This window comes from Rothia nasisuis (assembly GCF_928381405.1).
Taxonomy (GTDB): domain Bacteria; phylum Actinomycetota; class Actinomycetes; order Actinomycetales; family Micrococcaceae; genus Rothia; species Rothia nasisuis.
The window spans coordinates 56423-114093 of record NZ_CAKMSB010000008.1; the positions used below are offsets into that span (position 1 = coordinate 56423).

Annotated in this window: 43 protein-coding genes and 2 riboswitches (2 of these 45 running past the window's edge); of the genes, 12 read left to right on the forward strand and 31 right to left on the reverse strand. The window is 58.3% G+C overall.

Annotated features, from left to right (window positions below; all coding sequences use genetic code 11):
- The 9 genes from rplP to rpsJ all read right to left on the reverse strand — a co-directional run.
- Positions 1-118, reverse strand: the 5' end (the start) of a protein-coding gene (gene rplP / locus L6966_RS07935) for a 50S ribosomal protein L16 (RefSeq protein ID WP_083090722.1). It extends 299 nt beyond the left edge of the window; 118 of the gene's 417 nt are visible here — the first part of the coding sequence; it begins with the start codon at positions 116-118; its stop codon lies off the left edge, out of view.
- The gene (gene rpsC, locus L6966_RS07940; protein WP_083090721.1) at positions 119-916 is read right to left on the reverse strand and encodes a 30S ribosomal protein S3; all 798 of its coding nucleotides are present in this window, start codon (positions 914-916) and stop codon (positions 119-121) included.
- Positions 917-1282 carry a 50S ribosomal protein L22 gene (gene rplV / locus L6966_RS07945; protein WP_083090720.1) on the reverse strand — a complete coding sequence of 122 codons (366 nt, stop codon included), beginning with the start codon at positions 1280-1282 and terminating at the stop codon, positions 917-919.
- 64 nt (positions 1283-1346) lie between these two features.
- Complete coding sequence (gene rpsS, locus L6966_RS07950; RefSeq protein WP_083090719.1) at positions 1347-1628, reverse strand: 30S ribosomal protein S19; 282 nt, start codon at positions 1626-1628, stop codon at positions 1347-1349.
- A gap of 12 nt (positions 1629-1640) precedes the next feature.
- Positions 1641-2477 (reverse strand): 50S ribosomal protein L2, encoded by an 837-nt coding sequence (gene rplB / locus L6966_RS07955; protein ID WP_083090718.1) that lies wholly within the window; start codon positions 2475-2477, stop codon positions 1641-1643.
- 38 nt (positions 2478-2515) lie between these two features.
- Positions 2516-2827, reverse strand: coding sequence for a 50S ribosomal protein L23 (rplW, locus tag L6966_RS07960; RefSeq protein ID WP_083090717.1), 312 nt, complete (start codon positions 2825-2827; stop codon positions 2516-2518).
- Positions 2827-3450, reverse strand: coding sequence for a 50S ribosomal protein L4 (gene rplD, locus L6966_RS07965; RefSeq protein WP_237224799.1), 624 nt, complete (start codon positions 3448-3450; stop codon positions 2827-2829). Before rplD ends, rplW begins: the two co-directional genes overlap by 1 nt.
- Before the next feature lie 6 nt (positions 3451-3456).
- On the reverse strand, positions 3457-4113 hold the full coding sequence (gene rplC / locus L6966_RS07970; RefSeq protein WP_083090715.1) for a 50S ribosomal protein L3: 657 nt from the start codon (positions 4111-4113) through the stop codon (positions 3457-3459).
- Positions 4114-4127: 14 nt separating this feature from the next.
- Positions 4128-4436, reverse strand: coding sequence for a 30S ribosomal protein S10 (gene rpsJ / locus L6966_RS07975; protein WP_068169589.1), 309 nt, complete (start codon positions 4434-4436; stop codon positions 4128-4130).
- A 513-nt stretch (positions 4437-4949) separates the two neighbouring features.
- On the opposite strand from rpsJ, the gene L6966_RS07980 reads away from it, so the two are divergent.
- From L6966_RS07980 to L6966_RS07995, 4 genes are all read left to right on the forward strand, one after another.
- On the forward strand, positions 4950-8147 hold the full coding sequence (locus tag L6966_RS07980; protein WP_237233172.1) for a hypothetical protein: 3198 nt from the start codon (positions 4950-4952) through the stop codon (positions 8145-8147).
- Between the two features lie 109 nt (positions 8148-8256).
- Positions 8257-9300 (forward strand): Bug family tripartite tricarboxylate transporter substrate binding protein, encoded by a 1044-nt coding sequence (locus tag L6966_RS07985; protein WP_237224801.1) that lies wholly within the window; start codon positions 8257-8259, stop codon positions 9298-9300.
- Positions 9297-9863 carry a tripartite tricarboxylate transporter TctB family protein gene (locus tag L6966_RS07990; protein ID WP_237224802.1) on the forward strand — a complete coding sequence of 189 codons (567 nt, stop codon included), beginning with the start codon at positions 9297-9299 and terminating at the stop codon, positions 9861-9863. The genes L6966_RS07985 and L6966_RS07990 overlap by 4 nt, the downstream gene beginning before the upstream one ends.
- Complete coding sequence (locus L6966_RS07995) at positions 9863-11374, forward strand: tripartite tricarboxylate transporter permease (protein WP_237224803.1); 1512 nt, start codon at positions 9863-9865, stop codon at positions 11372-11374. The genes L6966_RS07990 and L6966_RS07995 overlap by 1 nt, the downstream gene beginning before the upstream one ends.
- A 182-nt stretch (positions 11375-11556) precedes the next feature.
- Here the strand turns inward: L6966_RS07995 and tuf are convergent, their stop codons facing one another.
- From tuf to rpsL, 4 genes are all read right to left on the reverse strand, one after another.
- Positions 11557-12747 carry an elongation factor Tu gene (tuf, locus tag L6966_RS08000; protein WP_083090710.1) on the reverse strand — a complete coding sequence of 397 codons (1191 nt, stop codon included), beginning with the start codon at positions 12745-12747 and terminating at the stop codon, positions 11557-11559.
- A gap of 195 nt (positions 12748-12942) precedes the next feature.
- Entirely contained in the window at positions 12943-15057 is a 2115-nt protein-coding gene (fusA, locus tag L6966_RS08005) for an elongation factor G (RefSeq protein ID WP_083090709.1), read from the reverse strand.
- A 77-nt stretch (positions 15058-15134) separates the two neighbouring features.
- Positions 15135-15605, reverse strand: a complete 471-nt coding sequence (gene rpsG / locus L6966_RS08010; protein WP_135012878.1) for a 30S ribosomal protein S7 — start codon at positions 15603-15605, stop codon at positions 15135-15137.
- Positions 15605-15979 (reverse strand): 30S ribosomal protein S12, encoded by a 375-nt coding sequence (gene rpsL, locus L6966_RS08015; protein WP_237224804.1) that lies wholly within the window; start codon positions 15977-15979, stop codon positions 15605-15607. The genes rpsG and rpsL overlap by 1 nt, the downstream gene beginning before the upstream one ends.
- A 506-nt stretch (positions 15980-16485) precedes the next feature.
- Between rpsL and L6966_RS08020 the strand changes: the two genes are divergently transcribed.
- Positions 16486-17391, forward strand: coding sequence for a shikimate dehydrogenase (locus L6966_RS08020; protein WP_237224805.1), 906 nt, complete (start codon positions 16486-16488; stop codon positions 17389-17391).
- 138 nt (positions 17392-17529) lie between these two features.
- Here L6966_RS08020 and L6966_RS08025 read toward each other — a convergent pair whose 3' ends face one another.
- Positions 17530-21420, reverse strand: a complete 3891-nt coding sequence (locus L6966_RS08025) for a DNA-directed RNA polymerase subunit beta' (protein ID WP_083090705.1) — start codon at positions 21418-21420, stop codon at positions 17530-17532.
- 69 nt (positions 21421-21489) lie between these two features.
- A complete protein-coding gene (gene rpoB, locus L6966_RS08030; RefSeq protein WP_083090704.1) occupies positions 21490-24990 on the reverse strand; it encodes a DNA-directed RNA polymerase subunit beta in 3501 nt (1166 codons plus the stop codon).
- A 504-nt stretch (positions 24991-25494) separates the two neighbouring features.
- Between rpoB and L6966_RS08035 the strand changes: the two genes are divergently transcribed.
- The 6 genes from L6966_RS08035 to L6966_RS08060 all read left to right on the forward strand — a co-directional run bounded on the left by L6966_RS08035 (position 25495) and on the right by L6966_RS08060 (position 35290).
- Positions 25495-31020: a DUF6531 domain-containing protein gene (locus L6966_RS08035; protein WP_237224807.1), complete on the forward strand. Its 5526-nt coding sequence runs from the start codon at positions 25495-25497 to the stop codon at positions 31018-31020.
- Between the two features lie 315 nt (positions 31021-31335).
- The gene (locus L6966_RS08040; protein WP_083091839.1) at positions 31336-31716 is read left to right on the forward strand and encodes a hypothetical protein; all 381 of its coding nucleotides are present in this window, start codon (positions 31336-31338) and stop codon (positions 31714-31716) included.
- Between the two features lie 319 nt (positions 31717-32035).
- On the forward strand, positions 32036-33427 hold the full coding sequence (locus L6966_RS08045; RefSeq protein WP_237233187.1) for an RHS repeat-associated core domain-containing protein: 1392 nt from the start codon (positions 32036-32038) through the stop codon (positions 33425-33427).
- Between the two features lie 250 nt (positions 33428-33677).
- Complete coding sequence (locus L6966_RS08050; protein WP_143539049.1) at positions 33678-33908, forward strand: hypothetical protein; 231 nt, start codon at positions 33678-33680, stop codon at positions 33906-33908.
- Between the two features lie 118 nt (positions 33909-34026).
- On the forward strand, positions 34027-34482 hold the full coding sequence (locus tag L6966_RS08055) for a hypothetical protein (RefSeq protein ID WP_237233173.1): 456 nt from the start codon (positions 34027-34029) through the stop codon (positions 34480-34482).
- A gap of 31 nt (positions 34483-34513) precedes the next feature.
- Positions 34514-35290 carry a hypothetical protein gene (locus L6966_RS08060; protein WP_237233174.1) on the forward strand — a complete coding sequence of 259 codons (777 nt, stop codon included), beginning with the start codon at positions 34514-34516 and terminating at the stop codon, positions 35288-35290.
- Positions 35291-36256: 966 nt separating this feature from the next.
- Here L6966_RS08060 and L6966_RS08065 read toward each other — a convergent pair.
- From L6966_RS08065 to modA, 16 genes are all read right to left on the reverse strand, one after another.
- Positions 36257-36700, reverse strand: coding sequence for a hypothetical protein (locus L6966_RS08065; protein WP_237233175.1), 444 nt, complete (start codon positions 36698-36700; stop codon positions 36257-36259).
- An 83-nt stretch (positions 36701-36783) separates the two neighbouring features.
- A complete protein-coding gene (locus L6966_RS08070) occupies positions 36784-38301 on the reverse strand; it encodes an L-serine ammonia-lyase (protein ID WP_237233176.1) in 1518 nt (505 codons plus the stop codon).
- Positions 38302-38433: 132 nt separating this feature from the next.
- Positions 38434-39552 carry a glycine cleavage system aminomethyltransferase GcvT gene (gcvT, locus tag L6966_RS08075; RefSeq protein ID WP_237233177.1) on the reverse strand — a complete coding sequence of 373 codons (1119 nt, stop codon included), beginning with the start codon at positions 39550-39552 and terminating at the stop codon, positions 38434-38436.
- Positions 39553-39572: 20 nt separating this feature from the next.
- Positions 39573-42416, reverse strand: a complete 2844-nt coding sequence (gene gcvP, locus L6966_RS08080; protein WP_237233178.1) for an aminomethyl-transferring glycine dehydrogenase — start codon at positions 42414-42416, stop codon at positions 39573-39575.
- A gap of 57 nt (positions 42417-42473) precedes the next feature.
- A riboswitch (glycine riboswitch) is annotated at positions 42474-42586 on the reverse strand.
- A riboswitch (glycine riboswitch) is annotated at positions 42587-42700 on the reverse strand.
- A gap of 189 nt (positions 42701-42889) precedes the next feature.
- The gene (locus L6966_RS08085; RefSeq protein WP_237233179.1) at positions 42890-44110 is read right to left on the reverse strand and encodes an MFS transporter; all 1221 of its coding nucleotides are present in this window, start codon (positions 44108-44110) and stop codon (positions 42890-42892) included.
- 10 nt (positions 44111-44120) lie between these two features.
- Complete coding sequence (gene narI / locus L6966_RS08090; RefSeq protein WP_237233180.1) at positions 44121-44909, reverse strand: respiratory nitrate reductase subunit gamma; 789 nt, start codon at positions 44907-44909, stop codon at positions 44121-44123.
- A complete protein-coding gene (gene narJ / locus L6966_RS08095) occupies positions 44906-45694 on the reverse strand; it encodes a nitrate reductase molybdenum cofactor assembly chaperone (RefSeq protein WP_083090874.1) in 789 nt (262 codons plus the stop codon). The genes narI and narJ overlap by 4 nt, the downstream gene beginning before the upstream one ends.
- 2 nt (positions 45695-45696) lie before the next feature.
- Entirely contained in the window at positions 45697-47331 is a 1635-nt protein-coding gene (gene narH / locus L6966_RS08100; protein ID WP_083090875.1) for a nitrate reductase subunit beta, read from the reverse strand.
- Positions 47331-51053, reverse strand: a complete 3723-nt coding sequence (locus tag L6966_RS08105; RefSeq protein ID WP_237233181.1) for a nitrate reductase subunit alpha — start codon at positions 51051-51053, stop codon at positions 47331-47333. Before L6966_RS08105 ends, narH begins: the two co-directional genes overlap by 1 nt.
- A 119-nt stretch (positions 51054-51172) precedes the next feature.
- Positions 51173-52393, reverse strand: a complete 1221-nt coding sequence (locus L6966_RS08110; RefSeq protein WP_237225232.1) for a ThiF family adenylyltransferase — start codon at positions 52391-52393, stop codon at positions 51173-51175.
- A gap of 174 nt (positions 52394-52567) precedes the next feature.
- The gene (locus L6966_RS08115) at positions 52568-53074 is read right to left on the reverse strand and encodes a molybdenum cofactor biosynthesis protein MoaE (RefSeq protein WP_083090878.1); all 507 of its coding nucleotides are present in this window, start codon (positions 53072-53074) and stop codon (positions 52568-52570) included.
- Entirely contained in the window at positions 53064-53567 is a 504-nt protein-coding gene (locus L6966_RS08120) for a MogA/MoaB family molybdenum cofactor biosynthesis protein (protein WP_237225231.1), read from the reverse strand. Before L6966_RS08120 ends, L6966_RS08115 begins: the two co-directional genes overlap by 11 nt.
- Positions 53564-54055 (reverse strand): cyclic pyranopterin monophosphate synthase MoaC, encoded by a 492-nt coding sequence (gene moaC / locus L6966_RS08125; protein WP_083090880.1) that lies wholly within the window; start codon positions 54053-54055, stop codon positions 53564-53566. The genes L6966_RS08120 and moaC overlap by 4 nt, the downstream gene beginning before the upstream one ends.
- Positions 54056-54135: 80 nt before the next feature.
- A complete protein-coding gene (locus L6966_RS08130) occupies positions 54136-55497 on the reverse strand; it encodes a molybdopterin molybdotransferase MoeA (protein ID WP_083090881.1) in 1362 nt (453 codons plus the stop codon).
- The gene (locus L6966_RS08135) at positions 55494-56363 is read right to left on the reverse strand and encodes an ABC transporter permease (RefSeq protein WP_237225230.1); all 870 of its coding nucleotides are present in this window, start codon (positions 56361-56363) and stop codon (positions 55494-55496) included. Before L6966_RS08135 ends, L6966_RS08130 begins: the two co-directional genes overlap by 4 nt.
- A 9-nt stretch (positions 56364-56372) precedes the next feature.
- Complete coding sequence (modA, locus tag L6966_RS08140) at positions 56373-57140, reverse strand: molybdate ABC transporter substrate-binding protein (protein ID WP_083090883.1); 768 nt, start codon at positions 57138-57140, stop codon at positions 56373-56375.
- Positions 57141-57284: 144 nt separating this feature from the next.
- Between modA and moaA the strand changes: the two genes are divergently transcribed.
- On the forward strand, positions 57285-57671 hold the start of the coding sequence (gene moaA, locus L6966_RS08145; RefSeq protein WP_237225229.1) for a GTP 3',8-cyclase MoaA. Its footprint extends 747 nt past the window's final position; only the first 387 of its 1134 coding nucleotides appear in the window; its start codon is at positions 57285-57287; its stop codon lies off the right edge, out of view.

The window sequence follows — 57671 nt, forward strand, 5'->3', positions numbered from 1 at the left end:
CGGGAGTCAGGGCCTGGATGCCCCACTCGCCAAACGTTACCTCGGTGCCACCCTTAGCCATACCTGAACGCTTAGGGTGATGCTGCTTGCGGTACTTTACTCGACGGGGAATTAGCATTTATGCCTCACCGTTTTCTGCAGTCTTAGCCTCAGCGGGTGCTGAAGCGTTGTCGGAACGGCGTTCACGGCGGGGACCGCGGCCACCTGCACGACGGCGGTCGCCACCGCGGCTGTTGCCGCGACGGTTACCGGCGGCCTGCTGGGCAGCAAGCTCGGTGTCGGTCAGGTCACCCTTGTAGATCCAAACCTTAACGCCGATGCGGCCGAAGGTGGTCTTTGCTTCAAAGAAACCGTAGTCGATGTTCGCACGCAGGGTGTGCAGGGGCACACGGCCTTCGCGGTAGAACTCGGAACGTGACATTTCAGCGCCACCCAGACGGCCCGAGCACTGGATACGGATACCCTTTGCCCCTGCACGCTGTGCGGACTGGATTGCCTTCTTCATGGCGCGGCGGAAAGCTACGCGTGAAGCGAGCTGCTCTGCGATGCCCTGGGCAACGAGCTGAGCTGACAGGTCGGGGTTGGAAACCTCGAGGATGTTCAGCTGAATCTGCTTGCCGGTGAGCTTCTCAAGCTCGCCACGGATGCGGTCCGCTTCGGCGCCGCGGCGGCCGATGACGATGCCGGGGCGTGCGGTGTGGATATCCACACGGACGCGGTCACGGGTACGCTCGATTTCGACCTTGGCGATACCTGCGCGCTCCATGCCCTTGGACAGGAGTTCGCGGATCTTTACATCTTCACGAACGAAGTCTGCGTAGCGTTCGCCCTCCTTGTTGGAGTCAGCGAACCACTTTGAGACGTGGTTGGTGGTGATGCCAAGTCGGAAACCGTTGGGGTTAATTTTCTGACCCATTTATCGGCCCTCCTCCTTCTCCGGGGTAGCGACTACCACGGTGATGTGGCTGGTGCGCTTGTTGATACGGAACGCACGGCCCTGGGCACGAGGCTGGAATCGCTTCATGGTGGGGCCTTCGTTCGCGTATGCTTCGCTGATGAACAGCTCTTCTTCCTTGAAGGGTACGCCCTGCTGGGCGGCCTTCTGGCGAGCGTTTGCAACAGCTGATGCAACGATCTTGTATACCGGTTCTGAAGCGCCCTGGGGGGCAAACTTCAAAATCGCCAGAGCCTCTTCCGCCTGCTTACCACGGATAAGGTTGATGACGCGGCGTGCCTTCATAGGCGTAACGCGTACGTAAGACGCAGTTGCCTTGGCTTCCATTGCCTATCTCTCTTTCATCTCTTGCCGAAAGGGAAACGTTTCTAAGGTACGGGGTTACCGTAGCTTAGCGACGCTTACCCTTGCGGTCGTCCTTAACGTGGCCACGGAAAGTACGGGTGGGTGCAAACTCGCCGAGCTTGTGCCCCACCATGGACTCAGTGATGAACACGGGTACGTGCTTGCGTCCGTCGTGCACTGCGATGGTGTGACCGAGCATGTCGGGGATAATCATCGAGCGGCGGGACCAAGTCTTGATAACGTTCTTGGTGCCCTTCTCGTTCTGAGCTGCAACCTTGACAAAAAGGTGCTGATCAACGAAAGGGCCCTTCTTCAAACTACGAGGCATGTTTCAGGCTCCTTAGCGCTTCTTGCCAGTACGACGGCGACGAACAATGAGCTTGTCGCTTTCTTTGTTGGGGCGACGGGTGCGACCCTCGGGCTTACCGTTGGGGTTGACCGGGTGGCGGCCACCGGAGGTCTTGCCTTCACCACCACCGTGCGGGTGGTCAACGGGGTTCATGACTACACCGCGGACGGTCGGGCGGATACCGCGCCAACGGTTACGGCCAGCCTTACCCCAGTTGATGTTGGACTGCTCAGCGTTACCGACGGAACCGACGGTTGCGCGGCAGCGGACGTCCACGTTGCGGATTTCGCCGGAGGGCAGACGCAACTGGGCGTACTTGCCTTCCTTAGCGACCAGCTGGATGGAGGCGCCAGCGGAGCGGCCCATCTTGGCGCCGCCACCGGGGCGGAGCTCAACAGCGTGGATTACGGTACCCACGGGGATGTTGCGCAGGGGCAGGTTGTTGCCGGGCTTGATGTCCGCGCTGGGGCCTGACTCTACGACGTCGCCCTGAGCGAGCTTGTTGGGGGCGATGATGTAACGCTTGGTGCCATCGACGTAGTGCAGCAGGGCGATACGGGCGGTACGGTTGGGGTCGTACTCGATGTGTGCAACGCGTGCGTTGACGCCGTCCTTGTCGTGACGACGGAAGTCAATCAGACGGTACTGGCGCTTGTGACCGCCACCCTTGTGGCGGGTAGTGATGCGGCCGGTGTTGTTACGGCCGCCCTTTTTGGGGAGCGGACGAACCAGGGATTTTTCCGGGGTTGAGCGGGTGATTTCTGCGAAATCTGAGACGCTCGAGCCGCGGCGACCCGGGGTCGTCGGCTTGTGCTTACGAATACCCATTTAGATATTTATTCCTTCGCTAAAGTGGTCTCCGGTGCCTATGCAGCCGGACCGCCGAAGAGGTCGATTGAACCTTCCTTGAGGGTTACAATCGCGCGCTTGGTGTTCTTACGAGCACCCCAACCGAAACGGGTGCGCTTACGCTTGCCCGGGCGGTTAGCGGTGTTGATGGAAGCAACCTTGACATCGAAGATAGTCTCGATGGCCTGCTTGATTTCCAGCTTGTTGGAGCGGGGATCAACGAGGAAGGTGTACTTACCTTCGTCAAGCTGACCGTAGCTCTTTTCAGACACGACGGGAGCGATAATCACGTCGCGGGGATCCTTGAAAGTTGAGGTGGTAACAGACATTACTTAGCAGCCTCTTTCTTTGCCTTGGACGCAAGAGCGACGAATACGTCGTAGGCATCCTTGGTGAAGATGACGTCGTCTGAGATCAGAACATCGTAGGTGTTCAGCTGATCTGCGTAGATGACGTGCACGTTCTCCAGGTTGCGTGCTGACAGTGCTGCCAGGTCGTCCTTGCGGTCGATGACAACAAGTGCATTCTTGCGGCTGGTGATCTCTGCGATTGCTGCCTTTGCTGCCTTGGTGGAGGGCTTGGTGCCTTCAACCAGGGTTTCGACAACGTGAACGCGGTCGTGACGGGCACGATCTGAGAGAGCGCCGCGAAGTGCAGCTGCGATCATCTTCTTGGGGGTCCGCTGGGCGTAGTTGCGCGGGGTCGGGCCGTGGACGATGCCACCGCCGGTCATGTGGGGGGCACGGATTGAGCCCTGACGTGCGCGGCCAGTACCCTTCTGCTTGAAGGGCTTGCGGCCGGCGCCGGAAACTTCGCCGCGGGTCTTGGTCTTGTGGGTTCCCTGGCGAGCTGCTGCGAGCTGGGCTACTACTACCTGGTGGAGCAGGGGAATAGATGCCTGAGCGTCGAAGATATCAGCGGGCAGGTCTACCTTTACGGTCTTGACAGCCATGGTTGATTAGGCTCCCTTCACAGCGGTGCGAACCAGAACAACGCCGCCCTTAGGACCGGGGATTGCGCCCTTGATCAGAAGAACATTGTTTTCGGTATCTACACCCTGAATAGTGAGGTTCATGGTGGTGTGGCGTGCGGCACCCATACGGCCTGCCATGCGCATACCCTTGAAAACACGTGCAGGGTATGATGCACCACCGATTGAACCGGGCTTGCGGTGGTTCTTGTGGGCACCGTGTGATGCGCTGACACCTGCGAAGCCGTGACGCTTCATAACACCGGCGAAACCCTTACCCTTGGTCTTACCTACAACGTCAACCTTCTGGCCAGCTTCGAAGAGTTCAACGGTCAGTTCCTGACCGAGTGAGTACTCAGCAGCATCAGAGGTGCGGACCTCAACGAGGTGACGGCGAGGGGTTACACCTGCCTTTTCGAAGTGGCCGGCAAGGGGCTTGGTTACCTTGCGAGCTTCGATGGCACCGAAACCAATCTGGATAGCTTCGTAGCCATCGGTTTCAGTGGTGCGCAACTGGGTAACAACGTTGGAATCGGCCTTGACGACAGTAACGGGTACGAACTTGCCGTTTTCGTCCCAGACCTGGGTCATGCCAAGCTTGGTGCCCAGCAGGCCCTTAACCTGGCGCTCGAACTTGTTAGTCATTTAGATGCGATCCTCTACAGCTTGATTTCGATGTTTACGTCTGCCGGAAGGTCAAGACGCATGAGGGCATCAACAGCCTTGGGGGTCGGATCAACGACGTCGATCAGACGCTTGTGCGTGCGCATTTCGAAATGCTCGCGGCTGTCCTTGTACTTGTGAGGCGAACGGATAACACAGTAAACGTTCTTTTCGGTGGGCAGCGGCACGGGGCCAACTACCGTCGCGCCTGCACGCGTAACTGTCTCAACGATTTTCCGAGCTGAAGAATCAATGACCTCGTGGTCGTATGACTTCAGACGGATGCGGATTTTCTGTCCCGCCATCTGTCGGACTCTCTTTCTTGTCTACTTCCCTGTAACGGAGCAAGTGCTCCTTTATCTGGCGCTTGAGGTAAAGGTTTGAATCCTCAAATCTTTTGCGCCACCTCCGTAGGCTGAATCCGGCTATTGCCGGGTTCCTCACCCTACCGAGGCACCGACCCCCGAACTCGGGCGTGTCGCATATTTGCCAGGGCAAAAAGGCGCGCACTTATCCCTCGAACTGATCGATTGGGTCATATTTGGGCTTACCCTCGCCTCCATCTAGAACGATGACACGGCTATATACAGTGGGTAAGCGCTTGAACAACGTATCCCATCTTGCCAGAGAAAATAGAGGTTATCAAGAATTTTTCTGCTTTGTGCCCATTCCCACACTGATTGAGGCCTCTTCAAAAGTGGTTTTGTGGGCACCATCCACCACACCCACCCATAGTTTCGCTCTGTCCAGGCTCTTCAACTAGCATGAAGGGTATGAGCTCACAGCTATCTTCGCCCAAGCGAAACCCCAGAAGGTTCATGGAAAACCTTTTTCTCAACATTGGCTTGTACATAGGTAGCCTCTTTGTTATCAGCGCTGCGGCCCTGCTCGTCAATTCTGTAGCTACTGCACCACAGCAAATTCTTTTGCTCATGATGCTCACCCTTTTAATGTATGCCACAGGTCTTGCCACCTACCGCTACGTACGCAAGTTGAGGCTGGCGTCCTATTCCTTTACCGCCACGGGCCTTGCCCTCATCCCCTTCTGCGGTGTTGCAGTGTACAACCTCATATGGCCCTATTCTGGCGCTCTCCTGTGGCTCATAGTTTCCATCATCGGAACGGTAGCGGTATTCGGGGGGCTAGCCTTGATGCAGGCGCGTGTGATGAGCTACCTGGCCCTGGCCTACATAGTCTCTGACGTTTTGGCTGTCTCCAAGACCATGCAGGTCGGCCTTATTTGGTACTTCGTTGCCCTCCTGCTGGTCGCGACCCTCATAGCTTTCTATCTCAAGTTTCGAGCTGACCGGCTCCCCACTCCAATCGCCGCGGGATTCCTTGATGGCTCACGGGTTTTCGTTCCGGGTACGGTTGCTGCAACCCTGCTGGCCGTCTCACTAGAGTATTGGGAAGTCAGCATCATCGCGGCCCTCGCCACCGCCTACGCTGTTTCTTTCATGGATCAGCGCCCCGCCTGGCTCTACTACCTACAGGCTCGCCTCTACTCGCTGGTTGCTGTTGGTGCGCTGTCCCTCTGGGGTGGCACCCAGGCCGACTCGTCCGTGTTCATGTATGCGCCACCTGCACTGCTTCTCATCGCAACCTCTCTTGTGCTGCTGTATGTCAGGCTGCCCCGCCTGCCCTGGAGGGTGGGCATCGATGCTGCCGTAACCTGGCTACTGGCCCAACCGTTTATGGGCCTATCACTCCTAGCCCTCGCTCATGAGAGCCGCTCCCACGCCACTTTCTTCGAGACCTCCCCCCTCTTTTCACCTTTAATCTCAGTATCCAAGCTAAGCGACCACCTCATCATAGGTCTGCTGTGTCTCGTTGATGTCATCACCCTTGGACTGCTGGCAATGCGCACCCGCTGGAGCCGCTACCTGCCGTTTATAGCACTGGCACTCACCTGGTGTGTCTTCTTTGTGCTCCCTCCTATCCCCCTTGTTGCCACTGCTACGGCACTGGGTCTGCTCTGCATCCTCGCCCCCCGTACCGATGCCTACGCAAGCACCCCCGATGGGAGAACTTCAACCGGGTACTCACCCGTCCGCTGGGCACAGGCAGGCACCTTGCTTTTCACCGCTACTGGAATACTTGCCCTTGAACTCCTCCCCGGTTCTCCCCGCTACCTAGCTCTGATTCTTTTGAGTGCTGGTATGGCTACAAGCCACCTCATCGCTGAGCTTGACATCAGACGGAGCGTCAACTGGTCCCGCCAAAACCTCCCCGGAATTTTCACCCCTCAGACCGTCACTTTCTTTGCCTTGCTCGCACATGCTTTCGCAACCGTCGTAGTGCTCACCAGCACCGTGTCCCTGCCCAGCACCGCCTTGAACCGCAGCCCCGAAAGCGTCCTGGTAGTCCACGCAGCCGGGCTCGGGGCCATGATAGGGCTGGCCCATGCTGCCGCTCTGCTGACCCTTGAGCGAGCTCTCATTCAGAAAACAGCTGTTTATGACGGTAGACGCCCGGGCTCGGCAGAGCCTCTGGGCCTGCTCCTAGTCTTTTATATCTTTGTAGCTATTTGCATGCTAGCGTTCTCGACGCCTTTTGAGCTCAAGAACGAGCTCCTGGCTCTTGCCCTGGCAGCTGTCGGCCCCGTGGTACTTCTGGCTATCACCGGGCGCGCGCTCCGCCCCCACCTCATGGTAGTGATTAGGATCTATGCGGTCTACGCTGTTTTACGCATGCTTTTCGCGCTGGACCTGGAGCCTTCGGCCTTCACTCTCACCTTCCTCAGTCTCGTGGCCTTCATGTCGCTCACATCGTTGCTGCTTATTCGCAACAGGCCACACAATGAACACAGGGCTGAATACGTCACCGGTCTCGTCTGTGGTTGGGGCTCAGCTACTGTTGGTCTGATGCTCCTTGATACGGCCTGGAACCCCTACACTGCAATCGGTTCACTGGTTCTCATAGCACTAGCCCTTGCATGGATTGTCGCACAAAGATTGCAGACTGTTTTGGCCATGCAGGCAACGCTCATAGCCACCGGCCTGACCATCGGCCTGTTTACCCTACTGCGGGGGCTCACCTCGGCAAGCGACACCTTAGTCTCGCTTGCTCTCACCCTGCTCATTATGGCTACCACCAAGGGCTGGTCAGGAGCTATTCCCGCAGTTGAGCCCCTCTCACCTACTGTCCCTGCAATAGACCCAGCTGGCACCCCGCACCAGAGCCGCACTCCGGAACCAGACCCGCTGGGCCGCTGGGGCTACCTCCACAACCTGGCGATGGCGCTCACGGGACTTATCATCAGCTCTTTCACCGGAGGGTTTGTCTATTTTACTGCCGAGGACACCTGGCTGGCTGTGGTCGCTTCCGTGCTGCTGACAGCGGGCTGGTTCCTACAGGCTCCTCCCAGGCTGCGCTCCTACGTGTTAGTCTTTGGCCTCAACGCCGCCATCCTGCGCCTGCTAATCAGCAGCGTAGCTAATAACCACTTCTTCTACGTCATCCAGTGCCTTGTTCTCAGTTCCTCCCTACTCGCTCTCATCTCTCTCCGAGAAGTACTGCCCACCTTCATGCGCCCGGCTAGGAGCGCCTCAGCCAGTGGCTCTGACCGGGGTATCGCGCCCGGTGCCCTGCTTTTCTGGATTGCTTTCACCCTGCAAGCCATCTTCACCCTGCTGTGGCTACCGGTCGCTCTCAGCTCTTTGAGCACTCCCGATAAGGTTTTGATGCTTCTGGTGACTGGTACGGTAATCGGCGCTTCTGCCGTAGCTGGCAAGCGACTAGCACCCATTTTGGCGACAGCACTCATCACCATTCAGCTACTACAGCTACTGGGAGGACTGAGCATATGGTCGCTATTCCTGGTGGGCTTCGCTCTTATCGGCCTAGTGGTCTGGCGACTTCTGGCTCGCTCGGACGACGACAGCCCCGGCGAAACCCGCACCGAAGCACCCGCCCTCACCCCGGTGCAACAGCAATCGGCACCTTTGCCCCAGCAACAGGTTACACCCCCTACCGACCCCAACCAGGGCCCAATAATTCCATGGGCACGAGGCTAAGCTCGCTCGTAGCAAACCCCTACCACCGACCAATACAAAGCCTGCTTATTGTAGCGCAAGCCACCCAAACTCCTATAATCTAAGTCACACACATTTATTTGGAGTTTGAATGAAACCAACACACACACCGCACGATACGGTTTCACCTGCCACTCAGGGAATCCGTATCAGCAAACCACAATCTACAGCGCTTCGCGTACTCGGTGCGCTCCTTGCTGCAGCATCCATCGGAACTGCAAGCCTAGCGTCCTACCTCTCAGCAGACGAGGGAACGGACCTCTCATCTAACCTCACCATCATCGCCCCGGCCGCAGCCGGCGGCGGCTGGGACACTGTAGCCCGCGAAATGCAGCAGGCTCAACGCGCCAACGGTATCGTCAATAACACCCAGGTCGTCAACATGCCAGGTGCTGGCGGCACCATCGCCCTCTCCAACCTGGGCGCCATGGCAGGAGACCCCACCACCCTCATGGTCGGCGGCACCGGCCAGCTCGCCGCAACCATTCAGTTTGATACTGACACCACCTACGAAGACGTCACTCCCCTTGCAGTAACCGTTGAAGAACTAGACGTTATCGTGGTTCCAGCCGACTCCCCCTACCAAAGCCTCGATGAACTCATGGCAGCCTGGAAGGCTGATCCCGGTTCAGTCCCCTGGACGGGCGGCGGCTCCTTTGACCGCCTAGTAGCAACAGAAATGGCGATGGCCGCAGAAATTCCCGTTTCAGAGATGATTTACGTAAACTCAGACGGCGGCGGTGAGGCAACAGCGGCCCTCCTCAACGGCACGGTCGCAGCGTCAGCCTCAGGCTACCCAGATTCCATTGACCAAATCGAATCAGGCCGCCTCCGAGCCCTGGCAGTTGTTGCCCCTGAGCGTATCGAAGGTGTTGATATTCCTACCACCGTTGAACAGGGCTATGACGTAACCATGAGCAACTGGCGTCTAATCGTCGCCCCCGGCGATATCAGCCCAGAAGAAAAAGCCGCCCTTGAAGACATTGTTCGCCAGACCGTCGAAACCCCCGAGTGGGACGCCGCGATTGAACGCTACAACTGGAACGAAAACCTGGTCATGGGCGACGAGCTTACAGCCTTTCTCACCGAAGAACGTGACCGCATCGAAAAAGTGTATGAGGAGCTAGGACTATGAGCGCACCAGCACTGCCCAGCGCACCGCATCCGGTCAATCTAGGGCGTGAGCTACTCATGCCAGCTATCCTGTTGGCCCTCGCAGCCTACCTGGGGTACGGGATGCTCACCATGGACGTACCCGATTCAGTCACCTTCCCCGGCCCCCGCTTCTTCCCTCTCATCATCACCCTCGGCCTGGTCGTTCTCACCCTCGTAGATATCGCAGATATCTTCCGCCGAGCATCCCTCTATAAGAGACAGGTGGCAGCTAGCGCCGCCGAGACCGAACTAGCCTACACGGCGCCTATCATGGTGACAGCCCCAGAGCCCACCAAAGCACTGGACCACCGGTCCCTGGCCTGGGTTACACTCGGTTTTCTCTTCTTCGCCCTGACCCTGCCCTACACAGGCTGGGTCATCGGAGCGGGCCTGCTCTTCTGGTGCGTTGCCCGCGGCTTCGGCGCGACCCGCCCCCTCTTTTCGCTGGTCGTCGGACTGACCGTCAGTTCCTTCGCCTACATCATGTTTGACATGGTTCTGGGGCTCTCGCTGCCCTCAGGCCTGCTAGGAGGTAGCTTCTAATGGAAGCCCTATCACTACTTGCTGAGGGTTTCGCTGGAGCCCTCACCCTAGAAAACCTTTTCTGGGTCGTCCTCGGCTGCCTCTTGGGCACCGCCGTGGGCGTGATGCCCGGCCTCGGTTCCTCCATGGCCGTCGCCCTGCTCCTTCCCGTCACCTTTGCCCTTGAACCAACCGCTGCCTTCATTATGTTCTCCGGTGTCTACTTCGGCGGACTTTTCGGTGACTCCACCATGGGCATCCTGATGAACACTCCCGGGCAGGCATCTGCTATCGCCTCGACCTTCGAAGGCCACCGCATGGCTAAGAACGGTCGGGCAGCCCAGGCCCTAGCGGTCGCCGCTATCGGTGCCTTCATCGGCGGTTTTGTCTCGTCCATCGTGGTCGTCTTCGCCGCTCCCCTACTGGCGGACTTCTCCACCAACTTCGGCCCCGCAGAATACTTCGCCCTGGCCCTCTTTGCCTTCATCGCTACGTCCTCAGTGGTCACTGACTCCGCGATTCGCGGCCTGCTCTCCCTGCTCATGGGTCTTGGCATCGCCGTCATCGGTATTGACGGGGTCACCGGTGTCCCACGATTTACGATGGGATCAACCCATCTCTTTGACGGGGTCTCGCTCGTGACGGTCACCGTTGCGGTTCTTGCTCTGGGTGAGGTCATTCACCAGGCAGTTGTTGCTCGTCACCACGCCGCTGGTCGGATGATTCGCCCCAAGGGACGCCCCTGGCTGAGCAAGGCAGAACTCAAAGAGGCCGCCCCCGCCTGGGCACGCGGAACCGCCATCGGGCTGCCCTTCGGTGTAATCCCGGCAGGCGGAGCTGATATACCTACCTTCTTGGCCTACGGTACCGAGCGCCGCCTGGATGCCCGCCGCAAGAACCCCCAGTTCGGTAAGGGCGCCATTCGTGGCCTGGCAGCGCCAGAAGCAGCTGGCAACTCCACCACCGGCATGGCCATGGGTGCCCTCCTGGCGCTGGGCCTTCCCATCTCAGCAACCGCTGCCATTATGCTCGGTGCATTCCGCCAGTACGGCCTGCAGCCTGGCCCCCTGCTCTTTGAGCGGGCTCCCGAACTGGTCTGGGCTCTCTTGGCGAGCTTCTTTATCGCCATGATTGTGCTTCTGGCAATCAATCTGCCTTTTGCTATGCTCTGGGCCAAGCTACTCCTGATTCCCCATCAATACCTCTACGCAGGCATCACAGTTTTCTGTGGCCTGGGTATCTACGCGGTCTCAAACTCAACCTTTGATCTGCTTCTGGTACTGGGCATCGGCATCGTCGGCTTTGTGATGCGCATGAACGACTACCCGCTCGCCCCGCTCATTATCGGTATGGTGCTTGGGCCCCTGGCAGAAACCAGCCTGCGTGATGCTCTTACCGCCTCGAACGGTGACTACTCGGTGCTGGTCTCAGGGCCGATTGTTCTTACCCTCTACGCTCTCTTACTCCTTGTGCTTGTTTTGACAGGTATCAAAAAGGTACGCGAGAACCGATCCTCCTCAACCGCTCGCTAGTAAACCCCTCCATCACAGAACAGGGCTCGGGGCCGGTAGCCTTACTGCTACCGGCCCCGAGCCCTTCTCGCTTGAGAGTTTAAAATCAAAAAAGAGGCTGGCCCCGCAGGTAACTCTGCGGGGCCAGCCTTCTATCGCCCTCCGCTAGCTACTAGCAGGAGGCCAGATCAGAAGTAAGAGCCTTACTTGAGAATCTTGGTAACGCGACCTGAACCAACGGTGCGGCCACCTTCGCGGATTGCGAAGCCGAGGCCCTCTTCCATTGCGATTTCCTGGATGAGCTCAACGGTCATCTCAGTGTTGTCGCCGGGCATAACCATTTCGGTGCCCTCAGGAAGGGTGATAACACCGGTAACGTCGGTGGTACGGAAGTAGAACTGGGGGCGGTAGTTCGAGTAGAAGGGGTTGTGGCGGCCGCCTTCATCCTTGGAAAGGATGTAGACGTTAGCCTCAAACTGGGTGTGGGGGGTGATTGAGCCGGGCTCAACAACAACCTGACCACGCTCTACGTCGTCACGCTTCAGACCGCGAAGCAGCAGACCACAGTTCTCGCCTGCCCAGGCTTCGTCGAGCTGCTTGTGGAACATCTCGATACCGGTAACGGTGGTCTTCTGGATGGGGCGGATACCAACGATCTCAACTTCGGAGTTGATCTTCAGGGTACCTCGCTCGGCGCGACCGGTAACAACGGTACCGCGACCGGTGATGGTGAAGACGTCTTCGATGGGCATGAGGAAGGGCTTGTCCTTCTCACGAACCGGATCGGGAATGAAGTTGTCAACCTCGTCCATGAGCTCTTCGATCTTAGCAACCCACTCAGCGTCGCCTTCGAGAGCCTTCAGAGCGGAAACGCGAACAACGGGAGCGTTGTCACCGTCGAACTCCTGTGAGGAGAGCAGTTCGCGAACTTCCATTTCAACCAGGTCGAGCAGTTCCTCGTCCTCAACCATGTCTGACTTGTTCAGTGCGACAAGCAGAGTGGGAACGCCAACCTGGCGAGCCAGCAGAACGTGCTCGCGGGTCTGAGCCATGGGGCCGTCGGTGGCAGCAACAACGAGGATTGCGCCGTCCATCTGAGCAGCACCGGTAATCATGTTCTTGACGTAGTCAGCGTGGCCGGGGGCGTCAACGTGTGCGTAGTGACGCTTCTCGGTCTGGTACTCGATGTGAGCGATGTTGATGGTAATACCGCGCTGGCGCTCTTCAGGAGCGGAGTCGATCATACCGAAGTCGCGCTGCTCGTTCAGGTCGGGGTACTTGTCAGCCAGAACCTTGGAGATTGCAGCGGTCAGGGTGGTCTTACCGTGGTCAACGTGACCGATGGTACCGACGTTTACGTGAGGCTTGGAGCGCTCGAACTTAGCCTTAGCCAAGAGTATTCCTCCTATAGAGAAGATTTGAGAACCTGCACTCGGTTTGACACACCGGCGCACTCCGCCGTAAAAGGCGGTCTAGCTACCACAATAGCGGATAAAGCCGGTGGGGCGAAACCCAGAGGCGGGTTCGTGTACTAGGTTTTTTGAAAAGCGGTGCGGCTCACACTTGGGTGAGCCGAACCCGGGTGAGTATTACTCGCCGCGGCTCTTCTGGATGATTTCGTCAGCGACGTTCTTGGGAACCTCAGCGTAGCTGTCGAACTCCATGGAGAAGACCGCGCGGCCCTGGGTCTTTGAACGAAGGTCACCGATGTAACCGAACATTTCTGACAGCGGCACAAGAGCGTTAACAATCTTGACGCCCGCTGCGTCCTCCATGGACTGAATCTGGCCACGGCGTGAGTTCAAATCGCCGATGACGTCACCCATGTAATCCTCAGGGGTACGAACTTCAACAGCCATCAGGGGCTCCAGCAGGACGGGAGCAGCGCGGCGTGCACCTTCCTTGAAGACCATTGAACCAGCAATCTTGAAGGCCATTTCTGACGAGTCAACATCGTGGTAGGCGCCATCAATCAGGGTTGCCTTGACACCAACAACGGGGTAGCCAGCGAGGATACCGAGCTGCATTGCGTCCTGGATACCGGCGTCAACGGAGGGGATGTATTCACGGGGAACACGACCACCGGTGACGACGTTGTCGAACTCGTAGAGCTCTTCAGCATCGAGAGCGATGGGTTCGAAGGAGACCTGAACCTTCGCGAACTGACCGGAACCACCGGTCTGCTTCTTGTGGGTGTAGTCGACCTTCTCAACCTTCTTGGTGATGGTTTCACGGTAGGCAACCTGGGGCTTACCCACGTTAGCCTCAACCTTGAATTCGCGCTTCATGCGGTCAACGATGATGTCGAGGTGGAGCTCGCCCATGCCGCCGATTTCGGTCTGGCCGGTTTCTTCGTTGAGTGAAACGGTGAAGGTGGGGTCTTCAGCGGAGAGCTTCTGGATTGCGGTTGACATCTTCTCCTGGTCACCCTTGGTCTTGGGCTCGATAGCCACGAAGATTACGGGGGCGGGGAAGGTCATGGATTCCAGAACTACGGGGTTAGCAATGTCGCAGAGAGTGTCACCGGTGGTGGTGTCTTTCAGACCGATTGCTGCGTAGATGTGCCCTGCCTGAATTTCTTCAACGGGATTCTCCTTGTTGGAGTGCATCTGGAAGAGCTTACCGATGCGCTCCTTCTTACCCTTGGTGGCGTTGAGAACCTGCTGGCCCTGCGCTGCCTTACCGGAGTAAACGCGGATGTAGGTCAGCTGACCGTAGAAGGGGTGGGCTGCAACCTTGAAGGCCAGAGCTGCGAAGGGCTCGTCAGCTGAAGGCTTGCGGGTTACTTCAACCTCTTCGTCAGTGGGAAGGTGGCCAATCATCGCGGGAACGTCCAGCGGTGAGGGCAGGTAGTCGAGAACTGCGTCAAGCATGGGCTGCACGCCGCGGTTCTTGAATGCTGAGCCACAGAATACGGGGTAGGCTTCGTTAGCAACGGTGAGCGCGCGTACGCCTTCCTTGATTTCCTCGATGGTCAGATCGCCCTCTTCGAGGTACTTTTCCATGAGTTCTTCTGAGGCTTCAGCAGCGTTTTCGATGAGTTCAGCGCGGTACTGTTCAGCCTTTTCCTGGAGGTCAGCAGGAATTTCCTGAATTTCGTATGAAGCACCCATGGTCACGTCGCCCTTGGAGTCGCCGGGCCAGACGTAGGCCTGCATGGTCAGCAGGTCAACGACACCGATGAAGTCGTTCTCGGCACCGATGGGCAGTTGCATGACGAGGGGCTTAGCACCCAGACGCTTGATGATGGTGTCTACGGTGAAGTAGAAGTCTGCACCCAGCTTGTCCATCTTGTTGACGAAGCAGATGCGGGGTACCTCGTACTTGTCAGCCTGACGCCACACGGTTTCAGACTGGGGCTCAACGCCCTCCTTGCCGTCGAACACCGCAACAGCGCCGTCGAGGACGCGCAGTGAGCGCTCAACCTCAACGGTGAAGTCAACGTGGCCGGGGGTGTCAATGATGTTGATCTGGTTGTTCTTCCAGAAGCAGGTGGTTGCTGCGGAGGTAATGGTGATACCGCGTTCCTGTTCCTGAGCCATCCAGTCCATGGTGGACGCACCGTCGTGGGTTTCACCAATTTTGTGGTTGATACCGGTGTAGAAGAGGATGCGTTCGGTGGTGGTGGTCTTACCGGCGTCAATGTGCGCCATAATACCGATGTTGCGGACCTTGTTCAGGTCGGTTAGCACGTCTAGTGCCACTTTGTTCTCCCTTGTGAGAAACTCCGAAAGCCTGCCGTTATGCACCTATGTAATAACGGCAGGCTGTCGAATGAAAATTACCAGCGGTAGTGTGCGAAAGCCTTGTTGGACTCGGCCATCTTGTGAGTGTCTTCGCGACGCTTCACAGCGGCACCGAGACCGTTGGATGCATCCAGGATCTCGTTCATGAGACGCTCGGTCATGGTCTTCTCGCGGCGGAGCTTGGAGAAGCCAACGAGCCAGCGCAAAGCCAGCGCGGTTGCACGGCCTGCACGAACTTCGACGGGAACCTGGTAGGTCGCGCCGCCCACGCGGCGTGAGCGAACCTCGAGTGAAGGCTTGACGTTGTCCATTGCCTTCTTGAGGGTTACTACGGGGTCTGCGCCGGTCTTCTGGGCAACGCCTTCGAGAGCACCGTAAACGATGCGCTCAGCGGTTGACTTCTTGCCGTCCAGCAGAACCTTGTTGATGAGCTGGGTAACCAGCGGTGAGCCGTAAACGGGGTCGTTTACGAGGGGACGCTTAGGAGCGGGACCCTTACGAGGCATTACTTCTTCTCCTTCTTTGCGCCGTAGCGTGAACGAGCCTGACCGCGGCCCTTAACGCCCTGGGTATCCAGTGCGCCACGTACAATCTTGTAACGAACACCGGGGAGGTCCTTCACACGACCACCGCGAACGAGCACGATGGAGTGTTCCTGAAGGTTGTGGCCCTCACCGGGGATGTATGCGGTAACCTCGACGCCGCCGTTGAGCTTAACACGTGCGACCTTACGCAGTGCTGAGTTCGGCTTCCTCGGGGTGGTGGTGTATACACGGGTGCATACGCCACGCTTCATGGGGTTGCCCTTAAGTGCGGGCGCCTTGGTCTTAACGACCTTGGATGCACGGCCCTTACGGACCAACTGCTGAATTGTAGGCACTTGTTCTCCGTTTGGTATCGGTGGCCCCGTTAGGGGCTACCGGTTTACTTGCCTTCTGTCACTTGGGATAAGCGCAAAAGAAAATCTCTCTGACTTAGCAGGAGCCCAGACACAACAAAAAATGGCATTTAGGCCTCAAGATCGCTGATCGGGCTGAGTGCCCGGACGAACAAGGCCAAAGGACGGTGTCCATTCTGCCATTGGTTCTTATGTACTGCTCAGAAATACATTACTTGAGATGTGCTCTGTGCGGGCAGTAGATACTACTGCTAAGTACTCCAGATACTACTGTAGCCCATGAGGGTGGCTTAATCTACCCTTGTTTAGATCCACTGCGGCTTAAAAGCCCTTAAATTAGGTGATGTCGGGCACTCAAGCGCGAGCTGACCGCTCTCGTCCTGCTCTTTGACAGCTGCCCGCCTGATTTTTGGGGCAGGCAAGCTAGTCTCGCCGCTTTGTTTCTGGTAGAACGGAAGAGCCGGATGCCTCTAGAGGAAGAAGTAAGTGTGAGCACCCCTGAAGAGTCTTACCTGGTTGGGCTGCTGGGTAGCGGCATCACCACCTCCCTCACTCCCCCGCTGCACGAGTTCGCAGCTGATCGGGCTGGTATCCGTTATCTCTACCGGCCCATTGATATAGAGACTTTGGGTCCGGCACGACGGGCTGCGAACGCAGTACCTGTGGGAGAGCTGCTGCGCTGGGGCCTGGATTTGGGTTACAACGCCTTCAACATTACCTTCCCCTACAAGCAGGCTGTGCTAGAGCACCTCGATGAAGTCTCGGACGCCGCAGCCCGGCTTGGAGCGGTCAATACAGTTATCGTCCGCGAGGCTAAAATACTGGGTTACAACACGGACGTGACCGGCTTCGCCTCTGCCCTGACCCAGGGCCTGGCACCCAGCCCCGGCGACCTTACAACCGTCACCCAGCTGGGGGTCGGTGGAGCTGGATCCGCTACCGCCGACGCACTGCTCAAGCAGGGGGTAGAAGAACTCCTCCTCTTTGACAGTGACCATCAGCGTACCCAAGCCAAAGCGACCCAGCTTGCCGGGCTCTACCCCGGCGCCAGCGTCCGGGCCCTAGCCGCAGAGCAACTACCGGCTGCCCTGGCCCGTTCCCGGGGGCTGGTCAACGCCACCCCCATCGGTATGCACCATCACCCAGGTAGCCCACTGCCGCTCAGCCTACTCCACCCAAACCTCTGGGTGGCAGATGTTATCTACCTGCCCCAGAACACCGCGCTGATTAAGCAGGCGCGCACACTCGGGTGCCGGGTACTACCCGGTGGCCTCATGGCCGTTGGCCAGGCAGCCGATGCCTTTGAACTCATCACCGGGATCCGCCCCAATGTCACCGACCTGCTGGCCCACTTTGAAACCCTACTGGTAGCTAGGGGCAATCAGCTACCCTAGCCAGGCCCGTCTCTGTTCCCCCTACTCATCGGACGGCGAACGCCCTCATCAGCTACCTACTCACGACAAAGGGCGTTTCCTCACCACTGCGGTGGGGAAACGCCCTTTAGCTCGCCCTAGGGGACTACCTCTTGCGGCTTACTTTCCGAACTCGTAGTCATCCAGCGGAATCGCCTGGAACTCTGGGCTAATAGCACCCTCGTTGGTCTCAGCGTAGCTGAAATCGTTGTAGGGAGTCGCGGTCTGAGAGAAGAGAGCCTCACGGGCCTCGTCTGTGGGTTCAACCTCAATATCGTTGTACCGAGCCAGGCCGGTACCTGCGGGGATGAGTTTACCGATGATGACGTTCTCCTTCAGGCCGACCAGCGGGTCATCCTTACCTTCCATCGCGGCCTGGGTGAGCACACGCGTGGTTTCCTGGAAGGAGGCGGCAGACAGCCAGGACTCGGTAGCCAATGATGCCTTGGTGATACCCATCATCTCGGGGCGGCCCGACGCGGGGCGCTTACCCTCAGCTACGGCTGCACGGTTAGCGGTCTGGAAGGCGATGTTCTCAACCAGCTCACCGGGGAGCAGCTTGGTGTCGCCGGAGTCAATCACGGTGATGCGGCGTAGCATCTGGCGGACGATAACCTCAACGTGCTTGTCGTGGATGCCCACACCCTGTGAGCGGTAGACGCCCTGGACCTCGTCCACCAGGTGCTTCTGAGCCTCACGGGGGCCGCGAATACGCAGAATCTCCTTGGGGTCAACGGCACCGGAGACCAGCTGGGTACCGACGGTGATATGGTCACCCTCAGCAACTTCCAGGCGGGCACGGCGTAGAACCGGGTAGGCAACGGGGTCATCTCCGTTGTCGGGGGTGACAATGACCTTGAGGGACTTGTCGGTGTCTTCAATCGAGACCCGGCCGGTTACCTCAGAAATCGGGGCAACACCCTTGGGGGTGCGGGCCTCGAAGAGCTCCTGAATACGGGGCAGACCCTGGGTAATATCATCAGCCGACGCGACACCACCGGTGTGGAAGGTACGCATGGTCAGCTGGGTACCGGGCTCACCGATGGACTGAGCCGCGATAATACCAACGGCCTCACCAATATCAACCAGGTTGCCTGAGGCCATGGAACGGCCGTAGCAGAGAGCACAGACACCAACCGCTGACTCACAGGTCAGAACGGAGCGGACGCGAACCTCTTCGATACCGGCTTTGAACAGGTCGTCAATGACGATATCTGATATATCAGCACCGGCCTCAGCAAGTACGGTGCCGTCTTCAGCGGTCACGTCAACAGCCAAGGCACGGCCGTGAATGGAGGATTCGACGTTCTCGTGCAGGGTGACCTTACCGGCTTCGTCAGTCTGGGTCAGGGGCAGGGTCAAACCACGGCGGGTGCCGCAGTCGTGCTCGCGCACGATGACGTCCTGCGAAACGTCGACCAGGCGACGGGTCAGGTACCCCGAGTTAGCGGTACGTAGCGCGGTATCAGCCAGACCCTTACGAGCACCGTGGGTAGCGATGAAGTACTCCAGAACCGACAGGCCTTCACGGTAAGAAGACTTGATGGGGCGGGGCATAATCTCACCCTTGGTGTTAGACACCAGACCACGGATACCGGCAATCTGACGGACCTGCATCCAGTTACCGCGAGCACCAGAAGTCACCATGCGGTTGATGGTGGTGTTCTTCTCGCCCAGGTTGGCCTTCATGGCTTCGGCGACCTCGTCGGTTGCTTTAGTCCAGATGTCAATCAGCTCGGTGCGGCGTTCAACGTCGTCAATCAGACCCATAGCGAACTGGGACTCGATGTTGGCTGCCTGCTCCTCGTAGCCTTCCATAATAGCGGGCTTGCTGGGTGGAGCTGCAATATCGGTGACCGCAACGGTCACGCCGGAGCGAGAAGCGTAGTAGAAGCCTGTGTTCTTGAGGGCGTCAAGGGTCTTGGCGACTACGTGCATGGGGTACTTTTCAGCCAGGTCGTTGATGAGTGCGCCCAGTGACTTCTTGTCGGCGATACCGGTGTACCAGGGGTAGTCGGCGGGCAGGGTCTCGTTGAAGATGACCTGACCGACCGTGGTGTCAACCAGTACGGGGTCGCCGGGTTTGTAGCCTTCGGGAGCCTCCCAGCCCTCGTAGGGTACAAAGTCGTCAAGCATGATCTTGACCTTGGTGTAGAGCTCAATCTCGTGGCGGTCCATAGCCATGATGGCTTCCGCGTAGGACGAGAACAGGCGGCCTTCGTTCTTCTCACCATCGCGGGGAGTGGTGAGGTGGAAAAGACCGATGATCATGTCCTGGTCAGGTACAGCAACGGGGCGGCCGTCTGAGGGCTTCAGGATGTTGTTCGAGGAGAGCATCAGGATACGGGCCTCAGCCTGAGCCTCGGGTGACAGGGGCAGGTGGACTGCCATCTGGTCACCGTCGAAGTCAGCGTTGAAGGCTGAACAGACCAGCGGGTGCAGCTGGATAGCCTTACCTTCGACCAGCTGGGGTTCGAAGGCCTGAATACCCAGGCGGTGCAGGGTGGGTGCACGGTTCAACAGCACGGGGTGCTCGGTGATAATCTCTTCGAGAACGTCCCAGACCTGGGGGCGGAAGCGCTCCACCATGCGCTTAGCGCTCTTGATGTTCTGGGCGTGGTTGAGGTCAACCAGGCGCTTCATGACGAAGGGCTTGAAGAGCTCCAGAGCCATCTGCTTGGGCAGACCACACTGGTGCATCTGCAGGGTGGGGCCACCGACGATTACGGAACGACCTGAGTAGTCTACGCGCTTACCGAGCAGGTTCTGGCGGAAGCGGCCCTGCTTGCCTTTGAGCATGTCAGAGAGGGACTTGAGGGGGCGGTTACCGGGGCCGGTGACGGGGCGGCCGCGACGGCCGTTGTCGAAGAGGGAGTCAACAGCTTCCTGGAGCATGCGCTTTTCGTTGTTGACGATAATCTCGGGGGCACCGAGTTCCAGCAGACGCTTGAGGCGGTTGTTGCGGTTGATGACGCGGCGGTAGAGGTCGTTCAGGTCGGAGGTCGCAAAACGGCCACCGTCAAGCTGCACCATGGGGCGCAGCTCCGGCGGGATGACGGGAACGTAATCCAGCACCATACCGAGCGGTGAGTTATCGGTGGTCAGGAAGGCGTTGACGACCTTGAGGCGCTTGAGGGCGCGGGTCTTCTTCTGGCCCTTGCCGGTCTGGATAATCTCTTTGAGGGCCTCGGCTTCGGCCTCCATGTCGAACTTTTCAAGGCGCTTCTTGATGGCCTCTGCACCCATGGAGCCTTCAAAGTACATGCCGTACTTATCGACCATACCGCGGTAGAGGGCCTCGTCGCCTTCAAGGTCGGCGACCTTAAGGTTCTTGAAACGGTCCCAGACGCGCTCAAGCTGCTCAATTTCACGCTCGGCGTTCTTACGGACGGAGGCCATCTGGCGCTCTGAGGCATCACGCAGCTTGCGCTTCTCAGCAGCCTTGCCGCCTTCAGCCTCAATACGAGCGAGTTCCTCTTCGGTTTCGCGGGCAATCAGGTTGATATCGGCGGCCAGCTGGTCTTCGAGAGCCTTCTTGTCGCGATCGTGGGCAGCCTGCAGGTTGGGCAGGTCCTCGTGGCGGGCTTCTTCGTCCACATGGGTAATCATGTAGGCGGCGAAGTAGATAATCTTTTCCAGATCCTTGGGGGCCAGATCCAGCAGGTAGCCCAGGCGGGAGGGAACACCCTTGAAGTACCAGATGTGGGTCACGGGAGCAGCCAGCTCGATGTGGCCCATGCGCTCACGGCGCACCTTAGCACGGGTCACCTCTACACCGCATCGCTCACAGATGATGCCCTTGAAGCGGACGCGCTTGTACTTACCGCAGTAGCATTCCCAGTCGCGGGTGGGGCCGAAGATGCGCTCGTCGAAGAGGCCTTCTTTCTCGGGCTTGAGGGTTCGGTAGTTGATGGTCTCGGGCTTCTTAACCTCGCCGTAGGACCAGTCCAGGATGTTCTGGGAGGTCGCTAGGCCAATACGCATCAAACCAAGTGAAGATTCGTTGGACATTGGGTCCTTATCTCTTTCCTAGTATTTAGAAGTCTTGTGTAAACAGATGAGGGAACCGTACAGGCCGGTTTAGACCTCTTCAACAGAGCTGGGCTCAGCGTGAGACAGGTCGATGCCCAGGTCATCTGCTGCACGGAAGCCTTCGTCTTCTACATCGCGCATCTCGATGGTCTTACCGTCGGTTGAGAGCACCTCAACATTCAGGCAGAGGGACTGCATTTCCTTGATCAAGACCTTGAAGGACTCGGGGACGCCCGGCTCGGGGATGTTCTCCCCCTTGACGATAGCCTCGTAGACCTTCACGCGGCCGTGGACGTCATCGGACTTGACGGTCAGGATTTCCTGCAGAGTGTAAGCGGCACCGTAAGCTTCGAGCGCCCACACTTCCATTTCACCAAAGCGTTGACCACCGAACTGGGCCTTACCGCCCAGGGGCTGCTGGGTAATCATGGAGTAGGGGCCGGTGGAACGCGCGTGAATCTTGTCGTCCACCAGGTGATGCAGCTTAAGGATGTACTGGTAGCCAACGGAGACCGGCTCGGGGAAGGGCTCACCGGAGCGGCCATCGAGCAGGCGGGCCTTACCTGAACGGTTGATCAGGCGGTCGCCGTCACGGTTGGGGTTGGCGTGATCGAGTAGCTCGAAGAGTTCCTCTTCACCGGCACCGTCGAACACGGGGGTTGCGACGCTCGTGGGGCCGGTCTCCTTGGGGAAATTGTGAAGCTTGTCGAGCCAGGCGGGGTTACCTTCAATCTTCCAGCCCTGCTTGGCCAGCCAGCCGGTGTGAACTTCGAGTACCTGACCGATGTTCATGCGGCCGGGCACGCCCAGCGGGTTGAGGATGACATCAACGGGGGTGCCGTCTTCCATAAAGGGCATATCTTCGATGGGAAGAATCTTGGTAATGACGCCCTTGTTACCGTGGCGGCCTGCCAGCTTATCGCCCACGGTAATCTTGCGCTTCTGCGCAACGTAGACGCGGACCAGCTGGTTAACACCGCTGGGCAGATCTTCGTCGTCGTTTTCGCGGTCGAAGATACGGACGCCGATGACGGTACCGGACTCACCGTGGGGAACCTTCAGGGAGGTGTCACGGACTTCGCGGGACTTTTCACCGAAGATAGCGCGGAGCAGGCGCTCTTCGGGGGTCAGCTCGGTCTCGCCCTTGGGTGTAACTTTACCGACCAGGATGTCGCCGGCCTCAACTTCGGCACCGATGTGGATGATGCCGCGCTCGTCGAGGGCCGAGAGCACCTCTTCAGAGACGTTGGGGATGTCGCGGGTAATCTCTTCAGCGCCCAGCTTGGTATCACGGGCGTCGATTTCGTGCTCTTCAATGTGAATTGAGGTGAGTACGTCATCAGAGATCATGCGCTGGGAGAGGATGATACCGTCCTCAAAGTTGAAGCCTTCCCACGACATGTAGGCAACCAGCAGGTTCTTACCGAGTGCCAGTTCGCCCTTGTCGGTTGAGGGGCCATCAGCAATCAGGCTACGCTCTTCAACGCGGTCACCCACCTTGACCACAACGCGGTGGTTGTAGCAGTTACCGGGGTTGGAGCGCTGGAACTTGAGGATGGGGTAAGAGGTGCTGGTGCCATCGTCGTTACGGACGATCACCAGGTCAGCTGACACCTCAGAGACCACGCCGGCCTTCTTAGCGACCACGGAGTCACCGGAGTCAAGCGCTGCGTAGCGTTCCATACCGGTACCGACCACGGGTGCTTCGGATTCGAGCAGAGGAACCGCCTGGCGCTGCATGTTAGCACCCATGAGTGCTCGGTTAGCGTCGTCGTGTTCCAGGTAAGGAATCAGAGCGGTTGCCACCGACACCATCTGGCGGGGTGAAACGTCCATGTATTCAATGTCTGATGCATCGACCAGAACCGCTTCACCTGAACCATCGCCTGCGCGGCAGAGAACCTGGTCTTCGGCGAAGGTCATGTCGGCAGTCAGGGGCGCGTTGGCCTGGGCAATAGTGTTGCCCTTTTCGTCGTCAGCGGTCAGGTATTTGACCTCGTCGGTGACTTTGCCGTCGCGGACGATGCGGTAGGGGGTTTCGATGAAACCGAAGGGGTTGATACGGGCATAGGTTGCCAGCGAACCAATCAGACCGATGTTGGGACCTTCAGGGGTTTCGATGGGGCACATACGGCCGTAGTGGGAGGGGTGGACGTCTCGGACTTCCATGCCCGCACGGTCGCGGGAGAGGCCGCCGGGGCCCAGTGCAGACAGACGACGCTTGTGGGTCAGCCCAGCCAGCGGGTTGTTCTGGTCCATGAACTGGGAGAGCTGCGAGGTGCCGAAGAACTCCTTGATGGAGGCAACAACCGGGCGGATGTTAATCAGGGTCTGAGGGGTGATGGCCTCGACGTCCTGGGTGGTCATGCGTTCGCGGACGACGCGCTCCATACGGGAGAGGCCGGTGCGAATCTGGTTCTCAATCAGCTCGCCAACGGCGCGGATGCGGCGGTTGCCGAAGTGGTCGATGTCGTCAACGTCAACGCGGATGTCAACGTCCTGGCCGTCGCGCACACCCTTGACGGTGGTGCCACCTGCGTGCAGGGTGACCAGGTAGCGAATCATGGCCGCAATGTCGTCCTGAGACAGCACTGCTGCTGAGGGGTCGTTGACGGGGGTGTCGGTACCCAGTTTGCGGTTCACCTTGTAGCGGCCGACCTTTGCCAGGTCGTAGCGGCGGGGGGTGAAGTACATGTTGTCCAGCAGATTCTGGGCAGCTTCGACCGTGGGGGGTTCACCCGGGCGTAGCTTGCGGTAGATGTCGAGCAGGGCCTCTTCGCGGGTCTGCACGGTGTCTTTTTCGAGGGTGGCGCGAATGGAGTCAAATTCGCCGAATTCATCTAGAATCTTGGACTCTGACCAGCCCAGGGCCTTGAGCAGAACGGTGACGGACTGCTTGCGGCGTCGGTCTAGGCGCACGCCGACCTGGTCGCGCTTATCAATTTCGAGTTCGAACCAGGCACCGCGAGAGGGGATAATCTTAGCCGAGTAGATATCTTTATCGGAGGTACGGTCGGCGGTCTTTTCGAAGTAGGCACCAGGTGAGCGAACCAGCTGGGAAACAACAACGCGCTCGGAGCCGTTGATCACGAAGGTGCCGGACTCGGTCATGAGAGGGAAGTCGCCCATGAACACGGTCTGCTGTTTGATTTCGCCCGTGTTGTTGTTCATGAATTCGGCCTTGACGTACAGCGGGGCTGAGTAGGTCGCGTCGCGATCTTTACACTCTTCCATGGTGTACTTGGGGTCAGCAAATTCGGGCTCGGAGAAAGACAGGGACATGGTTCCCTGGAAATCTTCGATTGGGGATATTTCTTCGAAAATGTCTGCCAGGCCGGAGGTCTGGCTGACGGAGGTATCACCGGTTTCGGCTGCGGCAGCAGCTTTGGCTGCCCAGCGTTCGTTACCGACCAGCTGATCGAAGCTGTCGAGCTGGAGCGCAAGCAGGTTGGGTACCTGCAGGGGCTCAGCAATTTTTGCGAATGAGATTCGGTCTTGCGAACCTGCGCCGTTAGCGGCTTCATTATGAGAGGTGCTCGAGGCGACCAAGATTGGATCCTTCCACAGACATGTCTGTTGCTACCCGCTCCCCCACCAGGGGCGGCACGCTCAAGGACCCATTAAGCAAAGAAAACTAGCCGGGGGAAGCACCTGTGCCGTGCTGTGATTGTGACTAGATTGATGTTCGAGGGTACTGGGGCGTACTAAGACCTGTTACAACCTGCCCACCGCTATATGAAGGCACAGAAGATTAGGGAAGCGCAAATATTCATGTTACAGCAAGCAGAACTTCTTGTCCATAGCCGAGAAAGGAATTTTTCACAAATTCGCATCAGCATCGTATTAGCGTCCGGTGCAGCCAGAGTTTGTAAAAGTTCTTACTTATATTAGGGTGAAGCCCCACCCTATTTCTGCCACAATGGAAGTAGTTGCGTGTGCTCACTAACCAGCCTCTGGCATGGACATGTCTATCTTTTGGGGAGCGCCGCAGACGGCTAATCAACACATATTGCCTCTACCGTCGTCAGCAATTTCAGAGAACAGGATTCCGCAGTGAAGGCCAACCAGCCCCTTACCTTCGACTTCGCCTTAGCCGAAACCACCAAAACAGCGTTCACTCATGCTGGCAATACCCTCGATAACCAGGCAAGTAGCCGAAATAGTGCCGTGCAAACAGCAATGAACGAGTTCTCTGGTTACTTCTCCACCATCTACAACCGCAACTCAACCATAGCCGCCAACGATGCCGGCGAACTTGCTGAACGGTTCCGTCAAACAGCCACCCAAATTGGCAAAATCATTGACTCTGCACACCGCGAAAACGAAAACCGCCGCAAAGCACGAGAATGGGACGAGCGCAACGAGTGGGAAGAGTTTTGGGACGGCCTCACCGGTAAACAGCAGCCCAACGATACAGAAACCCCTCCAGACTTTACTCCTGGAGAGATTAGCCTTTCCCCCAAAGAGCTTCCTCCTCTCGGCTCAGTAGGCGACAACGGCGGTATTTCATCCGCCGTTCCCGAAAATCTACGAACCGCAAACACAAATCTCAGTACTCTGGATGGGGAATTAACGACTCCCGACGCCCTTCAGGGAAAGCTCGACGACTTCGCCGACGCCTGTCAATGGGGCTCCTTGGATGCTTCCAGTATTATCAGTGCCTACCGCACCTGGATGAGCAACAACAGCTCCGAACGAGACTGGCTGGCCACTCTTGCTGATGCCTTTGAACGAGCGGGCGGTAGCAGCGCAAGTTTAGTCTCCCTTTCTAATTCAGCCTTACAAACGGCCCTCGAACAGGCAGGAAAGTCCACTTCAGAGCGTCAAGACCTCTCCATTGACCCGCCCACCGTCGAGGGAGCCATCCCCACCTCTGGCTTTACCAATGACCCGGTCAACGCAGCAACGGGTAACTTTGTAGAGCTTGAGAACGACCTTCCTTTCACTGGAATCGCCCAAAGCCTATCTTTGACCCGCATGTACAACTCACTCTCAGACCGTGCAGGTGTATTTGGCTTGGGGTGGTCGTCAGCCTTAGACAGCCAGCTCATTCTTTCTGACGAAAGTGCCCGCTGGATTATGGACGATGGGCGCCATGTGGTTTTCCCTCGCGCCGGTAGCGGCTGGGAACGCGGTAACGATACCGCTCTGTGGTTGAGCGAAGAGAGTTCGGCTTCGCTCCCAGCGCTTTCTCTTGATCACGCACAGATTCTTGTGGTGCGAGATAACGGTGGTGCCTGGTGGGCTTTTGACATGGCTGGAGCCTGGCTGGGTTCTGGTCACGGTGCCGGAACCTGCCTGAGAGTGTCGCGGGATACGACCGGCCGGGTAACTGATATAAGTCATGAGCATGGGCGTTCACTGCACATTGAATATGCCGGTGGCCTGGTTGCCTATATTCAGGCCAACGATGGGCGCAGGGTTGAATACTCTTATGAGGGGCAACACCTTATTAAGGTGAGCACTGCGGCGGGGAGCCGCACCTACCGGTGGAACGAGGAGGCTCTGCTTGAGTCTGTAGTGAGTGCCGATGGCGTGGTTGAAGTAGTCAATCGGTACGATGAGCGCAGGCGGGTTATCCACCAGCGATCAGAATTTGGGCGCGAGATCCGCTACACCTACATGAGTCATGGTATGACGGTGGTGGATAATGAGGATGGCACCTATTCAAATACCTGGATTCACGATTCCCGGGCCCGTCTGATTGGCATTATTGACGCTGATCATCAGCGGCAGTCAATGGCTTACGACTCCTTTGGCAACCGTGTTTCAGTGACCGAGCGTGATGGTGCAGTGACCGTGCACGGGTTTGACTCCCGTGGGCGCCATATTCGCACCCGCACTGCTGAGGGGGCCGATTTTACTTATCGCTACGATGACTATGACCGTGTGCTAGATGTGGTAACAGCGACCGGTGGAGTGATTCAGTATGCCTACGCTAGCGCTGAGGATCGTAACCCTTCACTGGTGATTGACCCGGCAGGTGGGCGCTCTGAGCTGGTGTGGGAGCAGGGGCTTTTGAGGTCTCTGACCGGGCCTACCGGCGTGCGGGTGGATTTAGAGTACAACGAGTTCGGTGAGTTCATCAGCGTGCGCAATGCCGCTGGTGATACCGCGCGTTGTGTGCGCAACGCTGCCGGTCAGATTGTTGAGGCTATTTCACCTGCTGGTGCTGTGACGCGGTTTACCTACGATGCTGCGGGTATGCCGGTGGCTCGCGAGGATGCGGACGGTGCCCTGTGGCGTTTTAAATACACTGCTGCGGGTAAGATCAAGAGCGTTACCGACCCTGCCGGTGGGGTCACGGTCATGGAGTACGGCCCTCACGGCGAGCTGATTAAGACGGTGGATCCTCTAGGCCGTGCAGTAACTCGTAGTTTTGATGAGATGGGCAATGTTGATGCCTTATTCTTGCCCGGTGGACGTAGTTTTGGTTTCGAATATGACGGCATGATGCAGCTGCGCCACATCACCGACCCTGCCGGTGAGAAGTGGTTGCGTGAGTACGGTGTGAACGGGAATCTGACTGCTGTGGTTGACCCTACCGGTGTGCGCACCAGCATTGAGGAGGACCGCCTAGCCGGCGTCACCACGGTTCGAGATGCTTTTAGTGCCTGGAGCTTTAAGCAGGATTCTTACGGCCGCCTGATACGTGAAAGTGATACTGCTAGCGACGATGCCGGGCAGGTGTACACCTATGACGCTGCAGGGCGTGTTGTTGAGTCTTTGGATGCTGAGGGTGGCCTGACCACTTTTGAGTATGACCTGGCAGGGAACGTGGTTAAGACTGTTTCTGCTGGCGGTAAGATTTCGCTGTACACCTATGATGAGTGCGGTCGGCCCGAAACCTTTACAGCTGCTGACGGTGATTCTGTTCGCCTAGTGTACGATGCAGATTCGCGCGTGATTGCTCGGGTTCTTTCTGACGGTAGTGAAGAGACCTTTACCTACGATGCCATGGGTAGGGTCACCGAATACCGTTCAGCTAGTGGGTCTGTAACCCGGTGTGGTTATGACAAGCTCGGCAGGCTCACCTTCGTCTCAGGCCCCAGGTACGGGCAGCGTCGTTTTGCCTATGACGCTGCCGGGCAGCTGGTGAGCGTGGTGAACGGTGTTGGTGGTAAGACCACCTACACCTATAACGAGGCCGGGGACCTGGTCTCAGAGCTGTCACCTACGGGGGCTATAACCAGGTACGACTATGACGTGGCTGGCAGACTGGTGGCGGTGACTGACCCCCTGGGCAGGGTCAATAGGTGCGGGTATGATGCAGCCGGCCGCACCGCGTGGGTAGACGATGCTGCTGGTGACAGGACTGCCTATTCGTATGATCTTGCGGGTTCTTTGAATCGGCTGACTTTTAATGGGCAGCTTATCGCACGTTTTGAGCACGATTTTGCCGCTCGTACCACGCAGGTTTTTGATTATACGAATCCTGATGGAAAGCTAGCTCCGGCTGATACTCCCACACAGATTCATACTTTGACCAGTGATCGGCTGGGCCGCCTTGTCAAACATTCCTATGGCCAGCATGTTCTTGCCTGGGCGTATGATTCTGATGGGGCTCGTACCCGCTTTACGGTCGACGGGCTTGCGACCGATTATGAATACACCGCACGAGGGTTGCTTGCGTCGGTCGGCTCAGAGGCTAGTGGCACCGTGCGCTATGAGTATGATTCAAGCGGTAGGCTAGCTCGAATTGTTTCGTCTGATGGCGCTCTTAATGATTCCTATAAGGTTGTGCCCTTAGATTCTGTTTCGGGTGCAGAGGGTTCTTCTGGTTTTGCGGTGGTTCGGGCCTCCATTGATTCTGTAAGCGGCCAGGAAAAAACAGCCACTACCTACTATGATGCGGATTCCCGTATTACTGCTATTGATGATGAGAGGGGTCTGCGACTTTTCACTTATGATGGGGCGCAGCAGCTGACCGGTGTGCATACGGATGAAGGCTTCTACCGCTTCACCTACGATGCAGGCGGCCGTCTGGTGGCAGAAACCACTCCCGCTGGCCTTGAACGCACCTACACCTACGATATAGCCGGGCAGCTACTCTCCATCTCCGACACCCAGGCAGGGACCTACCACTATATCTACGATGGTCTAGGCCGACGCATCCGTAGCACCACCACCGAGGGCAGCAGCCAAGAATTCGCCTGGGGGCCGCTTGGAAAACTCACTACTATCACCCACACCTCCCCTGAGGGCAGCAGCCAGCAATTGCCCCTGTGGGTCAATGCCTTGGGCACCGTGCAAAAGGCTGATAACAGTGAGTTGATCTGGGATACTGCACGCTTCATTCCGGCCTTGGCCTCGGTCGATGGTGGTATGACGGCCACTCTTGCAGGGGCAACCTACCAGGGCGGAGCATGGGCCAGTAGTAGTCTGACCCCTGGTGCTTTTCTTGCTCAGGGCCTTAACCCCTGGGGAGAGACCCCAGGCAGTGAGTTCAGCCAGTGGGGGCTGCTCTCGCATGATGCCTCTGGTTCTTTCACCCTAGCGGGGATGCTGTGGATGGGCGCACGTGTCTATGACCCTGGTACACGTGGCTTTTTGAGTCTTGACCCACTGCCCTCGCCCCTGGGGGCGGCTTGGGGTGCTCATGGGTATGCTTTTGCTGGCAATGACCCGGTGAATTTGATGGATCCCTGGGGTCTATCGCCGGTGAGTGCGCAAGAGATGGCCGAGTATCAGGCAGCCAACCCAACGGGTATTGCGGCTGTCGGTAGCTGGATTGGTGACAACTGGGAGTATATTGTTGCGGGTTCGGCTATTGTTGTTGGCATCGGCTTGATGTTTACCGGTGTAGGCGGTCCAGCTGGTGTAGCTCTAATGGCTGGTGCCGGCGGACTAATGTCAGGAGGGGTCTCAATCGCTTCGCAAAAAGCGCAAAACGGTTCTGTAAACTGGGGTAAGGTTGGCGTTGATACGCTTATTGGAGCGGGGAGCGGTGCACTTGGCGGTTGGGCCACTCAAATTGGTAAAGTTGCTATGGCAAGTGCTCCAGCTGGACAAGCAGCACGAGCCATAGCTGTTAATGCTGGCGTTAACGGCGGTGTAGGCGGAATATCTTCTGGAGCTACCTATCTGGCACAACATAATTGGAAAATAAGTAACCCATGGGAGTTTGCTGGTGCCGTAGGCGGTGGTACTTTAAGTGGTACAACTAGCGGTCTTGCAGGGCCAATGAGTGGTACAGTCGCCCGATTATTTAGGCAAAACACAGGAGGCGGGATTGCCATTGCTAGTGAAAGCCTCATTAATTTTGCTGGGGCTGGTGCAGGTTCTATGGCTGAGGATATTATTTCAGGGAAAGAAGTTAGCCCATCGAAGGCTTTACTTTCGGGAACTGCTAGCTCACTCAGTAATGGAACCTCTAAAGTCCTATCACAAAAATTCCCTAGCTTTTCAAAGCTTACTGAGATGCATGGTGTGAACTATATGTCTCAGGTTCCCTACTTCCACCCTCGCACCGTCAGTGGAGCTCTTAATTTAAGTAAACCAAATAGCTTGGCACTCTGGGGAAGCACCACCACAGGCGCATTTATAGGTTCAGGGTGGGATGAGCTGTTATCTAAATAATGAGAAAACAAATTTTTCAAACTTTTTACTTTATTTCCATCTCACTCACCATCGGAGTTCTGATTCCGGGTTACAATAGTGACTGGAAAAATTTCCTGCAGGCATATACGATATCATTTATAATAGGTGCCCTTGTTGCAACGGTAGCCCCTGAAAAACTTGTCACACTATATTTTGTTGTTTTAATTCTGATATTTATTTTTTCACTTCAAATCTCTCCAATCATCTACAAGTATAGAATAACTATCTTTTTAGGCAACCTAGTGGGCGCCGCAATTTCGGCCATATGGCTGAGGAAAGTAAACAATAAATCTAATGATTAATTTTAAAGACTCACAAGGAAGACAACTGATCCTTTCACCCACCATTCGAATATTCAAATCACCATTTAGACGGAAGACAATTGAGATTCCCTGCATAAGCATTAAAACCGCAGATGGCTGGGCCAAGTTTGATATTCAAGATTTAGTTCCTACCAATGAAAACATAGTCGCCACTGAATCGAATGTAGGTGACGTATTCCTAACACACATGAAAATCGTGGGGAAGGACACTTACTTTTGGGAAGTAGTAAAAGAAATGCCACAAGACTCCTGGGTTCTTTCTTTTATGACCCTAGAAGAAAACCAGATTCAGGCGGTATTTTCTGAGGACAGGTTTAAGGATTTTTTAGATTCAATTCAGGACCTTTACTAGTCTGGTATCGAGATGGTTGCATGCAGTGTCGCTGAAAACGGAATTTTGAGGCCGTCTGACGTCAGAAACCACTCCCGCTGGCCTTGAACGCACCTACACCTACGATATAGCCGGGCAGCTACTCTCCATCTCCGACACCCAGGCAGGGACCTACCACTATATCTACGATGGTCTAGGCCGACGCATCCGTAGCACCACCACCGAGGGCAGCAGCCAAGAATTCGCCTGGGGGCCGCTTGGAAAACTCACTACTATCACCCACACCTCCCCTGAGGGCAGCAGCCAGCAATTGCCCCTGTGGGTCAATGCCTTGGGCACCGTGCAAAAGGCTGATAACAGTGAGTTGATCTGGGATACTGCACGCTTCATTCCGGCCTTGGCCTCGGTCGATGGTGGTATGACGGCCACTCTTGCAGGGGCAACCTACCAGGGCGGAGCATGGGCCAGTAGTAGTCTGACCCCTGGTGCTTTTCTTGCTCAGGGCCTTAACCCCTGGGGAGAGACCCCAGGCAGTGAGTTCAGCCAGTGGGGGCTGCTCTCGCATGATGCCTCTGGTTCTTTCACCCTAGCGGGGATGCTGTGGATGGGCGCACGTGTCTATGACCCTGGTACACGTGGCTTTTTGAGTCTTGACCCACTGCCCTCGCCCCTGGGGGCGGCTTGGGGTGCTCATGGGTATGCTTTTGCTGGCAATGACCCGGTGAATTTGATGGATCCCTGGGGTCTATCGCCGGTGAGTGCGCAAGAGATGGCCGAGTATCAGGCAGCCAACCCAACCTGGATAGGAGCGGTGAAGAACTGGGCCAATGAGAACTCCACCGCAATCGCTATTGGTGCTATTGTCCTTGGCGTTGTGGGCACCGCCCTAACCTTCACCGGCGTAGGAGCACCCCTTGGGCTAGCCCTCATGGCCGGTTCCGGTGCGCTGATTTCAGGAGGAGCCTCTATTTTGACGAATAAGAACCCTGACGGCACAGTGAACTGGGGTGCTGTTGGTAAAGATACTCTCATTGGTGGTGCCTCCAGCCTTGTTGGTGGCGGGGCGACCATGGCTGTGGGTAAGGCTGTTGGAGGGGCCTTTAGTGCTGTCGGCAGTAGGTTTGTATCTGCTGGTTCTGGTATGCAACGTGTAGGAGCGGGAATTTCGAAGTTTTCTGTGGAGGCACGCCAGGCAGGTTTGAATTTCTTGGGTATTGCGCGCACAGCCTTGCCCCGGACTAATGTCTTGATGCGTGGTGGCAGTTCTCTTGTTGCCCGTGGGGGCAGGATGATTGATTTTGGGTCGCAGGTTGCTTCTGCTCAGTTCCGTAAGATGTTGGGTGGGCAGGTTGTTGAGAGTAGTGTGACAGGTGCTAGTGCGAATGTGGGTAACTATATCTTTAATGATGAGGGCCGCGCGGTGAGTGCTGAGGGTCTGGTGCGGGCTGCTGGGTCTGGGTTTGGGATTGGTGCGGTTGCTCCTTTAATGAGCCGTGGTGTTGGCGCTGGTGTGAACCAGCTTATGAGCCACGCTCCAAGTTATTTAAACAATAATGTAACTCAATTTACATCTGATTTTGTCACCTCTCGCACTGTTGACTACGGAGCAGGGTATGCTAACTATTTTGCATCCGAGGCGGAGAACCTCGAGAAGAAGGAGGCTGATGATGAGGGCCTTCACAGTGCTATCGGTGGTGGAGCGTTAGATATGGGATTCAAATCGGGACGATAACATTTCAAATAAATATAATGAAAAGGTGACAGAGTTGAGTAAACAGAATAGGAAAGCAGAACCGGTTAAGCTACGGTCGGTCAAAGGTATCATTTGGTTACTGCTATTTACTCTAATGTGCCTTGTTCCAATTACTGTTTTTGGCGGATCATTTGCGTATAGATATATCAACAGCACAGAGAAGTGGCAGGAGGAGCGTATCTGTACCGTTGACTCTTCTACTAGACGAAGCTCAGGGGGTGGCTTCCGCATGGGAGGATCTTCCACCAGCATCAGAATAGAGTCCCCTGACTGTGGAAAAATCACACTTTATGGCGTCCTGGTGGAGCAAACCGCAGAAGGGGAGGTACGCTACCTGAGTGTTGAAGAGACCGTGAGTTATCTGGAAGAGCACCGGGGGGAGCAGTTCCGTTTCTACTATGGGAAGATACAGCTCACTAAAGATGTATCGGAGGCGCGACGTATTGAGAAGATAGAGTAGGTGTTTTTCTGGGGCAGTGCTATTTTCTTTCTGAATATACCTGCGGTGGTGGGTCGCTTACTCTCGGTATGGCTATCTCCCCTGGCAAGTAGAATGTTCACGAGATAAGGAGGTAAGTGTGACATCGAAGAATCCTCAGCCTGCTAGGGTTCGAAAACCCTGGGATCTTAAATCTGCACTCTCATTTATCGCTTTCTTGCTGATTGTTTTTGCTGTTCTTGGGGTTCTCTCGTTCGCCGTCGGCTACCCGTATATCAACGGGAAGGAGGAGTGGCAGGAGGAGCGTATCTGCACCGTTGATTCCGCAACCAAACATACCTCAACTGGTGGTTTTCGCATGGGAGGATCTTCACAAAAGATTATTATCGAATCCCCCGACTGCGGAAAAATCTTCCTTCACGGCGTCCTTCAAGAGAAAACCATAGGAGAGGCAGTGCGCTACCTGAGTGTTGAAGAGACCGTGAGTTATCTGGAGGAGCACCGGGGGGAGCAGTTCCGTTTCTATTTCGGGAAGATTCAATTGAGACCCTTAAATAGTGATGCTCTCCTTGCGGAAAGGGTTGAGCTTCAATGACCTCACTGTTACAGACTGACTAAAAAAATTAGTGCATATAATAAAAGATAAAGATTTACCATTTACGTACCTAATAAGCTTCACACTCTGGGGGCTTATCTTAAGTATTATCGGATGGGAATACTTCACTTACTCTTTAGTAATTATTGGTATTTCATTCACACTAGGATTTCTCGCATATAGGTACTTAACAAACGGGTGGGCGTCATGCACTTCTTTCGTTCTAATTCTATTAACCATGGGAGGGTATGAGGCAATTTCAGAGGCTTGGGCAAAGGCATTTCCAGTATTTCTTGCTGGATTTCTGCCCGGGGCTCGCATCGGATTCTACTCCCAAAAGAAATCAAAGAATAAAAAAATTGGCATAAATATTAAACCAAAGAAAAGCATGAATCAAAGTATGGCTAAAATTGAAAAATTTAAATTCATAGACTCTCAAGGGAAAGAGCTACATCTCGATTCCCGCCAAGAAACAACTAAAGGATTCTTCGGCCGCATCAAGACAAAGAACTATCTCAAGATGTCAATTGATGATGTCTGGGCAGAGTTTGACGCAGATGACTTTCACACCGTAGACCTTGACGCTGGTGAAATTATTGAATCTACTGCTTCTATTGATGGGCCAGTCTTTATTACCAATGTTGATTTTGCCCAGGAAGGTTCTCTTTTCTGGGAGCACGTTCAAGCAATTCCAGCGCATCGGTGGGTTATCTGCTTTGCAAATCTTGATGAAAGACCTATCCGTGCTATTTTTACCAACGAACATTTTACTGAATTTCTGGAGATGCTTGACCCCAACTCCTCTTAAGTGTTCATTCTAAGGGACAACAGCATAACAAGCTGGAACCGATTCAATATAATGGGAAATAAATTTTTCAAACTTTTTACTTTATTTCCATATCACTCACCATCGGAGTTCTAATTCCGGGCTACGCTAGTGACTGGAAAAATTTTCTGCAGGCATATACGATACCATTTGCAATAGGCGCCATTGTTGCAATGATAGCCCCTGAAAAATTTGTCACACTATACCTTGTTGTTTTACTTCTAATATTTATTTTTCCACTTCACATCTCTCCAGCCATCTACAAATATAGAATAAATATCTTTTTAGGAAACCTGGTGGGTGCCACAGTTTCGGTCATATGGTTGAGGAAAGTGAGTAAGAAATCTAATGATTAATTTCAAAGATTCACAGGGAAGGAAATTGAACCTATCACCTGCCACTCGAATATTTAAATCACCATTTAGACAGAAAACGATTGAGACCCCCACCTAAGCATTAAAACCACAGAAGTCTGGTCCAAGTTTGATATTCAGGATTTAGTTCCTACCAACGAAAACATAGTCGCCACTGAGTCGAATGTAGGTGACGTATTCCTGACACACATGAAAATTGTGGGGAATGACACGTACTTTTGAGAAGTAGTATAAAAAATGCCACAAGACTCCTGGGGGGGCTTTCTTTTATAAGCCTAGATGCAAACCAGATTCAGGCGGTATTTTCTGAGGATAGGTTTAAGAAGGATTTTTTTGGATTCAATTCAAGACCTTGACTAGTCTGGTATCGAGGTGGTTGCGTGCAGTGTTGCTGAAAACCGAGTGTTGAGGCAGCTTAAGAGACTCATCCAGAGTCTTTCCAGTATCCACAAAAAAATCAAGCCCGGTACCACCACATTATCGATACCGAAGCAGGAACCTACCACTACATCTACGACGGCCTAAACCATTGTAAATATCCTCAGAAAGAAACGACACCGCCCCAGAAAAACACCTACCCTACCTTCTCAATACGCCGAGCTTCTAACAAACCTTCAGTAAGCTGAATCTTCCCATAATAAAAACGGAACTGCTCCCCCCGGTGCTCCTCCAGATAACTCACGGTCTCTTCAACACTCAGGTAGCGCACCGCTCCTTCAGCGGTTTGCTCCACCAGAACACCACTGAGCGAGATTTTTCCGCAGTCAGGGGACTCGATTCTGATACTGGTGGAGGATCCTCCCATGCGGAAGCCACCCCCTGAGGTATCTTTGACAGCGGAGTCAACGGTACAGATACGCTCCTCCTGCCACTCCTCCTTCCCGTTGATATACGGGTAGCCGACGGCGAACGAGAGAACCCCAAGAAAAGCAAAAACAATCAGCAAGAAAGCGATAAATGAGAGTGCAGATTTAAGATTCCATGGCTCTTGAACCCTAGCAGGCCGAGGATTCTTCACTATCACCACTCAACTCCTTATCTCATCTACTAGCTCCACTACTGAACTCCCTGAGCCCATAAACGCGCCCTAAGACTGCCTGACTAGCACTCCACCACGTTCACAGCCAGACCACCCATAGAAGTCTCCTTATAACGGTGCGACATGTCCTCACCAGTCTGGCGCATGGTTTCGATGACCTGGTCCAGGGAGACTCGATGGTGGCCGTCCCCTCGCAGGGCCATCTTGGCTGCGGTCACCGCGTTGGAGGCCGCCATGGCGTTACGCTCAATACAGGGAATCTGCACCAGCCCACCCACGGGGTCGCAGGTCAAACCCAGATTATGCTCCATAGCAATCTCAGCTGCATTCTCAATCTGCTCATTGCTACCGCCCATCACCTGAGCCAGACCCGCAGCTGCCATAGACGACGCAGTACCCACCTCACCCTGGCAACCCACCTCAGCACCAGAAATCGAAGCCCGCTTCTTGTAGAGGGCACCAATGGAGGCAGCCGCCAGAAAGAAATCAACCACGGCGTCATCAATCACCTTCTGCCCCCGGTGGCGCACCGAGGGCACATAATTGACCGCGTAGTGCAATACCGCCGGGATAATACCGGAGGCTCCGTTAGTCGGCGCGGTGACGATACGACCGCCAAAAGCATTCTCTTCATTGACCGCCAGAGCAATCAGGTTAACCCAGTCCGTGGCGAATTCCGGTGATTTTCGGGGATCTTCTGCCAGCAGGTCGCGGTGCCACTGGCCCGCCCGGCAGCGCACCTTGAGGGGGCCAGGCAGGTAGCCCATACGTTCCAAGGACGAGCCGATACACTCCTTCATGACCTGCCGAATCTGCAAGATCCCGGCGCGCACTTCGCTCTCGCTGCGCTCTGTCTTCTCGTTCGCCAACTTGAGCTGAGCAATAGACAGCCCGGCAGTGTTGGCCATATCCAGCAGCTCTTCGCCCGACCCAAAGGGGTAGGGGGCCTTGGAAAGCCCGGTGGAGCCCGATGACTCTTCGTGCTCTTCAACAATGAAACCGCCACCGATAGAGAAATAAGTGCGCTCTAGCAGTACCCTCTCCCCCGCGTAGGCAGTGACCTTAATACCGTTGGTATGGCGGGGCAGCACCGTAAGCGGGCGCAGAGTAATGTCAGCTTCCCGATAGGTCAGGACGGGCCCGCTCACCCTTTCTGCCTCAGGCCCGGGAGCACCATCCGCGTAGGTAGCTAAGGGGTAACCGGCCAAGGGCAGAGTGCCGTCCACCTGATTGCGGTCCATCAGCGCCTCGGCAGCAGCCATATCGATGGTTTCGGGTACACAACCGGCCAGGCCCTTGATGGCTGCGCTCATAGTGCCGTGACCAGCACCGGTAGCAGCCAACGAACCGTAGAGATCAATATGAACCCGGGTCACCTCGTTCAGGGTGCCAGCATCAATCAATTCGGCGATGAAGCGGTTGGTGGCGCGCATAGGGCCCACGGTGTGGGAGCTGGAGGGGCCAATGCCGATAGAGAAGAGTTCAAAGACAGAGATATCGTAGTCCAGGGCTTCCGCTTTGGTTTGTGCTTCTGAGTGGGGCGGGGCAGAAAGATAATCGGCTAGGTTCTCGAGGTCCATCAGGGGGTGCTCCTCCAAGGGTGTAGGGGCTCTAGCCCGAGAAGAACCCTGTGCAACCAACTGACTCGCGGCTGTAGATATAAGGTTTGTTGGCAACACAGGGTTCTGAGAGGGCTATATCAGCAGTTTGCTCTACTTATTACGCTTATAGAAGGGCAGTTCTACGATATCGAAGGGGGCAACCTTACCACGGATATCAACGTTGACAGTCTCACCTACAGTGGCGTGCTCGGTAGCCAGCAGGGCCATAGCGACGGGGTATCCCAGAGTAGGTGAGGGAATACCCGAGGTAATCTCACCGATCTCGGTGCCGCTCTCATCAACCAGCTTGGAACCTGCGCGGCCGGGGCGCTTGCCCTGGGCCTTAAGGCCGACCAGAGTGCGTGCCGGGGCCTGCTCGGAGAGCTGAACCAGGGCGTCCTTACCCACAAAATCGGCGGCCTTCTTAGTCAGAGCAATCTCAATCAGCTTGCCCATGCCCGACTCGAAGGGGGTAATGTCGCGGCCCAGCTCGTGGCCGTAGAGGGGCATACCGGCTTCAAGGCGCAGGGAGTCGCGGGCAGCCAGGCCTGCAGGAATTGCCCCGTTCTTCTCGCCGCATTCAGAGGCCATGGCCCAGAGCTGGGCGGCGTCCTCGTTCGCCACGTAAATTTCGAAGCCGTCCTCACCGGTATAGCCGGTGCGGGCCAGCAGGGCCTCAATATCGCCGAAACGAATCGGGGCAGCTGCGTAGTAACCCATAGAGGTAATGGTCTCGGCATCGGAAGGGTCCATCTCCAGCAGGATGGCCTCTGAAGCAGGGCCCTGCACCGCCACCAGGGAGGTCTGGGCGGTCTCGTTCACCAGCTGCACGTCAAAGCCCTCGCTACGGGCGCTCATAGCCTCATAATCGGCGGCCACGTTGGCTGCATTGGGAATGACCAGGAACTCTTCCTCGCCCAGGCGGTAGGTAATCAGGTCGTCGATGACACCGCCGTCCTCAGCCAGCAGCAGGGAGTACTTGGCCTTGCCCACCTTGAGAATGGACATGTTAGAGAGCAGGGCGTAGTCCAGGAAGGCACCGGCGTCGGGACCGGTGACCCGGAATTCACCCATGTGGGAGAGATCGAATAGGCCGGCAGCCGAGCGCACAGCCTTATGCTCTTCAACGTCGTTGGTGTACTTGAGGGGCATGTCCCAGCCGCCAAAGTCGGTGAAGGCGGCACCCAGGTCAGCGTGGACCTGGTAGAGGGCAGTTTTCTGGGGTGACATAGGGGTAAACCTTTCTAGCCTTAAGCGCTGTGGACTTCGATGTCGAAGGCTTCCATGGGCGGGCATTCGCAGACAAAGTTACGGTCGCCGCCGGCACCGTCGATGCGGCCAACGGGGGTGAAGTACTTGTTCAGGCGCAGCTCGTGCACGGGGTAGGCGGCCTGCGAGCGGGGGTAGGGGCGGGTCCATTCGTCGGCGGTGACGACCTCGGCGGTGTGCGGGGCGTTGCGCAGCACAGACTCCTCGGCGCTGACCTTACCGTCGATGACTTCCTGAATCTCAGCGTGAATCTTGGTCATGGCCTCAATGAAGCGATCCAGCTCAGCTAAGGACTCTGATTCGGTGGGCTCGACCATGAGGGTGCCGGGCACGGGGAAGGCCAGGGTGGGGGCGTGGAAGCCGTAGTCCATGAGGCGCTTGCAGACGTCCTCGGCAGTGATGCCGGACGCGGCGGTCAGCTCGCGCAAATCCAGGATGCATTCGTGGGCCACCAGGCCGGTCTCACCCGCGTAGAGCACGGGGTACAGGGAGCCCAGCTTCTTGGCGATGTAGTTGGCCGAGAGGATGGCGGTTTCGGAAGAAGCTCGCAGGCCCTCAGCGCCGGTCATGGCGATGTACATCCAGGAAATGGGGAGCACACCGGCAGAACCAAACATGGCCTGGGAGATGGGCAGGGGCGCATCTGCCAGCTGGCCTTCGGCGTCCGCCTCAAAGCCGTTACCGGGCAGGTACTTCTCCAGGTGGGCACCGACAGCAACGGGGCCGACGCCGGGGCCACCACCGCCGTGGGGAATGGAGAAGGTCTTGTGCAGGTTCAGGTGGGAGACATCGCCACCGAACTTGCCGGGCTGGGCCAGGCCCATCTGGGCATTGAGGTTGGCACCGTCCACGTAGACCTGGCCGCCTGCCTCGTGCACCAGCTGGCAGACCTCAACGACCTGCCCCTCGAAGACACCGTGGGTGGAGGGGTAGGTAATCATGATGCCCGCGATGGTGTCGCCGTACTTTTCGATCTTGGCCCTGAGATCTTCAACGTCGATGGAGCCGTCGGGGGCGGTTGCAACACCGGCAACAGCCAGACCTGCCAGGGCGGCAGAGGCGGCGTTGGTGCCGTGGGCGCTCATGGGAATCAGGACGACGGTGCGCTGGGTATCGCCGTTAGCCTCGTGGTAGGCGCGGATAGCTCGCAGGCCCGCGTATTCGCCGGACGCACCCGAGTTGGGCTGCAGGGAGATAGCGTCGTAGCCGGTGATTTCAACCAGCCAGGCCGAGAGCTCATCAATTAGGGCCTTCCAGCCGGCAGCCTGGTCGGCAGGAACATTGGGGTGGATGGAGGCGAACTCGGGCCAGGAAATGGGTTCCATCTCGGCTGCTGCGTTCAGCTTCATGGTGCAAGAACCCAGGGGAATCATGGTACGGTCCAGGGCCAGATCCTTGTCTGAGAGGGAGCGCAGGTAGCGCATCATGGATGTCTCAGAGCGGTAAAGGTGGAAGACCGGGTGGGTCATGTAGTCGTCAGTGCGCAACAGGGCCTCGGGCAGCTCGTAGGCGTCGGTCTCCTCCAGCTGCCCGCCCAGGGCAGCTGCCAGGGCTTCGACTACCTGCTCGGTGTGGGACTCACCCACCGAGATGGAGATACGGTCAGCTGAGATTTTGCGGACGTTGATACCGGCTTCCAGGGCCTTGGCAACCAGCTCGTCGGCGCGTCCTTCGGCTTCAAAGGCAACGGTGTCGAAGAAGGTCTCGTGGACCAGCTTCAGGCCGGCTGCGGTACCAGCGGCGGCGATGCGGGCGGCCTTGTCGTGCAGGCGGTTAGCAATAGCCCGCAGGCCTTCGGGGCCGTGGTAGACGGCGTAGGCACCGGCGGCGATAGCCAGCAGGGCCTGGGCAGTACAGATGTTAGAGGTGGCCTTCTCGCGGCGGATGTGCTGCTCGCGGGTTTGCAGGGCCAGGCGGTAGGCGGGCTTACCAAAAGCGTCCTTCGAGACACCCACCAGGCGGCCGGGCAGGTTACGCTCCATACCCTTAGAAACAGCCATGAAAGCTGCATGCGGGCCGCCGTACCAGAAGGGCAGACCAAAGCGCTGGGAGGAGCCAACAGCAATGTCGGCACCCTGGTGGCCGGGGGCGATCAGTAAGGTCTGGGCCAGCAGGTCAGCGATGACGGTGACCAGGGCGCCGCGCTCCTTAGCCTCCTTGATCAGGGGCTCAATGTCGCGGACTTCGCCGTCGTGGCCGGGATTGGAGATAATGACGCCGTAGAGGTCGCCCTCGGGCAGGCCGTCGGCAAAATCGGTGATGACGAAAGGGATGCCTAGGGCCTGCGCGCGGCCACGCACCACGGAGAGGGTCTGGGGCAAGGCACGGGAGTCAATAGCGAAGAAGCCATTCTTGACCTTGCGGTTGGCCCGGTGCATCATGACGGCGGCCTCGGCAACAGCGGTTGCCTCATCGAGCAGGGAGGCGTTGGCAATGGGCAGACCGGTCAGTTCCATGACGGTGTTCTGAAAGTTCAGTAGAGCTTCGAGACGGCCCTGGGAGATCTCGGGCTGGTAGGGGGTGTAGGAGGTGTACCAGCCCGGGTTTTCAAGAATGTTGCGGCGAATCACAGCCGGAGTGATAGCGTCATAGTAACCTGCACCGATCATCTGGTGCTTGACCACATTCTGGGCGGCGTAGGAGGCAATCTTCTTCTGCGCCTCAAGCTCACTCAAGGGCGCCGGGAGATTAAGGTCACCGCGCAGGCGGATATTGGAGGGGATGACCTCGTCGATGAGGGCGCCCAGGGACTCGTAACCAAGCACTTTAAGCATGGTCTCTTGGTCGCTCAGACGGGGGCCAAGGTGGCGGTCGGTGAATGACATGGAACTCTCCAGGGGTAGAGGCTAAACCGGCGCACAGGGGTGCCCTGTGAGTGGTGCCCTCCCCACTCTGTTAAAACCTGAGAGTTTTGGTTCGCAGCTACCCATCACGCACGGTAGCGGACGCGAATTTTGCCCCTTCGGTGGGGGTTTGACGCCCCTCTCCAGAGTTGCCTCACTGAGCGGTACATGTGCCTGAGAGTTTCCCGGGGAGGGTTTGCTCCTTCGGCGCCGGTGCCCGTGGTCCCTCAACCTCGAGCATGTACGGTCTCTCCCGCACCAGTTGTAACGGCGTTTTAGTTGTAACAACCCTTATTGTGCCATACCTTACACCCAAAGCACCACACGAGGGACTTTTGGGGTGGGAAAGTCGATTTTACAGGGCGGACGCAGCCGCGCCCCGCCCCTGCCCAAAGGCAGGAAAGCGGGGCGCGGGCGTCCGGATATCTCCCTGACCGGGGAGTACCAAGCTGGGTTTAGGCAGCGCGGGCAGGTTTCTTATCTGATGCCATCCAGAGCGAAACCAGAATAGAAATCACGCAGGTAGAAGCCAGGGCCAGCACGCCCCAGAAATAGTTACCGTGGGCGGTGTAGGCAGCGCCCATAATCAGGGGCGGGAAGTAGCCGCCCAGGCCACCGGCTGCCGAGACCAGGCCAGACACGGTACCGGTATCCTGCGGGCGCACCACCTTGCCCAGCCAGCCGTAGATGGTACCGGTGCCAAAGCCCACAAAGAGGGCCATGACCACGTGAATCAGGGTATTCACAGCGGTGCTCTCGGGTTCGAAGGCAATGCAGACAGCCAGCACCGTCATAGCAACGAAGACGATCAGGGTGGTCAGCTTACCGCCGAACTTGTCGGCGGCGACCCCACCAAAGGGGCGGGCCAGCACGGCGCAGGCTGCGAACATGGCAGCGAAGGTACCACCGGCAACGGCTTCATAGCCGTAGATGTTCTGCATGTAGGTTGACAGGAAGTTGGAGAAAGCCACGAAGGCGCCGAAAACCACGGCGTAGATGAAGCAGAGCTGCCAGGTCACCAGTTTCTTGGACACCGCCAGGATCTTGGGCAGAACAGGCTCGGGGGTGCGGGCCTTCATGACGGGTGAGTCGCGGATGAAGAGCCAGACAATCACGGCGTAGGTCAGGGCTACACAGCTCATAATGACGTGGGTGGGAAAGTAGCCAAAAGCAGCCAGCATGCGGGGGTTGAAGAAGGCGGCGCAGGCAGTACCGACCATACCCATGCCGAAAATACCGGTTGCCAGGCCCTTGCGGTGGGGCCCAAACCAGGCAGCGGCAAAGGGAATACCTACCGCGAAGATGGAGCCACCGATACCCAGGAGGAAGGCTGCCACCAGCAGCAGGGAGAAGTTACCCATCTGCCCCACCAGGCCGGTAACGAGCACCATGGATCCGGTGAGGGTCAGCATGATGGTGAACATAATGCGCCCACCGAAGCGGTCGGTCAGTGCACCCACCGGAATACGGGCCAGGGACCCAACGATCACCGGGGTGGCAATGAGCAGGGAACGCTGCCCCTCGGTCAGGCCGTAGGTTTCGGTGTAGTACTTGGCCAGGGGGCCAATCATGGTCCAGCCCCAGAATCCAATCATGGAGGCCAGGGCCGCCATAATGACGTACTTGAACTGACCAGCAAGCTGCGGATCTTTCGCAGCAACAGCCGTAGTAGACATGGTCTTTTCCTTAGTGGTGGTGGTGCTGGCGCTCGACCGTGCGGGCGTCCTTATTCACAGAATCTGCGGTGCCGACCGGTGACCAGCCGCGGGCGTGGTTGCGCTTGCCGCGGGAGCGGTAGACGATGTAGGGCCGGAAGATGTAGTGCAGGGGGGCGGTGAAGGCGTGCACCAGGCGGGTGAAGGGCCAGAGGCAGAAGAGGATCATGGCCACAATGACGTGGATATGGAAGGAGGTGGTAGCGCTGGCCATAGCCTCGATGTTGGGCTGGAAGTAGAAGAGGGAGCGGAACCAGACCGAGACGGTTTCACGGTAGTTGTGGTGTCCCTCGATTTCCATGGCGTTGAAGAGGGTGGCAACTGATCCAAGGACGATGGCGCTGGCCAGAGCCACGTACATCATCTTGTCGTTCCAGGTGGTGGCGCGGAAGACGGTGGCGGAGGTGCGGCGGCGGTAGATCATGGCGAAGAGACCGATCAGGGTAGCAACCGCCGCAATGGAGCCCAGCACCAGAGCGTTGATGTGGTAGAAGTGCTCGGAGATGCCAACCGCGTCAGTCCAGGACTTGGGGATCACCAGACCCACGATGTGGCCCACGAGCACGACCAGGATGCCGTAGTGGAACATGGGGGAGGCAATGCGCAGCAGCTTGGACTCATACATCTGGGAGGAGCGGGTGGTCCAGCCGAACTGGTCGGTCTTGTAGCGCCAGAGGGTGCCGCCGATGACGATGGCGAGGGTGATGTAGGGGAAGATGCCCCAGAGGAAGAAGTCGAGGGCGTTAACTGTGCCGGTCACAGGGTGGCTCCGTTCTTATGGTCGGCGCCGATGGTGGCGCCGGGTGTCTGTTCGTGGGGCAGCAAGAGGGGTAGCAGGCGGGGGTCGCCGGGGGCCAGGGCCAGGCCGACGGCTTCTGCGGGCGGGCCTGCGGTGACCAATTTTTGCACGTCAGCCTGAGTTTCGGGGGAAACCCCGGGCAGGGTCTGGCAGACCGCCTCAATCAGCTCGTAGTAGGGCAATTTGTCATCACGCAGGGCCAGGCGAAGAAGTTCCAGGGAGGGCCGGTAGGCCTGTAGAGCTGCCCGCCCGGCCCGGGCGTCCACCAGGGCGGTGAATTCAAGAACCATGGGCAGGTAGTCCGGCAGTTCCCCGTGCAGGGTGGTGACCATGCCGGAGTCGCGGTACATCTGCTTGAAACGGGCCAGGGCCTCACCGCGGCGGCGGGTATCGCCCTCGGTCCAGTAGGACAGGTGGAAGGCGTGGCGACGCGACAGGTCATACTCCTGCACGTATTCAGCCTGCATGGCGTCGAGCTCGGTTGTCTCGTACCAGGTCTTGATACGGGCTACGCCGCGCATTAAGTAGTCATTGCCGGTTTCTTGGGCGAGCGCGGTGAGTTCGGGCAGCAGGGCGCGGGTTTCTTCACTGGGGTAGCGCATGAGGACGCTGGTGAGCTGGTAGACCACGGCGTCGGTGGGGTGCCCGCTCCCCCAGTCCATGTCGAAGGGGTCGCCCGAGGGCGGAGTGGGAGGTTCCACCTCCGCCGCGTTGCGTTTGAGGAGTTTGGAGAAGAATCCTGCCACGGCTAGACCTTCTTGCTTCCAAAGGTGTCGGGGAAGAGGGAGTCGGGGCGGGTTTTGCCGTCCCACATGAAGATGTCGACCTTGCCGTCGGCACGGGCGGCGTTGGCGTAGGAACCTGCGGAGACAGGCACGGGACGGTCGCCGGGGTCGGTGAAGGCTCCGTCGTAGAGCATGCCGGGGCCGCCGTCGGTATCGAGGGAGCAGCCGATTTCTTCGAGGTTGTGGGCGTCCTCCAGGTGGGCCGGAGGAATGACGTAGCGTTCTTCGTACTTGGAGATAGCCATGAGGCGGTACATCTCGTACATTTCTGCGCCGGTCATACCGACTTCGCGGGCGATGTCTTCGTTGCCGACGCCACCGAGGGTGATGTCTCGCATGTAGGCGCGCATGGCGGCTAGCTTTTTGAGCACATTGACCACGATGGTGGTGTCGCCTGCGGTGAAGAGCTCGGCAAGGTACTCGACGGGGATGCGCAGAGAGTCGATGGCTCCGAAGAGGTTGGCCTGGGACTCTGCGTCGTGGCCCTGTTCCTTGAGCAGGTCGATGATGGGTGAGAGCGGCGGTACGTACCAGACCATGGGCATGGTGCGGTATTCGGGGTGCAGGGGAAGGGCGATCTTCCACTCCTTGGCCAGCTTGTAGACCGGGGACTTTTGGGCTGCGGTGATCCAGGAGTCGGGGATACCCTGCTTGGTTGCCTCACGAATGACCTCGGGGTCAAAGGGATCGAGCATGATGTCGAGCTGGGCCTGGTAGAGCTGCTTCTCATCGGGCACCGAGGCGGCTTCGGTCACGCGGTCGGCGTCATACAGGAAGATGCCAATGTAGCGCATGCGGCCCACGCAGGTTTCGGCGCAGACGGTGGGAATACCGTGCTCGATACGGGGGTAGCAGAAGGTACATTTTTCGGCTTTGCCGCTCTTGTGGTTGAAGTAGATCTTCTTGTAGGGGCAGCCGGTGATGCACTGACGCCAGCCTCGGCACTGGTTCTGGTCGACCAGCACGATGCCGTCCTCTTCGCGCTTGTAGATAGCGCCGGAGGGGCAGGACGCCATGCAGGAGGGGTTGAGGCAGTGCTCGCAGATGCGGGGCAGGTAGAACATGAAGGTGCGTTCGAACTCGAACTTTATCTTCTCTTCTGACTGCTGACGTACCTTTTCAACCAGGGGGTCCAGGTGGCCGGACTCGTGGGCACCGCCCAGGTTGTCGTCCCAGTTGGGGCCCCATTCGATGGAGGTGTCCTCACCGGTAATCAGGGATTTAGGACGCGCGGTGGGAAAGTCATCGCCTAGGGGCGCGTTGGTGAGGTTCTCGTAGTCGTAGGTCCAGGGTTCGTAGTAGTCCGAGAGCTCAGGCTGAACCGGGGAGGCGAAGAGGGTAAAGAGTTTCTTGAAGCGGTTACCGCTCTTGAGCTCAAGGCGTCCGCGCTTGTTCAGTACCCAGCCGCCCTTCCACTTTTCCTGGTCTTCGTAGCGGCGGGGGTAGCCCTGGCCGGGGCGGGTCTCGACGTTGTTGAACCAGACGTATTCGGTGCCGGCTCGGTTGGTCCAGGCCTGCTTACAGGTGACGGAGCAGGTGTGGCAGCCCAGGCACTTGTCGAGGGCCATAATCATTGAAACTTGTGCCATGACGCGCATTAGTAGGTTACCTCCTGCTTGCGGCGGCGAATTCTTGAAACGATATCTCGCTGGTTACCGGTGGGTCCCAGGTAGTTGAAGGCGTAGGCCTGGTGGGCGTAGCCACCGATCAGGTGGGTGGGTTTGACCATGATGCGGGTGACGGAGTTATGAATGCCGCCTCGCTTGCCCGACACCTCTGATTTGGGGATGTTGACCAGGCGTTCCTGGGCGTGGTGCACGTAGACCACACCTTCGGGCATACGGTGGGAGACCACCGCGCGGCCCACGAAGACGCCGTTGGCGTTCTCACACTCGATCCAGTCGTGGTCCTTGACCCCGATTTTGGTAGCGTCCGCCGGGCTCATCCAGGCGTGGGTGCCACCACGGGAGAGGGTCTGCATGTAGAGGTTGTCGTGGTAGGAGGAGTGGATAGCCCACTTGTTGTGCACCGTCACGTAGCGCACAGCTACCGACAGGTCGCCGGTCTCACCGATTTCGGGTTCACCGAAGAGGTTGTGCATATCCAGTGGCGGGCGGTAGACCGGCAGCTGCTCGCCCATCTCGCTCATCCAGTCGTGGTCGAGGAAGAAGTGCATACGACCGGTGAGGGTGTGGAAGGGCTTGAGCTGCTCGATGTTGAGGGTGAAGGGGGCGTAGCGGCGTCCGCCGGTCTCAGAACCTGACCACTCGGGTGAGGTGAAGACGGGGCAGGGCCGGTCCTGGGTATCGCGGAACTTAATGCGCTTTTCTTCGTTGCCCTCAGCCAGGTGGTGCATCTTTTTGCCCACCCGCTTTTCCAGGGCTTTGAAGCCCTTGAGGGCTACCGGGCCGTTGGAGGTACCCGACAGAGCCAGGATGGTGTCGGCCAGCTTAATGTCGGTATCAAGGGCCGGCAGACCAGCGCCCTTACCGCTACCCATGACGCCGTGTTCCTCAGCCAGCTGGGCCAGCTGCTCGTTGACGTCCACCGTCACGAACTTGGTGGTGGTGCCCAGCTTGGAGAGCAGGGGGCCGACCGAGGTGTACATGTCGTAGATAGCCGGGTAGTCGCGCTCCACCACGGTGAAGATGGGCATATTCTTGCCCGGGATACCGGCGATTCCCTGGTTCTTCCAGTCAGGTGCATGGCCGCCGGGCTGGGCCAGCTGACCGGGAGTGTCGTGCTGCAGGGGCACGGATACCAGGTCGTTGCGCTTGCCCAGGTGCTTGGCTGCCCACTTGGAGAAAAGGAAGGCCAGTTCCTTGAAGACCTGGTGGTCGGTCTTGGTCTCCCAGGGCGGGTTAATGGCCGGGGAGAAGGCATGGATGTAGGGGTGCATATCGGTGGAAGAGATATCGTGCTTCTCGTACCAGGTGGCGGCGGGGAAGACGATGTCCGACAGCAGGGTGGAAGAGGTCATGCGGTAGTCGGTGGTCACCAGCAGGTCCAGCTTGCCTTCTGGCGCGTTCTGGGCCCATTTGACCTCGGCGGGCTTGAAATCCTCGGAGTCCTTACCCATGACCGAGTTGTGGGTGCCCAGCAGGTGCTTGAGGAAGTATTCCTCACCCTTGGCGGATGAGCCCAGCAGGTTGTTGCGCCACAGCACCAGGGTGCGGGGCCAGTTGACCGGGTTGTCGACGTCCTCCACCGAGAAGTCCAGGTCGCCCGAGTTCAGGCGCTGGGCAACGTAGTCTGCCGGGGACTCGGCGGTGCCAGCGGCAACCGCTGCGGCACCGGCGTCCGCCAAATCCAGGGAGTTTTCGGGGAACTGGGGGTAGAAGGGCATCCAGCCCATGCGCACGGAGCGGGCTAGGACGTCCGCTGTGTGAACCCCGCGCAAATCCCCCTTGGCCAGGGGCGATTGCAGGGAGTCGGTGGTACGGCCGTCGGAGCGGAACTGGTCGGTGTGCATGTACCAGAAGGCGGTACCTGCCTGGGTACGCGGCGGGCGAATCCAGTCCAGGGCGTTGGCCATGTGGGACCAGCCCGTGATGGGGCGGGCCTTTTCCTGGCCGACGTAGTGGGCCCAGCCGCCGCCGTTGCGGCCTTCAGCGCCGCACATCATGAGCAGGGCTAGAATCGCGCGGTAGGTGGTGTCGCCGTGGTACCACTGGCAGATACCGGCACCCATGATAATCATGGTGCGACCACCGGAGTCGATGGAGTTCTGGGCGAACTCGCGGGCGGTGCGAATCACGGCCTCGGCGGGTACGGAGGTAATGGCTTCCTGCCAGGCTGGGGTGTACTGGGTGTCGGCGTCCTCAAACCCGGTGGCCCATTGGCCGGGCAGGCCGGGGCGGCCAATGCCGTACTGGGCCAGCATAAGGTCGAAGACGGTGGTGACGGTCTTGCCCTCAACGGTGATGGTGGGTACCCCGCGGGTAATAACCTTGCCGCGGCCCGAGGGCTCGTCGAAGGCGGGCATCTGGATTTCGACGGCGCGCTCGGCGCCGGTCGGCAGATCCAAGATGGACAGGGCGGGCTTGACCCCCTGTAAGTCCAGGTTCCACTTGCCTTCGTCCTCTGCGTTGTAGCGGTGGCCCAGTGAACCGTTGGGTACCACAACCTCACCGGTTTCGCGGTTGAGCAGGACAGTCTTGAAGGACGCGTCGGGCACCTGCGCATGGTCGGTCAGGTTTGCGGCGGTCAGGAACTTAGCCGGGACTGTTACCCCGTCTTCGCGGGTCTCAAGAGTGATGAGGAAGGGGAAGTCGGTGTAGGTGCTCACGTAGTTCTCAAAGAACTCGACGCGGCGGTCGACAAAGTTCTCCTTGAGGATCACGTGCCCCATAGCCATAGCAAGGGCGGCGTCGGTGCCAGCCTGGGCGGGCAGCCACTCGTCGGCGAACTTGGTGTTATCGGCGTAGTCGGGCGAGACAGAGACAACCTTGGTGCCGCGGTAGCGTACCTCAGCCATCCAGTGGGCGTCGGGGGTGCGGGTGACCGGGATGTTGGAGCCCCACATCATGAGGTAGGTGGCATCCCACCAGTCACCGGATTCGCGCACGTCGGTCTGGTCGCCGAAGACCTGGGGTGAGGCCACCGGCAGGTCGGCGTACCAGTCGTAGAAGGAGGTCATCACGCCGCCGATGAGCTCGATGTAGCGAGCACCCGAAGCGTGGGAGACCATGGACTTGGCAGGAATGGGCGAAAAACCGATGTTGCGGTCGGGTCCGTAGGTTTTGATGGTGTGAATCTGGGCTGCGACCACCATTTCGAGGGCTTCTGCCCAGGAGCCGCGCACCAGACCGCCCTTGCCGCGGGTACTCAGGTAGCGGGAGCGCTTCTCGGGGTCAGAAACAATCGAGGCCCAGGCTTCTACGGGGTCCCCCAGACGGGCGCGAGCTTCGCGGTACATCTCCAGCAATACACCACGAATGTAGGGGTACTTCACGCGGGTGGGTGAGTAGGTGTACCAGGAGAAGGCGGCGCCGCGGGGGCAGCCGCGGGGTTCGTATTCGGGGCGGTCGGGGCCAACAGTGGGATAGTCGGTAGCCTGAGCCTCCCAGGTGATTACACCGTCTTTGACGAAGACCTGCCAGGAGCAGGAGCCGGTGCAGTTAACGCCGTGGGTGGAGCGGACGACCTTGTCATGGCTCCAGCGGTTGCGGTAGAAAACATCGCCTGCGCGACCACCCTTGAGGAAGGCTGCGCGGCCATCGTCGGTTTCATCCCACTTGGTGAAGAATTTGCCGAATTTGATGAGCTTGTCAGTGAGCGGCCCGTCGGGCCCAGGTGTGTGTGATGCCTGCTGTGTCATGGGCACCAGTCTACCCAATAATTTGCATAATAAATACCGAATAAAAATCTTCGCAAATTAAGTATCAGGCATGCACATATTCAGCGGTGGTAGGGCTTTAAACCACCCGCTCAGAAGCCCTACCCCTGGCTTGTCAGCCAGGAGTCAATGCCACCTTCCACGCTGTAGAGATCACTGAAACCAGCATCGGTGAGCAACTTCAGTGCCTTGAGCGAGCGCACCCCCGCCGCACAGTAGAGGGCATAGCGCCCCTGGTGGCTGGGCAGGATCGCGTCTATGGCCGCCCCTAGAGCCGGATCGGTGGGTGCGGCCTCAATCAGCGACAGGGGTAGGTTGAAGCTACCCGGAACAGCTAGCGCTGCGTGCTCATGAGGCTCTCGCACATCAATGAGGGGAACCCCCTCAAAGTAGGGTGAGCTGGCAATATCAGCCCAGGTAACTTCCATACCGTACTGGTCAGGTTCGGCGGTAGCGGGTTCCCAGTCGGTAGCGGGCGGACGCAGGGGCGCAGGGGTCTGCCCCTGCTCCGTCACCTGCCCACCGGCGTCCGTACCAGAAACTGCCGTGCGGGCACTTGGGCCAATACCCGAACCAGAAGCGGCGCGGGAGGTAGAGGCAAGCAGGGGGATGTACTCCCAGCGGCCGGTCAGGCCGGTGTAGTAGCCCACCTCGCCCATCAGCGGCTGCCCAATACCGGTCAGCAGCTTGATAACTTCCAGGGCCATTGCGGTTCCTACGACCCCAGCCAGGGCACCGATGACACCTGCGGTAGCGCAGTTGGGTACCGAACCGGGGGCTGGTTCGAGCGGGTACAGGTCCTCGTAGACCGGCCCGTGACCCGCCCAGAAGACGCTCATCTGGGCGTCGAACCCGAGAATGGCACCCCACACATGGGGAATGCCCTGGGCAGCAGCAGCGCGGGAGGCAGTGTAGCGGGTGGGGAAATTATCGGAACCATCAACCAGCACGTCCACACCGGCCAACAGCCCTGCCGCATTAGCGTCGGTCAGACGCTCCTTGACAGCTTCGACCCTAATCAGGGGATTGAGTTCGCGCAGGGTTTGGGCGGCTGAGTCAGCCTTAGATGACCCCACCCGGGCATAGGAGTGGATGACCTGACGGTGCAGGTTAGAGGTTTCTACCGCATCATCGTCGATGATGAGAATACGACCGACACCCGCCCCGGCCAGGTAGAGCAGGGCCGGGGAACCCAGGCCGCCTGCCCCGATCACCGCAACCGTTGCCGCACTCAGCTTTTCCTGACCAGCCTGCCCCATCTCCGGCAAAATCATCTGCCGCCCGTAGAGCTGGTAGGCCAGCGACGTTAGTTCAGAGGTCATGGTAGGTCTTTCTCTAGAGTGAAGCGGGTTCTTCCCGCTGGGCAGGTCTCGCATTCTCGCCCGCAGACCCTCTTGGGGCTCGCGCTGGGGCGCTCGCCCCAATTAACGCCAGTCCCGAGCCAGCGGGCTCGGAACGCGAGACCCGCCCCAGCAGTATCTGCATCTTCTATGCTCCTAGCCGGTAGGCGTGTCGATTCCCACCCACTGCACGCTGCCGTCGGTGAGTTCTTGTTCTTTCCAGATGGGTACTTCTGCCTTGATGCGGTCAGCTGCCAGGGAGCAGGCAGTGAAGGCTGTGCCACGGTGGGCTGCCGCTGCCAATACGGTGAGGGCGGATTCGCCGATGGGAATGGGACCAACGCGGTGGGCTGCCCACAGGCGCACACCGGGGATTTCTTCTGCCACCGAGCGCAGGACGCGCTCCAGATAGTCGATTGCCTGGGGGTGGGCGGTGTAGGCCAGGGCCGCTACAGGCTCCCCGTGGTCGTGGTCGCGCACGATACCGTCGAAGACGACCAGGGCACCCATGGCGCGGGTCATGGTCGATTCTTTAGCTCCTGCTAGGAGCGGTTCGAGGGGGTCTTCGGTAATAGAGGCATGAACGACTGTGGAGTCCACCGGTTCAAGCGGACGCCCAGCGTAGGGGTTAGCTCCTGTGGGGCCTGGGCGGTTAGTGGTCATGGTAGTCCTCTAGCTGGCGGCAGATATGGGTAACGAGGGGTTCGAGCACGGCACAACCGTCCTTGACCCCCCCGGTGGAGCCGGGCAGGGTCATGATGAAGCTGGTGCCGATGACGCCAGCGATTCCACGGGAGAGCACAGCGGCGGGGGTGTTTTTGAGACCCTGATTCCAGAAGGCGTGCATGATGCCGGGAACTTCTTTGGTCAGGTGGGGGCGCACAGCCTCAACGGTTGTATCGTCTGAGTTGAGGCCGGTTCCGCCGCTGGTCAGGATGAAGGTGGGTAGCTGCCCTGAGGCCACCAGCCGGTCGAAGTAGGCGGGCACGTCGGCGTCCGCCACCACGACTGCGTCGGGGGTTTCAAAGCCCTGGTTGCGCAGCCAGGTGACCGCTAGGGGGCCGGATTTATCTTCATAGATGCCGCGGGCGGCCCGGGTAGAGGCTACGATGACTAGGCCGGTACGGTTCTTGGGCAGGGTGTAGCTGCTGCTCACTGCTCTACCTTCCAATCCCCGGATTTACCGCCGGTTTTTTCCAGCACCCTGATCCCGGTCAGTACGGCCTGCTTATCAACGGCCTTGATCATGTCGTAGACCGTCAGCGCCGTCCCGGAGACAGCGGTGAGGGCTTCCATTTCTACACCTGTGACGCCGCGAGTTTTGACCAGGGCCTCGATGCGGATACGGTCGGGGTGCCGCTCAAAGTCGATGGTGATTTTGCCCAGGGGCAGGGGGTGGCAGAGGGGGATAATCTCGGGGGTTTTCTTGGCTGCCATAATACCGGCGACGCGGGCCACGGGCAGGGCATCGCCCTTGGGCAGGTCGGCGTCAAAGATTTTTTCAATGACGTCTGCCCGGGTAACGATATAGCCCTCAGCCACGGCGGTGCGGGTGGTTTCGTTTTTCTCGGTGACATCGACCATGTGGGCACTGCCGTCGGCGCGCACGTGGGTGAGGTTTCCGTTGGGGGTGGGGGCGGTCATGATCCTTGGCTAGCCTCTCAACACAAAATTAATCAGTATTTACTATACGTGATTTGCAGGCGGGGTAACTTTTGGTACAGCTACAGGGGAATATACCGCACCAGCTCACCGCCGCGATAGGTTTGACCGGGCTCAAGCTCAACCAGAGCATCAGCCTGCGCCGCGTGCAGCAGCAGGTGGGAACCGGTGGCAGCGCTCGGGGCCAGCAGGGTCAGGACGCTCCCGTCCGGCTGGACCTGCCGGGTCAGCTGAGCCCGCCGGTACTGGGTTTTACCTTCCGGGGCAGTAACGGGAGCTTCGAGCACTAGCTGGCCACGGGCGTCCTCCCGTTCTTCACCCACCAGATGAGCCAGGGCTGGCCGCAGCAGCAAGTGGTAGCTGATGAGGGTACTAACCGGATTACCCGGCAGGCAGACCACCGGCAGTACCCTGCCGTCAGGAAGACCCAGCAGGGCCAGGCCCTGGGGGCCGCCGGGCTGCTGGGTGGCGTGACCAAACCAGTGCGCAAGCACCCGAACCGTGCCGCCAGCAGCAGCGTTCGGGGCAGCAGGGTTAGTAGCCAGGGCCGTCAGACCCAAACGAACCACCTCATACTTGCCGTGACTGATACCGCCACTGGTGACGATCACATCGGGCGTCCGCTCTGCAAGCGCACCGGTCAGGGCAGCAATAAAGTTTTCCACGAAGTCGCCGATGGGCAGGTGGTCGGTGGTGCAACCGTCCTGCTCGGCAAGGGCAGTGAGCACCGGCCCGTTGGCATCAAATATCTGCCCCGGGGCCGGGGCGGCACTGGCCGGAGCGACCTCGTCGCCCCCGGTAATGATGAGCAGGTGCAGAGGGCGGTAGACCTCCACTTCCCCGATTCCCTGGGCAGCCAGGGCACCAAGCAGGGCCGAAGTCAGACGGCTACCGGTGTCGGCCAGGAGCTGACCGGCGGCAACGTCCTCCCCCACGCTGCGCACAAAGGTACCGGGAGAAGCCTGCGGTAGCTCAACCTGCCCGCCCTCGCCCACAAACCCGGCGGCGTCCGGCTGCCCCACCAGCGGGCGACTGCGTTCCACCGGCACCACGGTGGTGTACCCAGCAGGCACGGGCGCACCGGTCATAACGGGGTAGACCACATCATCAGCCACCGGCAGCCCGCTTACGGGCGCCCCGGCGGGAATATCGGGCCCCACCCGAAAGATACGAGCTTCCCCCTGTGCCGCACTACTGGTCAGGGCATAGCCGTCCATCTGGGAGTTGGCGAAGGAGGGCTGTGGAGCCAAGGCGTAGAGGGGTTCTGCGAGCTGGCAGCCGGCGGCCTGCTGGAGGGGTAATCGCTGACTGGTGGGGGTGACGGTCGCAGCTACCAGTTCACGTACACAGGCAGCATAGGCGACCGGCGCGATGCTCTTCCCCGTGGGGAGCATCCGGTCGAAAGTCTCTTGGGCTTGTGTCATGCTTGGCGGTTTCCTTTCAGTCGGCCCAGCCAGAGGGCAAAGGCTCCGGCGGCCAGCAGGCCCAGGTAGAGGGCGATCAGCATGAGTGCCGCCCCCAGGGCAGCATCCATACGGTTAGAGCTTAAGGCCAGGTCAATAGCCAGCGGAAGAGTGCGGGTCACACCCTCGATATTCCCGGCAAAGGTGACGGTGGCACCGTACTCCCCCAGGGCACGGGCAAAGGTCAGGACGGCTGCCGTCAACAGACCGGGAGCAGCCAGGGGTAAGAGCACACGGGTAGTAACCTCGGTAGGGCTCGCCCCCTCAAGCCGGGCAATCTCGGCGTATTCAGGAGGCAGCGCTCGCAGTGTGGTGACCAGGGTGGCCACAAAGAAGGGCAGGGCCACAAAGGTTTGGGCCAGAACCACAGCCAGCGGGGTGTAGGCCACCGAGAGGCCTGCCGTTTCAAGCCAGGAGCCGAGCAGCCCTCGCCTGCCCCAGAAAAAGAGCAGGGCCAGACCAGAGACCACCGGGGAGAAGATGATGGGGGTGTAGATCAACCCGTAGAGTGCCCAGCTCAGGCGGCGAGCGCGAGACTGCTCGAGAACCGTTGCCAGCACCAGGGCTGTAGGAGTGCCCAGCAGGGCTGATACAGCGGTAGCAGCTAGAGCGGTGAGCACCGAGAGCCGGACGGCAGCCAGGGCAGCTGGTTCTGCCAGCAGCTGGGGCAAGCTCCCCCAGGGGGTGCGCACCAGCAGGGCCAGCAGGGGCCCGGCGATAAGGGCTAGGGTGATCAGGGTGGGGAGCACAGCATGAACGGGGACTGCTGTGAAGGAGCTGGCCCGCCCTCGTGGCGGTGGGGTGGATACGGAGCCGAGTGTGCTCATAGTTCTAGTTTAGGCAGGTTCGAAGCCGTAGTCGGCCAGAATCTGAGCTGCCGCCTCAGAGGTGGCCAGCCAGTTCGCAAAGTTTTGGGCACTTTCCTTACCTTGACCGCTGCTGGTGAGGGCTAGGGGGTAGGCGTTACGTTCGACCTGGGGCAGGGTGATGACGGTGATATCGTCGGTGGCTGAGATAGCGGTGGCGTCGGTGGAGTAGATGAAGCCGGCATCCACCTGGCCGGTGGCTACCTTGGTGGCAACTGCCGAGACGTTAGCTTCTTCGGTGGAGGTGGCTAGCTCTACACCCTGGCGGGTAAGTTCCTGGTGGGCCAGGCGTCCGCAGGGCACCTGTTCGGCGCAGATAGCGGTCAGGACGCCGGGTGCGGCCAGGTCATCAACGCTATCAATGGCGGCAGGGTTACCTGGAGAAGTTGCCAGCACCAGGGCGTTGGTGGCAATAATCTCAGGGGTTGCAGCGGCAAGCTCTTCAACCTTTTCAAGAGCCTGGTTCATGGTGGTGCTATCGGCTGTAATGAGCAGGTCTGGGGTAGCGCCTTCGACCATCTGCGTAACCAGCTGGGATGACCCTGCGTAGGTGGCAGTGATAGAGACCTGCGGGTTTTCTTGACGATAGGCCGCTATGAGCTCATCGCCCACAGCCCCCAAGGAGGCCGCAGCAAAGAGCTGAACCTCAGCGTCCTGCCCCTGTGGGGAGGTTGCTACTCCCCCGCAGGCGGTAAGGCCCAGCAGAAGGGGGACGAGAAGGATGCTCAGGCGGCGCATGGGGTCTCCAATGACGGGGTAACAATGGCAGTGGTGGGGTCTTTATCTATAGATTAGTGTAGAGCCAGGTGGTGTTCTTCACCCGGTTTAGTTAGGCTAAATATTACATCTGAAATACCGATTAAGATTTGTGAAAGTGCGGGTATGCCCCAGTCTTCAGCCCCCAATCCCCCGGTGCCCCTGGGTTCTTCTATCCCAGTTGTGACCGGCGGTGCCAGTGCAGCTGCACACCCGGGCGTGCCCTCATCAGGCCCCCTTGCCGACCGCTGGGGACGTACCGCGACCGACTTGCGTATCTCTCTCATAGATAAGTGCAACCTGCGCTGCATCTACTGCATGCCCGCTGAGGGGCTGGCCTGGCTCCCTGCCCGGCAGCTTCTAACCCGCGATGAAATTCTGCGCCTCGTTGATATCGGTGTGCGAGACCTGGGCATCGAAGAGGTCCGTTTTACCGGTGGGGAACCTCTGGTGCGTGCCGACCTGGTCGATATCATCGCCGGTGTTCGCACTCACCACCCTCGCCTTCCTATC

Bases quoted from the DNA above. Each gene is read 5' to 3' on its own strand.
- rplW (WP_083090717.1), bottom strand. From the start codon at position 2,827: ATGTCTGTTACCACCTCAACTTTCAAGGATCCCCGCGACGTGATTATC.
- rpsG (WP_135012878.1), bottom strand. From the start codon at position 15,605: ATGCCTCGTAAGGGTCCCGCTCCTAAGCGTCCCCTCGTAAACGACCCC.
- narH (WP_083090875.1), bottom strand. From the start codon at position 47,331: ATGCGCGTCATGGCACAAGTTTCAATGATTATGGCCCTCGACAAGTGC.
- L6966_RS08070 (WP_237233176.1), bottom strand. From the start codon at position 38,301: ATGGACCTCGAGAACCTAGCCGATTATCTTTCTGCCCCGCCCCACTCA.
- L6966_RS08040 (WP_083091839.1), top strand. From the start codon at position 31,336: ATGATTAATTTTAAAGACTCACAAGGAAGACAACTGATCCTTTCACCC.
- L6966_RS08050 (WP_143539049.1), top strand. From the start codon at position 33,678: ATGGGAGGATCTTCCACCAGCATCAGAATAGAGTCCCCTGACTGTGGA.
- L6966_RS07980 (WP_237233172.1), top strand. From the start codon at position 4,950: ATGGAAAACCTTTTTCTCAACATTGGCTTGTACATAGGTAGCCTCTTT.
- rplV (WP_083090720.1), bottom strand. From the start codon at position 1,282: ATGGAAGCCAAGGCAACTGCGTCTTACGTACGCGTTACGCCTATGAAG.
- gcvT (WP_237233177.1), bottom strand. From the start codon at position 39,552: ATGTCACCCCAGAAAACTGCCCTCTACCAGGTCCACGCTGACCTGGGT.
- L6966_RS08110 (WP_237225232.1), bottom strand. From the start codon at position 52,393: ATGACCTCTGAACTAACGTCGCTGGCCTACCAGCTCTACGGGCGGCAG.
- rpsC (WP_083090721.1), bottom strand. From the start codon at position 916: ATGGGTCAGAAAATTAACCCCAACGGTTTCCGACTTGGCATCACCACC.
- L6966_RS08105 (WP_237233181.1), bottom strand. From the start codon at position 51,053: ATGACACAGCAGGCATCACACACACCTGGGCCCGACGGGCCGCTCACT.
- rplB (WP_083090718.1), bottom strand. From the start codon at position 2,477: ATGGGTATTCGTAAGCACAAGCCGACGACCCCGGGTCGCCGCGGCTCG.
- gcvP (WP_237233178.1), bottom strand. From the start codon at position 42,416: ATGTCATTCACCGACCGCCACCTTGGCCCCCGTCTGAGCGACCAAGAG.
- rpsS (WP_083090719.1), bottom strand. From the start codon at position 1,628: ATGCCTCGTAGTTTGAAGAAGGGCCCTTTCGTTGATCAGCACCTTTTT.
- L6966_RS08130 (WP_083090881.1), bottom strand. From the start codon at position 55,497: ATGACACAAGCCCAAGAGACTTTCGACCGGATGCTCCCCACGGGGAAG.
- L6966_RS08135 (WP_237225230.1), bottom strand. From the start codon at position 56,363: ATGAGCACACTCGGCTCCGTATCCACCCCACCGCCACGAGGGCGGGCC.
- L6966_RS07985 (WP_237224801.1), top strand. From the start codon at position 8,257: ATGAAACCAACACACACACCGCACGATACGGTTTCACCTGCCACTCAG.
- rplD (WP_237224799.1), bottom strand. From the start codon at position 3,450: ATGGCTGTCAAGACCGTAAAGGTAGACCTGCCCGCTGATATCTTCGAC.
- L6966_RS08115 (WP_083090878.1), bottom strand. From the start codon at position 53,074: ATGACCACTAACCGCCCAGGCCCCACAGGAGCTAACCCCTACGCTGGG.
- modA (WP_083090883.1), bottom strand. From the start codon at position 57,140: ATGCGCCGCCTGAGCATCCTTCTCGTCCCCCTTCTGCTGGGCCTTACC.
- L6966_RS08085 (WP_237233179.1), bottom strand. From the start codon at position 44,110: ATGTCTACTACGGCTGTTGCTGCGAAAGATCCGCAGCTTGCTGGTCAG.
- L6966_RS07995 (WP_237224803.1), top strand. From the start codon at position 9,863: ATGGAAGCCCTATCACTACTTGCTGAGGGTTTCGCTGGAGCCCTCACC.
- rplC (WP_083090715.1), bottom strand. From the start codon at position 4,113: ATGACTAACAAGTTCGAGCGCCAGGTTAAGGGCCTGCTGGGCACCAAG.
- L6966_RS07990 (WP_237224802.1), top strand. From the start codon at position 9,297: ATGAGCGCACCAGCACTGCCCAGCGCACCGCATCCGGTCAATCTAGGG.
- L6966_RS08025 (WP_083090705.1), bottom strand. From the start codon at position 21,420: ATGTCCAACGAATCTTCACTTGGTTTGATGCGTATTGGCCTAGCGACC.
- moaC (WP_083090880.1), bottom strand. From the start codon at position 54,055: ATGACCGCCCCCACCCCCAACGGAAACCTCACCCACGTGCGCGCCGAC.
- rpsJ (WP_068169589.1), bottom strand. From the start codon at position 4,436: ATGGCGGGACAGAAAATCCGCATCCGTCTGAAGTCATACGACCACGAG.